General features: G+C 41.7%; 34 protein-coding genes, 5 tRNA genes and 1 pseudogene (1 of these 40 cut by a window edge). 14 read left to right on the top strand and 26 right to left on the bottom strand.

What is annotated here, in order from left to right:
- Window positions 1–91: 91 nt before the first annotated feature.
- Window positions 92–268, bottom strand: coding sequence for a hypothetical protein (locus G4P69_RS07210; RefSeq protein ID WP_208339143.1), 177 nt, complete (start codon window positions 266–268; stop codon window positions 92–94).
- A gap of 253 nt (window positions 269–521) precedes the next feature.
- Here G4P69_RS07210 and G4P69_RS07205 point away from each other — a divergent pair, with 253 nt between their 5' ends.
- Together G4P69_RS07205 and G4P69_RS07200 are read left to right on the top strand one after the other, a co-directional pair.
- Window positions 522–1484 (top strand): ParM/StbA family protein, encoded by a 963-nt coding sequence (locus tag G4P69_RS07205; protein ID WP_208339048.1) that lies wholly within the window; start codon window positions 522–524, stop codon window positions 1482–1484.
- A gap of 9 nt (window positions 1485–1493) precedes the next feature.
- Window positions 1494–1853 (top strand): hypothetical protein, encoded by a 360-nt coding sequence (locus G4P69_RS07200; protein ID WP_208339049.1) that lies wholly within the window; start codon window positions 1494–1496, stop codon window positions 1851–1853.
- A 226-nt stretch (window positions 1854–2079) separates the two neighbouring features.
- Here G4P69_RS07200 and G4P69_RS07195 read toward each other — a convergent pair whose 3' ends face one another.
- From G4P69_RS07195 to G4P69_RS07170, 6 genes are all read right to left on the bottom strand, one after another.
- Window positions 2080–2970, bottom strand: a complete 891-nt coding sequence (locus G4P69_RS07195; protein ID WP_208339050.1) for an isopenicillin N synthase family dioxygenase — start codon at window positions 2968–2970, stop codon at window positions 2080–2082.
- A gap of 78 nt (window positions 2971–3048) precedes the next feature.
- Window positions 3049–3122, bottom strand: a tRNA-Pro gene (locus G4P69_RS07190).
- 80 nt (window positions 3123–3202) lie between these two features.
- Window positions 3203–3278: transfer RNA gene (locus G4P69_RS07185), tRNA-Gln, on the bottom strand.
- 78 nt (window positions 3279–3356) lie between these two features.
- A tRNA-Asn gene (locus G4P69_RS07180) sits at window positions 3357–3431 on the bottom strand.
- A 5-nt stretch (window positions 3432–3436) separates the two neighbouring features.
- Window positions 3437–3509: transfer RNA gene (locus tag G4P69_RS07175), tRNA-Phe, on the bottom strand.
- Between the two features lie 75 nt (window positions 3510–3584).
- Window positions 3585–3660: transfer RNA gene (locus tag G4P69_RS07170), tRNA-Asp, on the bottom strand.
- Between the two features lie 785 nt (window positions 3661–4445).
- On the opposite strand from G4P69_RS07170, the gene trxA reads away from it, so the two are divergent.
- Entirely contained in the window at window positions 4446–4811 is a 366-nt protein-coding gene (gene trxA, locus G4P69_RS07165) for a thioredoxin (RefSeq protein WP_208339051.1), read from the top strand.
- A 293-nt stretch (window positions 4812–5104) separates the two neighbouring features.
- Here the strand turns inward: trxA and G4P69_RS07160 are convergent, their stop codons facing one another.
- From G4P69_RS07160 to G4P69_RS07140, 5 genes are all read right to left on the bottom strand, one after another.
- Window positions 5105–6076 (bottom strand): fatty acid desaturase, encoded by a 972-nt coding sequence (locus G4P69_RS07160; RefSeq protein WP_208339052.1) that lies wholly within the window; start codon window positions 6074–6076, stop codon window positions 5105–5107.
- An 84-nt stretch (window positions 6077–6160) separates the two neighbouring features.
- Entirely contained in the window at window positions 6161–7075 is a 915-nt protein-coding gene (locus G4P69_RS07155; RefSeq protein WP_208339053.1) for a hypothetical protein, read from the bottom strand.
- A gap of 150 nt (window positions 7076–7225) precedes the next feature.
- Window positions 7226–7717 (bottom strand): hypothetical protein, encoded by a 492-nt coding sequence (locus G4P69_RS07150; RefSeq protein WP_208339054.1) that lies wholly within the window; start codon window positions 7715–7717, stop codon window positions 7226–7228.
- Window positions 7714–8643 carry a helix-turn-helix domain-containing protein gene (locus tag G4P69_RS07145; protein WP_208339055.1) on the bottom strand — a complete coding sequence of 310 codons (930 nt, stop codon included), beginning with the start codon at window positions 8641–8643 and terminating at the stop codon, window positions 7714–7716. The genes G4P69_RS07150 and G4P69_RS07145 overlap by 4 nt, the downstream gene beginning before the upstream one ends.
- Before the next feature lies 1 nt (window position 8644).
- Window positions 8645–9205, bottom strand: coding sequence for a hypothetical protein (locus G4P69_RS07140; RefSeq protein WP_208339056.1), 561 nt, complete (start codon window positions 9203–9205; stop codon window positions 8645–8647).
- Window positions 9206–9543: 338 nt separating this feature from the next.
- On the opposite strand from G4P69_RS07140, the gene G4P69_RS07135 reads away from it, so the two are divergent.
- From G4P69_RS07135 to G4P69_RS07120, 4 genes are all read left to right on the top strand, one after another.
- Window positions 9544–9918: an XRE family transcriptional regulator gene (locus tag G4P69_RS07135; RefSeq protein WP_208339057.1), complete on the top strand. Its 375-nt coding sequence runs from the start codon at window positions 9544–9546 to the stop codon at window positions 9916–9918.
- An 862-nt stretch (window positions 9919–10780) separates the two neighbouring features.
- On the top strand, window positions 10781–11542 hold the full coding sequence (locus G4P69_RS07130; RefSeq protein WP_208339134.1) for a nucleotide-binding protein: 762 nt from the start codon (window positions 10781–10783) through the stop codon (window positions 11540–11542).
- 64 nt (window positions 11543–11606) lie between these two features.
- The gene (locus G4P69_RS07125) at window positions 11607–12380 is read left to right on the top strand and encodes a P-loop NTPase family protein (protein ID WP_208339058.1); all 774 of its coding nucleotides are present in this window, start codon (window positions 11607–11609) and stop codon (window positions 12378–12380) included.
- Between the two features lie 29 nt (window positions 12381–12409).
- Window positions 12410–13048: a DUF6753 family protein gene (locus G4P69_RS07120; RefSeq protein ID WP_208339059.1), complete on the top strand. Its 639-nt coding sequence runs from the start codon at window positions 12410–12412 to the stop codon at window positions 13046–13048.
- On the opposite strand, the gene G4P69_RS07115 is transcribed toward G4P69_RS07120, so the two are convergent.
- Window positions 13034–13759, bottom strand: coding sequence for a response regulator (locus G4P69_RS07115; RefSeq protein WP_208339060.1), 726 nt, complete (start codon window positions 13757–13759; stop codon window positions 13034–13036). The two genes, G4P69_RS07120 and G4P69_RS07115, sit on opposite strands and share 15 nt — an antisense overlap.
- A gap of 329 nt (window positions 13760–14088) precedes the next feature.
- Between G4P69_RS07115 and G4P69_RS07110 the strand changes: the two genes are divergently transcribed.
- The gene (locus G4P69_RS07110; protein WP_208339061.1) at window positions 14089–15357 is read left to right on the top strand and encodes a sensor histidine kinase; all 1269 of its coding nucleotides are present in this window, start codon (window positions 14089–14091) and stop codon (window positions 15355–15357) included.
- Window positions 15358–15385: 28 nt separating this feature from the next.
- Entirely contained in the window at window positions 15386–15622 is a 237-nt protein-coding gene (locus G4P69_RS07105; protein WP_208339062.1) for a hypothetical protein, read from the top strand.
- 706 nt (window positions 15623–16328) lie between these two features.
- Here G4P69_RS07105 and G4P69_RS07100 read toward each other — a convergent pair.
- Window positions 16329–17153 carry a hypothetical protein gene (locus tag G4P69_RS07100; protein WP_208339063.1) on the bottom strand — a complete coding sequence of 275 codons (825 nt, stop codon included), beginning with the start codon at window positions 17151–17153 and terminating at the stop codon, window positions 16329–16331.
- A gap of 46 nt (window positions 17154–17199) precedes the next feature.
- Window positions 17200–24597 (bottom strand): macro domain-containing protein, encoded by a 7398-nt coding sequence (locus G4P69_RS39035; protein ID WP_243902116.1) that lies wholly within the window; start codon window positions 24595–24597, stop codon window positions 17200–17202.
- Window positions 24598–24650: 53 nt separating this feature from the next.
- Between G4P69_RS39035 and G4P69_RS07090 the strand changes: the two genes are divergently transcribed.
- Window positions 24651–25181 (top strand): hypothetical protein, encoded by a 531-nt coding sequence (locus tag G4P69_RS07090; RefSeq protein WP_208339064.1) that lies wholly within the window; start codon window positions 24651–24653, stop codon window positions 25179–25181.
- A 251-nt stretch (window positions 25182–25432) separates the two neighbouring features.
- Here the strand turns inward: G4P69_RS07090 and G4P69_RS07085 are convergent, their stop codons facing one another.
- The 4 genes from G4P69_RS07085 to G4P69_RS07070 all read right to left on the bottom strand — a co-directional run bounded on the left by G4P69_RS07085 (window position 25433) and on the right by G4P69_RS07070 (window position 30640).
- Entirely contained in the window at window positions 25433–26596 is a 1164-nt protein-coding gene (locus tag G4P69_RS07085) for a ParB/RepB/Spo0J family partition protein (RefSeq protein ID WP_208339065.1), read from the bottom strand.
- 1 nt (window position 26597) lies between these two features.
- A complete protein-coding gene (locus tag G4P69_RS07080) occupies window positions 26598–27458 on the bottom strand; it encodes a ParA family protein (RefSeq protein ID WP_208339066.1) in 861 nt (286 codons plus the stop codon).
- Between the two features lie 674 nt (window positions 27459–28132).
- Window positions 28133–30211 (bottom strand): relaxase/mobilization nuclease domain-containing protein, encoded by a 2079-nt coding sequence (locus G4P69_RS39030; protein WP_243902117.1) that lies wholly within the window; start codon window positions 30209–30211, stop codon window positions 28133–28135.
- 27 nt (window positions 30212–30238) lie between these two features.
- On the bottom strand, window positions 30239–30640 hold the full coding sequence (locus G4P69_RS07070; RefSeq protein ID WP_208339067.1) for a plasmid mobilization protein: 402 nt from the start codon (window positions 30638–30640) through the stop codon (window positions 30239–30241).
- Between the two features lie 442 nt (window positions 30641–31082).
- On the opposite strand from G4P69_RS07070, the gene G4P69_RS07065 reads away from it, so the two are divergent.
- On the top strand, window positions 31083–31613 hold the full coding sequence (locus G4P69_RS07065) for a hypothetical protein (protein ID WP_208348887.1): 531 nt from the start codon (window positions 31083–31085) through the stop codon (window positions 31611–31613).
- Window positions 31614–31684: 71 nt separating this feature from the next.
- Window positions 31685–32935 (top strand): ParM/StbA family protein, encoded by a 1251-nt coding sequence (locus G4P69_RS07060; protein WP_208339069.1) that lies wholly within the window; start codon window positions 31685–31687, stop codon window positions 32933–32935.
- Window positions 32936–33026: 91 nt separating this feature from the next.
- Here the strand turns inward: G4P69_RS07060 and psbA are convergent, their stop codons facing one another.
- Together psbA and G4P69_RS07050 are read right to left on the bottom strand one after the other, a co-directional pair.
- A complete protein-coding gene (gene psbA / locus G4P69_RS07055; RefSeq protein ID WP_208339070.1) occupies window positions 33027–34109 on the bottom strand; it encodes a photosystem II q(b) protein in 1083 nt (360 codons plus the stop codon).
- Window positions 34110–34417: 308 nt separating this feature from the next.
- Window positions 34418–35005: a cation transporter gene (locus G4P69_RS07050; RefSeq protein ID WP_208339071.1), complete on the bottom strand. Its 588-nt coding sequence runs from the start codon at window positions 35003–35005 to the stop codon at window positions 34418–34420.
- 476 nt (window positions 35006–35481) lie between these two features.
- Between G4P69_RS07050 and G4P69_RS07045 the strand changes: the two genes are divergently transcribed.
- Window positions 35482–37686, top strand: coding sequence for a pentapeptide repeat-containing protein (locus tag G4P69_RS07045; RefSeq protein ID WP_208339072.1), 2205 nt, complete (start codon window positions 35482–35484; stop codon window positions 37684–37686).
- Window positions 37687–37863: 177 nt separating this feature from the next.
- Here G4P69_RS07045 and G4P69_RS07040 read toward each other — a convergent pair.
- The 3 genes and pseudogenes from G4P69_RS07040 to tnpA form a co-directional block, all read right to left on the bottom strand.
- A pseudogene (locus G4P69_RS07040) lies at window positions 37864–38181 on the bottom strand (cation diffusion facilitator family transporter); the annotation flags it as partial.
- Window positions 38182–38383: 202 nt separating this feature from the next.
- The gene (locus G4P69_RS07035) at window positions 38384–38566 is read right to left on the bottom strand and encodes a hypothetical protein (protein ID WP_208339074.1); all 183 of its coding nucleotides are present in this window, start codon (window positions 38564–38566) and stop codon (window positions 38384–38386) included.
- Between the two features lie 34 nt (window positions 38567–38600).
- A complete protein-coding gene (gene tnpA, locus G4P69_RS40410; RefSeq protein WP_208339075.1) occupies window positions 38601–38879 on the bottom strand; it encodes an IS200/IS605 family transposase in 279 nt (92 codons plus the stop codon).
- Window positions 38880–39020: 141 nt separating this feature from the next.
- Here tnpA and G4P69_RS07025 point away from each other — a divergent pair, with 141 nt between their 5' ends.
- Window positions 39021–40394, top strand: a complete 1374-nt coding sequence (locus G4P69_RS07025) for an RNA-guided endonuclease InsQ/TnpB family protein (RefSeq protein ID WP_208339076.1) — start codon at window positions 39021–39023, stop codon at window positions 40392–40394.
- 176 nt (window positions 40395–40570) lie between these two features.
- On the opposite strand, the gene G4P69_RS39885 is transcribed toward G4P69_RS07025, so the two are convergent.
- Window positions 40571–40696, bottom strand: a complete 126-nt coding sequence (locus tag G4P69_RS39885; RefSeq protein ID WP_279605107.1) for a hypothetical protein — start codon at window positions 40694–40696, stop codon at window positions 40571–40573.
- A gap of 99 nt (window positions 40697–40795) precedes the next feature.
- Window positions 40796–41151, bottom strand: the 3' portion of a protein-coding gene (locus tag G4P69_RS07020; protein ID WP_208339077.1) for a hypothetical protein. It continues 88 nt past the right edge of the window; 356 of the gene's 444 nt are visible here — the last part of the coding sequence; its start codon lies off the right edge, out of view; its stop codon occupies window positions 40796–40798.

Here is a 41151-nt window from a genome sequence, read left to right as displayed (position 1 = left end):
GAAAAAAATAGTACAACCCTGAATAGTCTTATAAGTTAAGAGGAAGTAATTAAGTCGCTAAAAGTTTGGGTGTTGTTGTTTTCAGGAGAAATCATTTTTTGATGATTTTTTTATCAGATTGACGTTTCATCTTAACAGCTTCCGCTTTATCATCTGTACTGCACTTCAAAAATTTTGGTGAAGTTGCCATTGGTGGAGCTAGCAAGGAATCAAAACCAAAGACATCACGACTTTGAGTATTTCTACTATAATCATAGCTAATTGGCAATTAAGTTTGTCTAGTAAAAATGAAGCGCTATCGACCTATCCGTTCGGCAATTAATTGAACTGCGAGAAAGGTTCTTCATACGGGAAAGTTAGTATTTTATTATACTAATAAACTTTCTGAAAACCTTCTAGAGAAAAAAATAACCCCTAAATAGGGCATAGATAGGAACACTTTGGGGTATATTAGACAAGAGTTATTCGGGAACAGATCCATTGTGTCTCCTGAATTCTTCTAATTCCCTTAGTTGACCCCTATGAATTCTCAAAACATACACGCAAATCAAAAAGTTTTCTGTGCAGGATTTGATAATGGATATGGTAGCGTCAAATTGTTTGTTGATGGTTTTAATGTAGTCAGAATTCCTAGCTACATCTCTCGTGAAGAGATGGAAGACGTGCCAGGAAGAGTCGTTCTTAACGGCCAAGCATATACCGTCGGGGAGTCAGCTTTTCGCACAGGATACTACTTTGAGCGCAACACAGACTCGAATATTAACAAAGTGAATAATGCGCTGATCACTTTGTTGGGAGCGCTAGCCCATCTGCCATATCGTAAAGCTTGGCACTTAAGACTAGTAGTGAGCTTACACGACGTAGCTTTATCAGACAAGCTGTGTGAAGTCATGAATGGGGAATATCAACCTTTATTAGCTGGCAAACCATCAGATGTAAAAGTGGAAGTACTAAAGGTAGTGCCGGAAGGAATGGGCGCATTATTCGGACAGAAGCTGCCAAGAAAGTTAACCCTGGTTGATTTTGGTAATGGGACAACGCTGTATTCTCGTTATTTCCAAGGCAAAAGAGAACTACATACCCCCTATCCAGTTGGAGTAGAAGTACTGATTAATGAGATTGCCAAAAAGATGAAACATCTCAATGGTGGAAAAGTAGGTGATTCATCTAAAATCCGCTTGTGCTTGGAGATGGGGCATACAAGATACAGTCGTGACATTGATATAAAAGAAATTTATACTAGCTGTTTACAGGATTGGTACGAAGGCTATCTCAAGCAGCCAGTGAGCGAAGCATTGGACGCCAAACACCTTGGGGATGAGATTTGGGCTATTGGTGGAGGGTGCTTACTTCCTGGGTTTAAAAAACTTTTGGAAAAAAACGGTTTTAATCTGTTGCCAAATCCAGTAGAAGCTAACTCGTCGGGGCTGTTAGAAATGGCTAAAACTATTAATACTAAAGTCCCTGTAGGTCTAAGTTCATAGGTGTGTGCCGTGGTATCTCATCAAGATAAAACTCCCGAAAAAGTCAGAATAAAAGATAGTTACCGTGAGCGGATATTCGGGGAATCACAACAGTTAGGTAAGAGTTACCTAGAGACGCTGTACTTTATCATTGATTGCTACTTTGCATTCAAACACGGTGCATTTCCATTCTCAATAGCAGTCAATAACAACGGCACAAATCAGCTTAGAGTGGCTGATTCAACTCACCGTGAGCAAGAAGTTTCTCAAGTTTTAGAGGACAGCGAAAAGTCTGATGGTGACTTAACACCAGAAGCTTCGAGCAATTTGGACACTGAACCTATAATAGAAGATAGTAGCGAAACTTTTACTCTTGATTGGGATTTGTGATGGAGTCGTCACGCTCCAGTATTGCCTGCTTGAGGGGTTGGGATGAACCAGGACAAAAACGGACAACTTTTGTCCTAGTTTGGGATGTAAACTTCTAGGAGAGGGTGCGATCTGCACGCACCTGTCTGGAAATGTCCGGGTATTTTTTGGGAGTAGGTAGGTGCGTTTTTTCTAAGGTTGTCCGTTTTTGTCGCTTGAAAAATGTAGCGGCGATCACTGTATTATCTTAATAATAAGTTGCTTGTAAACGACTCAAAAGATATTCTCCTGCAAAGATTGGCGGATAAATTGGGGAACGCTGCTGTTGACAGCTTTCCAAACAAGCAATTTCCGTATCATCGTTAGGATGACAGAAAAATGCTACAGAATATCGTGACTGGTTGAGTCTATCATCTGTAGGAATCATCACCCAATGCTTCGTTGAGACAAACACATCATTAGTCCACCGTTGCATCAAATCACCTGTGTTTATTAATACAGTACCAGGAATTGCAGGAGCCGCAATCCACTCTCCAAATGCTGTTTGCACTTCCAATCCGCCAACTTGGTCTTGAAATAGCAGGGTAATACTACCATAATCGGAGTGTTCACCAGCACGAACTTGTCCTGGCTTGGGTAGTTGCTGCAATGGAGGATAGTGTAGCAGTCGCAAAGTATGGTTTTGTTCGTTATGTCTGATGGTAAAAAAATCTTCTGGTAATTGCAAACCCAAGGCAAACGCTTGCAACACCTGATTAGCCACATGGGTGCAAGCTTGATAGAAGGCTTGAATGCAAGGCTCTTTTGTAAGGGCAATCGACGAGGTATTACCTATGTTAAACGCTTCTTTGAGATCGCCTGGTGTACCTGGGTTAAGACTTTCTCTCTCAATACCAACATAACCTTGATTACTAAATTCATCACTCCAAGCTAGCTGCTGCTTCACTGTTAAAGGTAAATTAAAGAAGTACTTGCTTTGTGTAAATACTTCTTCAATTAACTCAGGAGATATTCCCGGATTCTGTAAATACAGAAACCCGATTTCATGGCAAGCTTGATAAATTTGCTGGACGACATTATGCCAAGCTTGTACATCCATACTGAAAAGGGAAAAATCAATTACGGGAATTTTCGGCATAAAATTTTTAATAACTTTGACACTCCTAGGGATTATAAACGAGCGACGGTTTCCAATTACGTCACAAGGGCAGGCATATCGGGATGACAGGATTTGAACCTGTAACCTTCAGCTCCCAAAGCTGCTGCGCTACCAAGTTGCGCTACACCCCGTTAATACTCAGGTGTGAGAGTTGAACCCACACACAAACTGTTCAGGCGCCTTTTGCCCAAATGGGAAAAGGAGTATAATTTGGCAGCCCCGCCAGGAGTCGAACCTGGACTCTCCTCGTTCAAAGCAAGGGATGTTGCCAATTACACTACAGGGCTAAGAGTAGATGCCGAGGCATGATTCGCACCTGCACCCTCCTGGTTCAGAGTCAGGTGGCTTGCTCACTCGGCAATAAATGGCTGCCCCAGCAAGAGTCGAACTTGCAACCGTGCGGTTAACAGCCGCCTGCTCCGCCATTGAGCTATGGGGCAACGAGTGGGAAGTGACGGGATTGAACCGCCTTCTCGCCGTTTTCAGCAGCACGTGAGCACCAGCTTCACCAACTTCCCATGCAGGAGGAGGCTAAGAGAATCGAACTCTTGACGGTCTATTTCAGCCGCAGGCGTTTTCGAGACGCTGCTACACGGGGATGATGGGATTTGAACCCACGATCTTTCGCTCGACAGGCGAGTGCTTTGAACCGGACTAAGCTACACCCCCACGTTGAGTGGCAATTATTGAGTTTTCAAGGTTCAGAGGTGTTAACCCTATGCCTTTTTGAGAGGCTCTAGTGCTTCACTACACTTATAGTACATTATGTAATATAAAGTGTCAAGGGTATACTACAAACTTTTTTTTAGGAATCAGAGGGTAGTGCTATGTAATCGCAGTATTCCAGTGTGTAAATAGGTTTGAAGTAAATTAGTCCTCAAAAAACAACCCCCGCTTCTGAGTTCCAGAGGCGGGGGTTAGGTAGGTAGTACTTCTTGCCTATATCGGTGCTGTAATACATCTGCACCTCCCGCTTTGGATAAGTTGATCTACTAGATTGGTACTGAAGGCAATCAGTTCTGGAAGTTTCGCCTGTTGGAGGGAAATAGCACTGACTACTTGGGTGAGCGCTTCATAAATTTCTCAATTCCCAGATTTACGAGTGACGGACAAGTATGTTCTCTCAACCATTAGTAGCACGATCTATTGCCGACCCTACAGGGGTTCAGGCAGAGTAATCGTGCTACTAATGGTTGAGGAGATTGTGCGTATCATTGAGTTTTTGTAGTATTTGTAATCCCAATCTAGTATTACATATGTAATATGTATTTGTCCACAAGCTCTTTAAGTTATTGCCGAGAGCCAGATAAAAAACTTAACATCTTAAGGATTGTGAACATTAATACCCATTGCCCAGAGGGAACGGCGTCCTTTGGGGTACGCCAGAAGGTAGTTGGCTCTTATACTGACTGTTCGGTACAATATTTAGATTGAAAGTAAAAATAGAGATTGAGATGTTAGAAAATCTTAAACCCATTACTCTGAATGAAGACAACTTTCAACAGGAAGTATTAGAAGCTTCACAGCCAGTGCTTGTAGACTTTTGGGCTGCTTGGTGTGGTCCGTGTCGCCTGATGAATCCCATTGTGCAACAACTGGCAATCGAGTTTACAGGACAAGTCAAAGTTGCTAAGGCGAACGTTGATGATTATCCAACCATTGCATCGCATTATCATATCAGTGCGATTCCAAGCTTGATGTTGTTCAAAGATGGGCAAGTTGTAGATTTAATCTCTGGTATGGTCACCAAAGAATTTCTCACCCAAAAGCTCACCAATTTGCTACATAACAATTCATCTTCCCAAGAACTAGCAGCGTGAAGTACCCCAGCTTGCCTCAAGCTCGAACTGGGGCTTCCCAATCCAATAGAACAGGGCTTGGATAAATAGGAGGATTAAAGATGTTAGATAACCTAACCTTGATACTAGCAAGTGTTGGCTGAATAGCAATTTTCCGTCTATTTGTTCAATTTAAAAACGTCGATTTCTGAGCCAATGGTTTGATCGCAAACAAAACAGGTAGCTAAATAATGCTCTGTGAAGGAAAGCGCTCGCGTTTGCGAAGGGAAGGGACGCATCCCAAAAGAGAAGTCGGTGCAAAAAACAACGGTATATCAAGTATTTGAAGAAGGTAATTGTCCTAATTTACTAATAATATATTGATTAACTTTTGTATATCCTTTATCAACATAAGTTAAGTGAGAATTTAAGTACTGATGCGCTTTTGGTAATGCATGAAAAGGAATTGACGGGTATAAATGGTGTTCGGCGTGAAATGACATATTCCACATTAATAAGCGCATAGGTAAAAGTGTCAGCGTTGTGCGCGTATTTGTGAAAAGATTATTGTCTAAAGTACAGCCTGTATGTTCTGCCAGCAAAATGAAGCGCAGAATTGGTTGACCAATAAAGAGCGGCAGTAGCCAGTAAAGAAAAAACCAAGGTTGACCAAATAAAATTGAAACAGCGAGAGCACAGACGTAAACAGCTAAATGCAACCTTGTTGAGCGAATAACTTGAGTACGCGCAGATAAAGGAATAAATGGGCAATCGTCAAGTAAACCAATAGCTACTCGAAAATGCCCATTAACATGAGCGAACCACCAAGGCAAACCACTAATCACCAATATGTATTCAGCCCAATTTTTGGGTGTCATATCGGTTAGTTCTGGGTCTTTACCTGGAATGCGCGTATAAAGATGATGCCATTTATGGTAGTAACGAAAAAAAGTACTGTTGTAATACGAGAGCAACCCTGTCAACCAAGCGATAATATCATTTAAGCGATTGTTGGCAAAAGCTGTTCTGTGAACGGCTTCGTGCATTGGTGCGAACATTGCAGCAATACAAAACCCGTAAACGATAAGCGCTGGTATTGCCACCAACCAATTACCAAAATTTGAGGCGTACAAGTAGCCACTACATCCAGTGATCAACAAATGCACCCCTAGTTGGATCGCGCCCAAATAGTTAGAACGTTTGTTCAAAACAAAAATTTGTTCTTTAGAGAGAATTTGATGTTGGGGGAGTGTAGTAGCGTCGGCTTTGTTCAATGGTAATAGTTGGTTAATTTTACCGGAAGGCATGGTTAAAACTCCACGGTTAGGAGCGATTGTATTTTATTTTATTATTCATTAAATAGCCAACTGACTAGCGCAAACAGCTTCTCCTCAAAGAACGTCAGATTGGGTAGCGATCCGATACTCTTGCTCCAAAAGCCCCAACAGCTTCTCTTCCAATGGTGTTAGGTAAGGACGCTTCAATTCACCCAAGTGTTTCAGGTTAGCGTAAGCCGCTGCTTCTAAACCGCTACAGCTGCGTAGTCTAGTGATGCGATCGCACACAGACTGCATCCTTTCACAGTCAGCATCAGAGTACTCTAGCGATTTCAAGTGATCCATCCTTACGGTATATTCTCTATCCCAACTCATAACTGTACAACTAAAATCATTCACCTGCCTTACAATACACCAACACCCGCCTTTACCTCGTAATTCAGGGTTATCTTTGGGAAGAATTTGGCACACTTCTCCTGAACGATAAGGATTTGGCACTCTGGTTCTTTCCATAACACTTTGTACAATGTCTTTAACAATTCGATGTGAAGGTAGTCTATTGTTAGCTGCTTGTACTGCCATCTGCCATGCAGAGCGCTGTTTAGAGGGTTCTAGCTTAGTCAGTGGTCGAATTTGGTATTCGTTAGTGGGAAGAATTTGTGTCCGGATCGGACACATTTCGTCAGATTCAACCTCGGTTTCAATTTGTGTCCGATCCGGACACATTTGGGTAAGATTATCAACAACGGCGGCAGCATCAATTAATCTGTAAGGATGGCGACGCTCAAACCCAAATCTATCTTTACAGTATTCCTCAAAAGTCCTATGGCTGCTGCGGAATAATCGCTTATCCCTAAGTTCCAGTAATGCCTTCCCAGCTTCATAAAATGCCCGTTCCACTTTTCGCTCCAGGTGCAGGCGTAAGCGTGACTCCTCCTCAGTAAGTTCTTCTGGTTCAATGACTTCAACAGATATATCTACTTGGGTATCAGACGGGGGTAGGGGTTTTGCTGTTTTGGGCTTTGTCATGCGATCACCTTTTTACCGTCATCCCACTGAACGATGTATGGCTTTTTACCACTATTTCTGATTTTTATGAGGGTGCAGTAAATGTTGCTGCCGTGAGAAGAAAAGCGATCCGCATGATTGCGCGGCGCAACGCTTACGCCAATAGAATACTTACTCATCATCGTCTCCCAAGTAATCTTTTCTCATTGATTCCCACTGTTCGGGGCTAATAGCTTCTATTTCAGCTTTGCGCTGCTGCACTTCCTGCTCTGAGTTTTCGGTGCGATCGCTACTTCCTGGCATTTTCAATGAGGATGCCAATTTCTTAATCTCAATTTGAATTGTGATCGTTTGCTGCCAATCTTGGCGATGTTTCAAATCAAGTTTTTGGCAGATTCCAGGCAGGAAGCGAGTATCAAAATTAGAAATGTCAATGTTGCCCCAACGATCATTAAACTTTGTACAATCCCAGTTTTGACATGCGACCCACTTATCATGGTCAGGATTGTAATTTGGCATTACTAAGTGAACTAGGTGCGATCGCACAATGCCAGAATCGGAGCAGCAGAAACAATGCCATTTAGGATAAAAGAGTTCTTCCTCCTCAGTCTTAGGCTTACGCAGAGGCAAGGGTTCAAAATTGGGTAGATCATCAATATTCATGATTCCATTCCCCAAATGAGTTTGTTATCAGTCGCCCATTTAGCGAAGTCGCGGCGTTGTTTCTGCTCGTCCCTGTCGTTAGTTTCGGCTTGGAAACCCAATGGTCCCAAATGACGTATTTTTTCTATCCACTCCTGGCGCTGTGGGTGGTTCTCCCATTTCTCAGTTTGCGCTTTTGAAGTTTTACCACTCTCCTTGTGCCACTGGGCTGATAATTCTTCCCAATTCTTCTCTACCCAGCGCTGCGGGAGTTCGGGGGGACGGGGTAGCTGCTTTGCTTTTTGTTCCCCAAACTTTACAAAACTCTCTCTCTCGCTATCTGAGAGAGTATTTATAAAGTCTGTATAAGTCTGAATAGTCTGAGGGACGCTGGAATCTTTGTGTTGTAAGGGTTCTAGGGGTTGTTCGCGGCTATTTAGTGCAATATCCGGTTGTTTAGCCGGATCTGCGGCTAAATAACCGGGTTCGCGGCTATTTAGTGCAATATCCGGTTGTTTAGCCGGATCTGCGGTTAAATAACCGCCCTTATCCTGCAAAGGTTCTGGGCAAACTGACTTGTTTTTAAGTTTTGTAGCAGCAGCCTTACCAGCTTCTGCTGTAGTGTTGTATCCTTCCCATTGAGTTATTCGTTTTGCGTATAGCCCAAGTTCTTCTAGCCGTTTCATATCTTTTTCCACTGTCCTCTGACTAGCGCCTATAGCTACTGCTATTTCAGCTGGAGATGGAATTGGATGATATATCTTTTCACCATTACGAGTTTGATCGGCAAATGGATCTATCATCATTAAGTAATGCCATAGCCGGAACTGAGAACCTGTCAAACGATTGCTAATAGCTATAGCAGAGTGTGAATGTGGTAGGATAGAAAATCCCATAGCTTCAGGTAAACCTTGAGAAGATCTGATATTGCGTTTAAGCTTGGTCATCTCAAGCCTCCTCAAAAGTTACCGTAATGCCAAACTCAGAGCAGATGGCTTGAGCCAGTGGTAACTTTGTTAAGTCAAGACGACCAAATAAATGAATTCGCTTTTGATGATCAAGGAAAAATGAAGAGAAAGCTAGAATTTGGCCTAGTGCGCCCTTCCAATTGCTGATTTCCTTGATCTCAATAACTTCAGACTCAGTCAGTAAATCGATGCCACCTACAGCGGTGACTACCTGCACTTCACCGCTAAGCTCAGCTTTAAGGCAATCGCGTATGTTGCTTTCAATATTGTCTTGCTCTCGAAATTGAACCTCAAACCACTCTGGTAGCCAATTTTTCTCTCTTAAAGCCAGTATTGCTTGACTAATCGTGCTTTTATCCCTCTTTAAATCAGATGCAATGAAATTACATGGGATACTTATCCTTTGGCCGATTGGGTTAACTGTTTTGAGATAGTAAAGGACATCTACTTCTGCTGGTTTTAGTTCCGAGCAGGCACGTAACCATTCTTCATGCTGAAGTGGGTAAAATTTCGCTTGAATTCTTGAATTGTTCTGAGGCATAATGTCCTTAGTTTGTAGTAATGACGGCTAGCCTTGTCCCCCCAGACTAAGGCTAGTTCTCCCGTTTTCTAGTTTTCAGGCGTTGTTTGAGAGATGCACAAACTTGCTTATCTTGCGCTTTAAAGTATCGCAAAGCAAGCCAGTATTACCTGAAGTTATGCCCTGCTTCCCTGAGACTGGAAGCCAGTGTTAATATTTATCAGTAAGTCGTTGGCCTAGTGTGGAAAGAAGAGATCTCTTGCTATTATTAGATTATCCATGTGTTCAAAAGTTTTAATAACGTTCTCCTTCAATATCGCATACTATAACAAGTAACTGATTATATAATTGGCTAGGTAATGCAAAATTTTGTAACAGAGGAAACTTCTCTTTACCAGCAACTATTTGATGAGATGTTTAACAAGTTCAACCTCTCGGCAAAGGTTGTAGCCAAGCAAGCTGGAGTTTCAGAGGTGCTAATTTCCAGGTTTCGTAAGGGAAAAGCTGATTTGGGAACTGGGAAGTTTCTAGCGTTGCTAGGAGCTGTTCCTATAGAAGCGCGGGAATGGTATCTGTCTCAGTTGCTAGGAGCCAAGCCAGGGGTTAGCTTACGAATGCTTGTATGTGCCGCAACTCCCGTAGAAAGAGTGGAAATCCTCAACTTAATTGCCAATTCTTTTCTAGAAGACCGTAAAAACACTGAGTCAAATGAATTGCTGTCATCAGCAGTATGATTGTGAGCCACTCGATTTGAGGCGTGAATATAAGGGATGTTGATGGCTAAGGCTAATGCTTGCATGTCAGGGATTGGTGTAGGGATAGGGATGGTCAAATCCTTTGCGCGAGATCTGAATGATTAGCAAATCAGCGCTGTCGATTTTATCCAGTTTGGTAGTTGCTGTATCCCTGGTAAACGAATGAAAATTCCCATATGCCACCCAATATGCCAGTAGAAAGAGAGGCTTGAGTAGGGTTTGGCTCAGGCTTATCTTCTGTTTCCTACTCTACTGTAACTTTCAGAAAGCCGTCTTCTGGGTTTCTACTGACAGGCTACACGTACACCTTTAGCACACCAGAGTAGATCGGGAAGTTTGGTAGTCCCGAACACGAGTGCGTCTCCGCTCTTGAGAAGGGAGAATGTCAAGGAATTAAAGGAATTAGCAGCTTGATTTCAACTAGCCAGGATTTATTTGAACGCTGGTCTTTAATGTATTGCTTAGCGACTTCAGTGCTGGTATGGAGAATCCGCTAGTTGGTGTAGACATGTAATTGTATCAAAATGCGTATTGTTTTAAATCAAATGGTGGTTTTTTGGTTGGAGGATGAGGTGTAAAACTGAGAAATAAGTAGCAGATCTTTTGACCAAGTAGAGTCTGGTGCAGGTGATATGAAGTTAAGTGGATGGCCTTCTCATCCAGTTGATCTCCACTCTATGGGAATCGGCTTTGATTCTTGCGCTCGTATACTGAGGCTTAATCGTGAACTAGATAGGACTCAGGTTTGGAGTTTGTTCAAAAATCAAATAAGAATCCTATATCTTCACCTTTTTATTCACTAAATTCATTATTTATGGCTAGAAAAAGGAATAACGAACAGATGGGGGAAAATACAACTCAGCACAAAGGGCAGGTAGTGATTGTTACCGGAGATAAGGGAGGGGTGGGCAAATCCACATTCGCTAGGGGATTGCTTCATTTATATATCAACAAAAAACTGAAGTATTTGGCTTATGACTCGGATCATCGCAATGCTCAATTGTACAGACACTACAACTCAGTGAAACCTGGAGTGAAGCTGCTTAATATTTTTACAAGGGGGGGTGCCGACGATCTGCTAATAGATTTGGAAAGCGAACGCCCCCCACTTGCATTGGTAGACTTGCCAGCCCAATCGGGGGTGTTTTTTGAGGAGTTTGAGAAGGACTTGGGCGTTTTTGATGCTGTTAAAGAGTTAGGCTACAGAGTCACTATGGTGAGTGTGCTCTCCAGAGTGAAGGACTCAGTGAACATCCTGCGTGTTCTTCACGAGTACTGTGACAATCGAGTGGATTATGTCGTTGTCAAGAATTTGTTCCACGGCGATGGTGATAAGTTTGAACGCTACGACAGTTCACAAACGCGGACAAAACTTCTATCAGCTGGTGCAGTTGAGGTTATGATGCCCGACTTGTTTTTCAAACCCTATGACTATATCGACGAGAAGAACTTACCTTTTAGTGCAGTTTTAGAGAGCAAAGAAGCTAACATTGTCATCAAATCTCGCGTTTCAGCTTGGCTTAAGGAATTTGAGCAAAATGTGTTGGTCGCTAGTCAATTGTTGGGACTAGAAAATCATGCACCAGCAGATCAAGCCGCTTAATACTCTCCGCTCTAAACAAACAGACGGAAGTTCTTAAGACCTTTCAGTCTTATAACCAACCAAAATGAGGAATGCGATTCTCCCCACTCCCAAGCGCTTGGTGATGACAAATGGCGATGCTAGGGTAGGCAAGTCTACAACAGCACGGCTGTTAGTAGAGCTTTACCTAGAGTCCAAACTAAAGTTGGGAGCTTACTACACTGGTGAGCGCAATAAGTTGTATGCCTATGAACTACTGTTACCTGTTAATGAATTGCCATTAACCCAAGGTGGTGCTGATCAACTGCTCATCGACTTAGAACGCTTTTCTGATTTTCAAGCAGTTCTTAGCGACTTGCCTGGGCAGAACTTTGAGCAGTTCAAACAATTTGCAAAAGAAGTGATGTTGTGGGACGCAATTGCTAGTTTGGGTTATCGCATTACCTTTATTCATCCAATTTCTTATCGTAGAGATTGTGTCGAGTACTTGCAAAAGCTTTTTGATTACTGTGGTAATCATGCAGACTATGTGGTGCTTAAAAACCTTTACTTTGGTAATGAATTTCCGTACTTTGATGGCACTGATATTCAAAAGTGGATTCAAGAAATTGGTGGGGAGGAATTGTATTTAGGAGAGTTATGGAGGGGTACTTATGAATTAGTAGAATCTTTGAACTTGCCTTATAGTCAAGCTATGCAGAACCCAGAGATAGATATAATAAACCGCTCTCGTATTTTTAACTGGATGGAAGAGTTTAACGAGCAAATTAAAAACAATAAAAACATTACTAACTTGTTAGCTCTTGCACAACCTGAATCATCACTTAATATTCAACAACAGTTAGACTGTGATTTTTAATTTTTAATTGATAAAAGGGTTTTATAAGTGTGAATACTGCTGTGAAAGATTCTTTAGACGCAGCTTTAGAAGGACATTCTGACCATTTTAAACAGAAAGTTCTTGATGTAGTTCGGCGTTCTGGTGTCAATCCCAAAGATCCGTTGTTTTTGGTTTTGAGTTCCCTTGGTAAGTTTGAGGTATTGATGGAGGATATTCCAGGAAAACTTGATACTGTAGTCGAAGGATGGACTGTAGAAATAGATGAAAAGCTTGATAAAGCATCAAGTGTAGCTATTGTTCAACAAAAGAGCGCTATTGCTAAAGCTGCTTCAGTTTTACTGAAGAAGCTAGAGAAGCAAAAATCTAGTGCAGTTTTTAGTTCTATGTTACCTGCTGCCTTAGTACTATCTGGTGTATTTGGTGTAGGCATTCTAGTTGGTAATATGATTCCCGCTTGGAAAGGAGGTGGTTTGACTGAGCCAGTTCGCCTTACTTTTGAAGAGAAAGAAGCTTTGACTTGGGCTAAATCAAAAGACGGACAGTTTGCCCGTCAGCTTATCAAGTGGAACGATTTTGATCTCAGTATTTGTCGTAAGGAACCAGAGCGTCTAAAAGGCAGATGTGTACTCTGGGTTGTGCCTTACGACAAGCGTGCTACATATCAGCGGCAGCTAAGCAATCAATAGATTTTGAACGTAATCATTTTCTTCCCTCATAGGTGTTTCAACTAGCCCTAAAGAGATTGCTTTAATTGCTACTTGGGAACGATTTTCACAGTTTAGTTTTTGTAGGATTCGATGCACATGACTTCTTACTGTACCAATAGATATATATAGGTGAGCAGCAATTTTTTCATTGCTCATCCCTTGAGCTATTAATTGCAAAACGTCTATTTCTCTTTGAGAGAGTGTGCTTGCTCCACTAGTGCATTCTTTTTTATGAGAAATTTTAGAAGTTTGACGAGCAGCTTTTGGCTGGTTTTTCATGTTTTCAATCAAAATTTTACCAATAGTTGAGTCTATCCATGATTCCCCTTGATAAGTGGCATATACTGCTTCTGCTAATTTTTTCTTTGGTAGATTTTTGATGCAATATGAATCTGCTCCATGCTTAAATGCTTTTGTCACAGTATCTTGCGTCTTATCAGCAGTTAATATTATTACTTTTGTATTAAAATCGTTTTTAATTTTTTGGCAAAGCTCTGCACCATCTATATCTGGCAAATTAATATCAACTAATGCCAGTTCAGGATTATGCATTTTTATTAGGTTTAGTCCTGAAAAACCATTATCAGCTTCTCCACATACTTCAATACGTTCGTCGGCAGAAAGTGCTGTAACTATCCCAAACCTCATTAACTCATGATCTTCAATGATTACTACCTTAATTTTACTCATTTCTTATTTTTTTAATATCTATAATTTATGTAATTTCACTTATAGTATATGTGCTGGATAGTTGGATGTTTTAGTATTCCGCATTTTAAACTGTCACACAGATACTAGACAGTAATTAAACAGTCATTCAAGTGGATTAAGTATTTTCTTATTCAGGATCATTACTGATGTTGAAAAGCGGTATATATCATAAATTCTGATTAATAGAGGAGCTATATTTTAAATGCATTAAGCATTACATCAAAGGCTTGAAAGATAGCTCTAGTTTGTCAGCTTGCTAAAGACAACGTTTTTAGCATTAGTTATTAGGAAGAGTTCGAGTTTGTATCTTGGGGTGCCCTACCAACCCTAAGCTTCTACAACCAAAAGGACGTGCATCAGTATACCGAAAATTTCCTTTTACTACTGAACGATGGATACAGTTAGTGTATATTAACCATTTTCCTTCGACCGCTAACCGTGCTATAGCGGGGACATTCAATGGAATTTTAGGTGAATCAGATGATAAATACACAATTTTGTTGGTAAGTGATAGTGACAAAGATGATAAATCTCAGTTGCTTAACTACCTCCAAAAGGAAGCATTATATTGGGTTAGAAGTACTTCAAGTACAGAGGCATTGGATATAGTGAAGGAGTCTCCTCCTGATTTAATGGTTTTGGATGTAAGCAAAAAACGAGTAGAGTGGCATGATTTGATAAGTAACATTCGCTCAACTGTGCTCCCTTATTTTCCAATTTTGCTGGTTGTCGATAATGACAAACCCACCTTGGAGTTAGGTTTAGAAGCTAGCGCGGACGATTTTGTGACAAAGCCCCTCTTAGCAAACGAATTAGGAGTGAGAATTCGAGCATTGTTAAGAGTAAATAGTAGAATTGCTGAACGTGATGCTCGCCTAAAAGCTCAGGAAAATTTTGTACGGCTCTTAGTTCACGATTTACGAGTTCCACTCTATGCAGCTAGTCAGCTTTTGGAATGTCTTGTAGAAGGAACTTATGGAAACGACCTTAAAGAGATTTCCCCAGTGCTACGTCGTCTTTACTCTAGTACCGAGAGTTTGCTGGATTTGGTCAACACTCTTTTAGACGCTTCTCTCTATGATGCTGGTGCCAAAAAGTTAAACCTTGAAAAAGTAGACCTGCAAAAAATTATTATCTCTGTAGTAGAGCAGTTATCGCCTTTAGCTACTGCCAAGAAATTAAATATGCAACTTAACCTGAATACATCTTTACCAATTATAGTAGAAGGAGACCCTAATGAATTACGTCGTCTTTTCCTTAATTTAGTTAGTAATGCAATTAAGTTCACTGATTTTGGTTGGGTAAAAATTGTGCAACACAAGAATGACTCAGAAGTCGTAATTCAGATAAGTGATTCAGGGATGGGAATTCCTGATGATGATTTGCCCAAAATTTTCGGCAGATTCTATTGTGGGGGGAGAGGTAAAGGAGGCAATGTCGGGTCTGGTTTAGGACTTTACTTAGCAAAGCAAATTGTTGAGAGCCATAAGGGTAATATTGGAGTTTCTTCCTCTGTGGGTTTCGGTTCGACATTTACCATCCAGTTCCCTCTCTCTCAGCAAATTACTTCTCTCTAAATCTCATAAAGTTGCTATTTCAAGTAATATGTATAGTACTAAACTAGATAGAATTTTGGCAAAGATAGAGTATTTTGTAGCTTGGGCATTAGTAGCTGTCTTATCTGTTATTGGATTAGGTATTATTCCTACCAAACCAGTTTTTAGCTGTTTCTATCTTGCAGTCGCTTGGATTATTTACCCCCATAACTCCATACCAGATCATCAAAAGCTCATTATCGTTTTTCTAGCTTTTCTCGTTGGGATATGGTCAGGTTTAATCTAGCTATTTCGCAGTGTTCATCCCTTTGGAGACCGTGATTTCAACCATTGTGTGGCCAACCAAACGTAATATCAAGGATTGCAGCAAAACGCAACATAACGTTTTCCGTCAAATCGTGATCACATGTTGGGATTATCAACCATAACGTGTCCCAGAGTTGAAAATTTCAAGTTAACTAAACTCCTTTCCTTAGATCTTGCACCACTATCTTCGCAGCGAAAATCGAAGCCCAAAAAGCTTATTCTTTCGTGGTGTGGGCGTTGCAGACCAGCCCTTATTGAGAAGGCGCAAGATCTCAGTCTCCTCTTTTTCCTTCAACTAAGGGACAAGATATAGTTGAAAACAATCATAATGGTCACGGTATGGTTGAAAAATTGTCGATTCCAAAAAATTGAACCAATACAACAAAATTATTTACTACATTCTTGTCGCTACCTTCATCTATCAATACATACAAACTATATAATCTGGATTGATTGTGGTACTTAAGTTTGAGCATTTTCAACTCAGTTCATAATTTTCAAGGATATCTTGTCCTAAGTGATTTTCAATCATGTCATATGTATTGTGGTCAGAACATGCTTGAAATCACACAGACTGAGAAAATATTTCAAATAATGGAGGGATTGGACACGAAAAATTCCTTCCCAGCGGGGAGGTACGAGGGGCCACAAGCCTTCGGCTTATAGTCGTGGGGTTGCAACACCTCTTAGAATTCGTGACTTCCTAGTTCTCCCTGTTTAGAAACCTCTTGTGATGCTTTATGAGCTTCTTGTAGATTTATGATTTTGATTATTTCTAGCTCTTGCTGAGTGATATTATTGATAATAATATCAAACCTTAGCTGAGAAGATCTTCTGGTAGCTTCCAAGGCTCTGGCTTCCTCATTCTCCATAGCAATATTTCTATCTAATGTTAGCAACTGCTCACCCTCAGTAGTAACTTTTAATGCCGCAGTAAACTCTTCTGACTTATACAATCTAGTCTTTAAACCTTCAGCGTCCTCACTCTCTATAGCTGATTTCTCTTTCATTAGTCTTGTTAAGACTAGCGGAATCACATATCGGTGTATATCTTCTGTATTTTGCTGATGCTGCTTTGCTAAAGTTTTTTCTTGTCCAGTAGGAGTTGATACAGCCTCAACAACATCTCGTCTAAATGTTGGGCTACTATCTAATTCATCTACAGATAAAGGCTGCGTTGAAGGTGATTTTTCTTTATTTTCTGCCAAGAGTAACGCTACAGTTTTGTGTTCAATTTCTTCTGTACGCTCCTGATCCAAAGACAATGCTGTTAATATAGACTCTTCGTAAGATTTTCCTGAATTCACTTCAGCAATCATGTTTGCTAAAGTTCTGATAGCATCATCTTGCTCAAAAGAACTAACTTCATCTACAGGAGTTTCAAAAGATTGCTCATCATAACCAACTTTCTCTAAGATTTGGCTGAGGATATAAGCAGCTTTGGCAGGAGATATATCTGAGGATATGTTGGCAGTGTGTTTACCAAGATTCACTAAAGGATTTGTAGTCATATTTTTTATTTTTTTATTTCTAAGTTTAAGATAATAGTAATGAAAATTACATTTCTATATATTCAGATTTGACTTGAGATAAAGCTGTATCGATTTTATTATTAATGTCTTCAAAAGATTGAATCACCCCAGGAGAAACTTGGTTAATATATACTTTACCTAATTGAATATCAAGAATCGTAGCTCCATTTTTATAAGAAATTGTTAAGTCTTTTTGAGAGGGATTGAGAAAGATATCGTAAGTTTTAATCTTGACTTGAACCGAGCTGCCTTCAGGCTGTCCCAGAACATCACCAATTCTTTGAGCAATTTGAGTGAGCCGATTTATAGCACGCAGTTCTTCCATATCTTTGGTCATCGCAATTAATACTTTCTCTGGCAATCCCTGCCCAGATTTAAATTCACTAGCAACTTCTGCTATGCGATTTTTATACTCTTCTGACTTGCCTAGTTTCTCCGCAGCGCTGTACCAATTCCTCAAACTATCGATGGTGGCTTGTTCATAACTCCCCACAGTGTCAGCCATCACTCCTGTTTGAGGGATTTTTTGGGAAGATGCGGCAAAAGGATTTTGATCTGTTGTGACGGCTGGAGACACAGCAGCTAGAGGTACGGATAATGGCTGTGCAGGAAGTCCAAGTGATGGTGAAACAGGAATTTGTGTTGGCGCAACGTCTTGAGTATTGCTGCTATCAATAGAAGTGATGACTCCCTGGAATGAAGCGCTTATGTATCCATCCTCTTGAGCTTCCAGCCTATATCCATGTTCCTGTAGGTATTGCTGTACTAGCTGGTCAGTGCCAGCTGCATTGCCCACTATAAAAGAACTGCCAGATGCGATCGCTTTATCTAGTAGGGGTACATAGTGGTTGTTGAATGTTTCGAGAATTTGTTGCCCAGTAACTCCCCTCCAGGGACCAGAGCCAGAAACCATAATTATGTCATGGGCTGAATATACTCCAGTATTGGCTCGTTCGCCCCAAGCTTGCTCATAATTGCGAGTGCTGGAGGGTGTATCAGGTGGTGCAGCCGAAAAGCCAATGAATTGGGTGGCAACTTCTGCCATCGCCACATCTTTCTTCATGTGATGGGCTACAGCATGATTTAGGGGTTTTAGTTGTGCTAAAGGGTTACTTGTTTTTGGGGAGGAAGTGAGTGATGTAGGGAGCGTTGTTTCTTCCGCTGTTGAGACAGAAGCGGTATTCGTTGTAATGGTTGGACCAATATTTTCGGCAGTTTGGGATTTTTCCAAAACTTTCGAGTATCCGTCGATAAGAGCACGGATGAATGGGGAATCCTTGCCCTTGCCTTCCCAATAATTGTCTCTGCTTGAAGTGACGTAGTGGGTGCAGCTTTCAAGCCATTTCACCCCTCCCTGTTGTTGAATGGCTTGAAACAATTTGGGATGCTGTTCTAGCTTTGCTTGAATAATCTCCGCCATCAGCTGCACTCGCGGTTCTCCTAAGGGCACTGTTCCCTTGTAGTGTTGGTATGCTTGTTCTGCCGAAGCAAAAGGAATGCCCTCCTGTTTCTCTTCCTGATAAGTCTCTGGACCAGATTTAAGTGCTGGTACTGCCGGGTTGTCGCGGAAAGACACCGGGTAGTTACCTTGAATGCTTCCTAGTTGCTTTGCTAACACTGTCGGATTAGCCAGCGCTGCTCCTAACGGGTTGGCACTTCCAGAACAGATGTTAACTGGTGGTGCTATTTTGGTTTCTGTAACTTGGACATCAGTATTTTCTACGGCTTTCTGCGTAGTGGTGCTTGCTTGTTGAATCCTAATTGGAAGCGGTTCGGGGAACGGTACGATTTTACCATCTACGTAATCCCCTAGAGGTTCCATGTGCAACCCCCATACCTGCTGCTTACCCGTGAACAGTTCCGATAGGGCTTTAGCAGAATGCTTTTCCAGCTGCGCCCACTGCTGCTGGTAATCAGGGTCGGCAATTACCTCTTGAGTAATTCGGTACTGCTTGCCCACACGAAAGGCGACTTGTTTATCTCCCCCAGTGGCGATCGCAATATCCCCTTCTTTGAAACTGTATTGCTTGTAGGGTTCGTAAGCTCTGGTAGTGTGGGTTCTACCGTACCCTCGCATGGCATCAAGGCAAGTGTCCACTGGGAGTGGATTGGTTTCACCATGCATCATCAGGGGATAGTTCATCGGGATGGGTTTGCCCGATATGACGATCCCCTGTTCTTGGAGTTTGAATACAATGGTCACATCTGGTATTGTTTCAACAATAATCTCTTTGACCCGCGCCCAAGTTTGCTCCTTTTGTACCGGCGTTCTGCCCCCGGCTAGCCCTGACCCCAAATGGTCGGGAATATATACTGGCAAGTTGTTTTCTTTAGCGTACTGACCAACTTTGGCTAATCCTGCTTTTAGAGCTTCAAAGTCAGTTTGTTTGTTATCAGTACCGTAGCTGTACTGTCCTGCAACGTTAGCTACTATAAGTGTAGGCTCTCTTGGTTGTGATACTTGTACAAACTGCACATCTGCTAGCTGCCAGTCTTTTTTGTTGAGATACTCTTGTTTAACTTTGGGCCACTTCTCGGCGATCGCTGCTGCCAGTCCTGCACCCATTTTGCCCTGGCAGTTAACCTGTTGCACGATGATTCCAGAGGGTACTGCGAGAATATCTTGTGTGATTGTGGGGTTAACTGAGGGCGAGGCTTGTGCAGCAAATTGTTTGTCTAGAGTACTCTTAACTGCGCTTCCAGGTTCTATTACTGATGTGCTAAATAGATCTACTTTATTTAAGTCTTCACTAATAACTTGCGGTCTATTGGGTAAAGAATTGACTCTTTGGTGGTACTCGCTCACTTCTTGTGGTAAGAGTGATAGTTTGCTGTCTGCCAAGTATAATACTTCATTAAGCAGAGTAAGCTTTTGCTCGTAGAGGTTGTATCCCTCCACTTTCCCGACATCTATTGGTTCTCCTAATAGGGATGAGAGTTTTTGCTGCATACCTTCAGGGAGTTGGCTTTTCTCAATAACAAAAGTCGCACAATTATTCTCTATAAAATACTGCTTTTCAAGCGTGATTGAAGATAGCCAACTTGATACTTCTATCGCATCTTGTGCTGGCACTACTAACCCTACTGCTTCTTTCTGTGTAGACTGAGTTGCATCTTCACTTATGTATTTTTGAGATGGGTTGTAGAAGTATATAGCTTGTTCTGAAATAATTGGTATGCCAGTTCGACCTTGTGTAGAATCAAGAACTTTACCAAACTTCTCAAGCATCATCTCAAGAGTTTGGGAAGGAATTGAATGGCTAACTAAGTTAAATACTGCTAGACCTTTTTGAGTCTCTAATGGAGCATCTTTTGGAAAAACTTGGCTGAATTCAATATCATGGTTGGTTAACCATTTGGTTACAGTATCAACCTTATAGTTATCTACTGCCATCCCCATCAGTCCTAGCATTCTATCTTCCTGAGAGGAGAATAAGATGGTGGGACGTTCCTTGATTTTTTGTAGTAGAGGTGTGCTCTTTTCAATCATCACCTCTTGTTGTGTGAACGTAGAACTATTTGTGGTTACTTCAAAAGCTTGGCTTTCCTTTGTCCAAATTTCAGGATACTGAACAGTGTTGGGGTCAACTTCGATAAAGGTGTGGGAGAAGTTGCTTTGTAGGGTACATGATATAGAAGTAAGCTGTCCGTGTTTAAGAACTCCCAATTGTTTAAGTGCTTCTTTGTCTTGTTTAAAGTGCAACACTCCTAGGGGTTCTCCATTAAGAAATACTGCGTCTCTATCTTTAGTAGGAGGGATTTCTATCGTAACGTTTTTGTATTCTTTGTCATTAAATGTTTGACTTTTGAAGTCGTAGAAACTAACTTTATTAATTCTCAACAAATTGCCGTTAGGTGATTCCCCTATAAGAAATGCACCTTTATTTTCACCTTCAGAAATGGATGTAAATTTGAGGATTAGGGGATTGCCATTATTGAGATAATTAATTTCTTTAAGCTGTTTTACAGAGTCAGCGTCCAACTCTCCTAGTGTTTTGCCATCAAGTTTAATTTTTACAGTTTGATCTGGGACCGCTACATTGCCAATGGAGAGGGTAACTTGTTCGCCGTTGAAAGCCGTACCAGCATAAGAGAATTTACTAATTTCTCTGATGGTAAATTCAATCTTATGTTTTCCCTGCTCCTGGAGGGTAGCTTTAGCTGTGTAAGCTTCTCCCGGCACAATGTTTACCTCTGCTTTGGTGTTGATTGGTAATCTCCCAGTTCTTTGTTCCAGAACAGCGAATTCCTTATATTGCCCGTCGCTATCTTTCACGAAGACAAGCCTCGAACCATAGCGTTCATGCCCCTCTGGATAGTGACTAGCTCTAATTTCTATAGAATATTTTTCTTCTGGGTTCCATATTTTTTCCTTAAAACTATCACCTTCTTTCCCAATTCCTCTTAGCTTTATATCAGTAAATTGCAGTTCATCTAGTCTAGATATAATTTCGTTTGGGAAAGCAACAAATACAAAATTAGATACTTTTTTGTGCTTACCTACCTGTTGTTTATCTCCCGATTCTGCTATTTCCGAAGAATTATTAAATTCTTTTTCTACTTCATCTTGTCTTGTGGCTGATATGCTCCAAGCTGCAGCGGCGGCGGATTGCCTTTCTGACTCAGGTATGGCGGTACGGAATGCTTCGGCACTTTCATAAGCTTGTTGGAACAGCAATTCGGTTTGGCTTTTGCTCAGTTCTGGCTTGATTTCTATTAAGGTTGCTCCAAGGGTAGTCATTCCGGCTTTTAGCTTGTGGTCGATAGTAGACTGATTGCTCACTGTGCCTAACTTGCTATATACAGGTTGTCCGTTTTCTGGATCTACTTCCCCATTGATCTGAGCCACTGCTAACAACTTGTGAGGGCGCTCACTGCTGCGGGATGACTCTTGGATTTCTTCTAGTCGGATGTTAAGTGTCTGCGCTTTCCAAATTCTTGGATTTCCGTAACGAGTAAGGTTTGTGATTTCTATTTGTGTTCCTTGGAGTGTTTGGATGATAGCGTAGGGACCTTGTTCAGTCTCTCGTCGCCGTTTTAAATGAGTGGCTTCATTAAATTTTGTATCGAATTCTTGTTTGGCAAGGAGGGCAGTATATTTTTGTTGGGGCGTGAATTCAACCCCTGTAAATAGATCCTGAAACTGAATGATAGGGCGAGATTCAAGTTGGGCTTCTTGAAAATATTTATTAGTTTGACTTATGAGCAGTTCTACTGGAGAGTAACCTTTAGGAACAATCCCTTCATTGAGATAGATTGACCTTAATTTTTTGTCCTTAATGTAGTTTACGTCTCTATACAGATAGCGCTTATTTTCTTTAATTAAGTCCATGTCAGGAGTTTTAGCGCTCTTGAACAAATCAACTGCTATCTGGTTTTGGTAGCAGGCTTCCTCAATCATTTTCCTGTACAGCAGGCGATTAATTTCCATTGCTTGCTGTATAATTTCAGGAGTCCTGTTTTGCATTGAAGAGAGTACAACGAACTCATTCATGTACTCCCTATATTCTTCCCTAATTGGTTTAGAGTATTTTTCGTTATTTTCTAAAGAAAATAGCTTTTTGTAGTGACCTGATACTTGGTTTAAATACTCTGACTGCTGCTCCCTACTTCCATAAGTTTTTAGGATCTCGATTTCTGACTCTAAAGCTTCTAGTGCTGTAACGTGATTGTTGATAATACCAACACTGATACCATCACTCATGTGGATGGCAATTTCTTCAAAAGGAGGCTGTGTGCTATCTTCTCTATAAAATGATTGCTTCTTCAGTTTGACTGTAGGGGCGTAGGCTTGTTCAGGAAGATTTTTGTACTCTGCTTCGGCTGTAAAATTGGGATATTTGTTGGCTAATTCCACACCAATACAGTCACCATCAAAGTCTCGACCTTGGCGTTCTGATTCTGTTTCTGCTGGGTCTACTTCATCAGTTTCAATTCCTTGAGATTTTAGTACGTCAATTCTAGCTTGGATGCGCTTATGGTCTTCGTCATTGACTATGATAATACCTTCTAGCGGTTTTCCATCTGGTCCCATGTAGTCTTGAACGTGTTTGTTGATGGAAACACATAAACCATTGGAGTTTAGGAAGGGAGAGCGGAAGTTGAGAATTTTTTCATCTTCCTTAAACCAGGGTACACAAATTTCACCGTTTTTCAGTTCCTTCGAGGGAATAATCATGCCTCGATTGAAGGTGATGGTGCGACCAAGAGCAATATCTCGCCATTCATTTTGCACAAATCGACTTAGTTCTTGTCTAACCTTCTCAGTTTCCAAAAGTTGTGAATGACCAAGTAGATCTGCCTTGATAATTTTGTACATTAACAAGTCTTCTTTTTCGGATTTTGGGTTATCCTCATTTAAATCATCTATGTCTAACTCTTCTTCTGAGTCAGGATTGGCAACAGATAACTCCACTTGTCTTTCAAGTGTTCCATCTGTTACTTGGGCGTTGATTTGTTGTTCTAGGGAAGCTTTTTGCTGTTCAGTGAATGCTTTGCGCTTTTCGTACTTCTCGCAATATAATTGTGCAACTTTTCTGGGGTCTTTCTGGGTTTCGGCAAGTTCTTGAGCAAGATTTTCTAATTCCTCTGCAAAGTCCTTGACGCCTCGGGGAAAAGATGCAAGAAGCTGGGAAATAGCAGTCTTTCCTTTCTGGGACTGTGATTTTTCACCCAACCAAATGGCTTGATTGTACAAACCTGGCTTGATTTGGGGTTTAATTGGACCAGAGGGATTATCTTTATCCGTGCCTTTAAAGCTGGATAGGGGAATGATGAGGTCGATTTTGGGTTTGTTAGTGGGGTCAGCGTATTTTATTTCGTCTATGTTGTAGGGTCGTAGTGTTCCTTTGCCAAAGCGGTACTGGATATCGTCACCATCTTGCGATCGCCATCCAAAGCGGTGTTGGATCACGCGATAACTCTTGTCCCCTTGTTCTTCCCTTTTAGTCAGTCGATCATATAGTTCAGTCGAGATTTGCCCATAACAATCACCTACCAACTTCCAACCATCTTCGTCTTTAAGGAATCCTCCATTTTCCCCTGTGGCATCATCCACCACTAAAATGTTTAGCTGTTCGTTGATGGCATTCTTGCATGAGCCAAGAAAGATGGAACCGTATGCACCACGGTCTTTGCGGTCTGGGCAAAGTTTTTCAATGACTTCTAGACATTCTGCTGGACCATAGAGTAGTCGTGTTTTAGATGACAAGAGTAGAACATGATCATCTGGATGATTTTTCAAATCTTCTGGTGTACTATAGTCGTCCATCTGCCCAAAGGAGAACTCCTTATTTGGAAAGAAAAACTCCAGCAGAGTATTATCTAATTCCTCAGTTAGAATTGAATCGATATTTTTGGGATCACCATCTGTGTGAACCCACTGTTTGAGTCTAGTATCGAAGTGTTTGAATAAAAGTGTCATAAACTCATTCAGTTCTTCTTAATAAAAAATAATTAATTTTGTAAGGATGTGGTATGTCAAGATTAAAGCGTTGGTTAAATATGCACAAGAAAGAATTTAATCCAGATGGAACACTAAAAAATGAAGCTTGGGAGCAGATGTTATCTATAGGTATGAGTAACGAGGCAATCGGTGACTATGCTGCTAGATTGAAAGCAAAATATGAGCATCTTAAACACTTAGACGAAACCGACCCAGAACCATGGTCGGTTTACACAGCTTATGACTTTTTTACCGAAGAGGAGAAGCGGCAATTTAATCCTGATGGTTCCCTCAGACCAGAGTATGTCCAATATGCCCATAGTATTGGTATTAGCAAGGGAGCGCTTGAAGAGATGGAGCGCCGTAAAAAGATTGATGTAGACAACTACAACGAAGTATCTGCTCAATATGCGGAACAAGGTGTAAATTTCGGAGAACAGCAGATGCAAGCGAAAATTGCTGACACCAAGAGCTATGGCCAACGCAGGAAGCAAATGCAGCAAGACTTGCGCAATTTTGAAGATACTGACAGCCTGCCCTTTGACAGAGACACAAAATATTAAGATAGGCGTGATTAACCAAATTGACATTACTTCTAGCTACTAAGAGTTCTCCTAAAGCGGATTCTAAGAGCTATCTTGGTAATCAGGATAGTGAAGAAAAGTAGAATTTAGGGTAGATTTTGTGCCAGAGCTTATATCAAAAGATATAACGCTCCACTTGAGAAATTTCTAACAGTGATTGTGTGGGATAAGGTTAAACTATCAATTAAGCGATGTCTCATGATAGACCGCTGCTCTGCCTTAAAGCAGATCTACTGTTTCAGAGCTTGCTCGATCTCGGCTAGTTTGTCTACAAGAATTTGTTGCAAAGACATTAGCTCTTCTTTCTCAGCAGTCTGTACTTGAAAGTCTTGGATTGTTTTGGAGAGCTTAATAATTTTATTAGCTTGGTTTGTTTTTTTTGGGGAGTACTGAGCCAGAGTATCGTTAACTAATCGTTTGATATCACTTAAGGAGAGTTTTTCTTGAATGGCTTTTTGGGTAATTTCCTTACGTAGTACAAGTGCTTTGGCTTCGTCAACCTCAAGCTGGAGAGCAGAGAGCTTGTTGATTTCTCTGGCTTTACTACTTTCTAGTCCCTCTTGGCGAATAACTTGTTTAAGATCTTCTGCAAGGCTGATGAGGGGAAAAATATTGTTGTTGATGGAGATCGGGTTAAGCTGTAGCCCCAAGAGGACTGCAATCACCTCTAGTTCCTCAATCTTTTTGAAACCGGCTGTCTCCAGCCACTCTTGTTGATCTACCTGTTCTGCTAATCGAATCTGGTTAAGTTCTAAGTGCTTTTGCCCACGTCGCAGTTGAGTGATTCCAGTGTTAAGGATTTTTGGAATCTCGGTTTCTCGCTCTTTCAGGTCAGGATACTTGTAAACTATAAGTTTGACTAGAGATGTTGCCAGATCCAGATCGTGCAGTTTCTGGCTATGAATACTGGTCACCAGCTGCCCTTCAAAGACTTCCTCTGCTGCTAAAATCTGTTCTTTTGGTAAAAAGACTGCCTTAAGAGTGTTCCAACCAATTGATTGCGCGGCTCTCCACCTCAGTTCTCCATCAAACAGGATATAGTCTTCATCTGTTTGGGGAATCAACACAATAGGGGTCTTTTGCCCATTGCGGCGGAGGCTCTCGGCACGCTCTTGGATCTGGTAGGGAGGAAATGTTTGTCTTGGTTGATCTGGATCTGGTTGGATCCGTTGGAGTTCAATTTCATGGACTCCCCCACTATAGGCAAGTTGGTCTGTTAAGTCTTTAATTTGCTGTTCTAGTGCAGCTTTTTCTTTAGCATTAAGCATCCCTGACCGGAGTTGGGCAAGTTCTGCCTCCAGTTCTTCAATTTGTCCTTTAAGTTGGTGGATCTGTTGGGACTGCCCTGCTTCTGAAAACAACTGCTTCATCTCGATTGGTTTGCGTGCTGCCATCTTATTCCTCTACCATAAGTTTGATGAGTTGTTTGACAATCGGGTCAAAGTCTTTGTAAACTTCACATCCTGGTCTATATAAATGTAGTGGGAGACCAGCACCACAGGCTTTTAGGTAGTAATTTGATTCCCGGATATATGGGAAGCAATGAATCCCCATCTGCTGAATGATCGAGGGTAAGGTTTCCGAGGGATCGATATCCTTTCTGGGAAGACCTTTCTTATCCAACCCTAAGATATCTCGGTGTGTCCCAACTTCATAAAGATCGACCCGAGCCGGGACAAATCCCATGAGTGCTGGTTTTGGTCGTAGTCTCAGTTCATCCACTTTGTTATAATACCAGTCCAGCAAATCTGCAAAGCTTCCTGTATCCTTGTATTCAGGTTTGATTGCTGCTAGAACGTGGGTACTGGCTGCTAGTGCCATCAGTCCCATTGGTTCTAAGGAAGCAGGAGTGTCGAAGATGATCAAGTCGGCAGCTAGGGGATAGTCCTCTAGACGGTCAATAAGAGTGTAGTGTCGGCGATCGTACAGATACACTTCCCGAATACTATCTTCTAGTGGCTTGCCCCCTTGGATTGCTGTGATAGTTTTGGCGTGACTCGTCCACAGTGGACTTAAGGGATAATCTCCCTTAAAATCTTTTCTAAGGACGTAGGCGATGGAACGCTCCAATGTCGCCGGTTCGAGTCCAGCAAAGATCCGTAAAGAGCCATTTTGATCGAGTTCTATGAGGCAAACTCTGTAGCCCTTAATGCCAACAGCATATGCCAAGTGGATTGCCATTGTAGTCTTTCCTGATCCTCCGGCATTACTTGTGATCGCTAGCCGAATCTGTTTCCGAGCAGATTTTTTCTTCATTTTTCTGTTAGGGCTTTACACTAACGTTAGTGTAAAAGGATTGAGATTGGGCGCGTCCCACTTGGTCTATATCGTGGGGTTAAATCTGTAATCGGGCAGATCTAATTTAGGTATGTTTAGTTTAAACATTAGGCAAGGGTGCTGACGTTTGCTAGACAGCTTCTGACGATTTCGAGAACTCTATAAAGAGCAGACTTCTTTACCGTCTTTTGTGAAATACACTAACGTTAGTGTAAATTATAGTGCGCTACTGTAGACAATTGCACGATAAAAACTTTGCTTTAATATATTCAGGGTTTCAAGCACTCTTAGCTATCAGGTGTATTTCCCTTGCCCTATAAGGGTTTAAGCCTTATTTCTTCCTAAAAAATGTTTAAGTCCCATTACTACAAGCCTGATAGAGTATCTTGGGATGTGGAATGTAGAATCAACAAATAAGCCATAGCGAAATTTGTTTAGAGAACTATCAAGTTTTGGGGTATAAATAGGGGCTATAAGTACCCCAAAGTTTCGCGAGGCTTTATAGGTCAAATTAACCCATATATGGAGTATACTTGGGTGTTCTTTAGGGTATATAAAACCCATTGAATTGGTGTACCCCAAATGACCCCTGTGACCTCTAAGAGTGAACCCCTCAAAAAAGATTTTCTGTGCCGGGTTTGATAATTGGGTAACTAATCTAGTTCTGTTCTCTGATGTTGATGAGCCTGCTGACTTTGCTGCAAATTTTCGCTTTTAAGTATTGCTAGTAGCTCGTCGAATCTTTCACAATCTTCCTGAGTACAGTCTTCAAATGATCCTGCTTCTGATGAAGACAAAGGAATACAAGCAATCTGCTTCCCAGTTTTTCTCATTAGCTGAAGGGTTTCTCCAACAAGCTGCAGGTCATAGTGTTTGCCATTAATTTGTTTGGGTTGTCCTAGGTGCTGCCACAATAGTCGAATAGTCGTCCCAATTTTGTTAGCATACTCCTGTTCAATTGCTTCCAATGGTGCAACCGCTTTGTGAACAAATTGGTCAAAAGTATTCTCGTTGGCTGCGTCCTTCTTTAAAGAGCAGTCATTAGTCCCTGAGTCATCACTAGCATTATCAATGGTTAAGGTAATATTACTCTTCGCTGGAAGAGTATCACTTTCTGCTGTAATGCTCTTTTCAACGGCAACGTTAGTCTCAATTGTTATAGCTTCGTCTCTATCCTGTGATGCGATCGCCACTGGTAGTTCATCCTCTGTCCTCATTCCCAGTAGCAGCATTGCTTGCTGTGTTCTCCTAGCTTCCTGCTCCTTAGTTTGACGATAGCGTCTCAATCGGTCGATATAGCTGTCATCAATAGCACGTCCCTCTGTGCCATAATGCATAAGAGTTTCAATCAACCTATTGTCCCATTCTGGGTTATAGTCAACACTTAGGTGTTTCTGTAATCCCCCAAAGCTGTACTGTTTACCCAAGTTGCTACCAGCAGTGGAAATATCATCTAGCTTATAGAAAATCTCTTTGGGTGACCCCCGACTGCTAAACTCCACCTCTATCCCCACACCAGTTGAGTACAACTTGGCAATTAACTCTGGCATTGAGGGATAGTCTGCTGCTGCTGTATTAATTGAAAGCTTCAGTTTTTCTTTGATGCTGGGTGAAGCAACAGAGTATTTTGTAGATCGTTTCACCTCTGGTTCATCTAGTGGCAGATCCTCTAAGTCTCCACCAACTACAGGCGACACGAGTACTAACTGCTCCGTAGTTGATGGTTCCACTTCTACTATTGGCATCTCCAATTGCTCTTTAGCTGGTAATGTTTCTTCTACCAATTGGTTATTCTGTGGTACTTTGACAGCTAATTCAACCAATTCTCCAGCAGCAGCTTTTCTGATTGCAGCCAAATCACGTTCTGGATCATAGGAGATGCCCCGTTTTTTCTGAAGACCAGGAAAGCTGTATGCTGATCCTAATTTGTTGCCTGCTACTTTTACTCCATTTATTTCAAAAGCGATCGCTTCTTTGAACAACCCCCTCGTGCTGAACTGGGGGTGAATCACAACACCCTGCTGCTGAAGTCTGGCAATTAACTCGGTGACAGTGGGTTTATCTTGGGTTACTTGATCAATGATCTCAGCCAGTAGTTGAGTCACAGGTGGTTTGCCAGAAGAATGGTGTTTCTGCTTTTGGGTTTGGGCGCGACGATCACTAACTGTTGTTTCAATTCCATATTTCTCCTTAACTGTAGTAGCAACCCTATCACTGCTACAGGGGGAAGCTTCCAACCCATATTCCTTCTCCAATTGGCGCATCACTACCTCACTGCGGCGGTAGTCCCAGGAGTCGGGTACAACCGAAGAGTCCATGCGAATACGAGAAGCAATTATGTGGATGTGTTCGTGCTCAGTGTCGTGGTGACGGGCAATTACGTACTGGCTTTTGTGAAAACCCTCCCCCAGGAATTTCATTTCCTTCATCCAGCGCTGGGCAATTTCTGCGTACTGTTCATCCTCTAAATGCTCGTGGTACTCACCTTTCTCATGGGATGCATCGCGGTGGGGGATAGAAAGAATAACGTGAGCACAGGCACGTTGGAGATTGGGTCGCATTCTTCTGGCTGCCCCAAATTCTTTGGCTAGCTGTCTGGGTGTAGTGCCACCCATGTTACTGTCGATAATGGTGGCTTTCTCCTTTCCCAGCACATAGTCCAGGGTGGAACGGAAACTTTGGTTTTTGAACTGCTTGCCAATCAAAGGAACTATTCCAAATTTACTAGACAAATGGAGTCATAGGCGATCCCCTGAAAATTAAGGGGACTGTTCTTGATCGTCATCTGGTACACCACACTCCAGTAGTTGCATTTGTGTTTCCCTGATGGATGTATACAGAGATTCCACTAAGTTTTGCAGTTGCTCGACATTAATATTTACGTCTTGTCCAGACTTTGCTGCTCTGTTGGCTGCTTTAGCTATCTGATTAAGATTCACCCCAATTGCATTCAGTTCTTCGTACAATTTCCAATTTAACTGCGGGGGTGGCGGAGGTTCTACAACACGACGGCGTAGTGCAGCACGACGAATGAATTCCCCAATACTCACCCTTGCTTCATACGCCTTCTTCTTCAACTGCTCGTACTCATCAGCAGCAAAGCGAACTGGATGCGTAATCTTTCTTGCAACTCCATCAGACCTCTTAGTCTTTGTTGGCATGACAAACAAGTTGTTGTGCTAGCTAGCTGTTCCTCGCCCTCCGCAGGAGCCAGCCGTCGCCGTCGCCCCGTACCACAGGGGCGGTATACGCGTACAGCGTATACAGGCGACATGGCTGGCGTCTCACCACCACTGTCGTGTGGCACTATGCGTTGGGTCTATGCTAGCAGGAGGCGCAAACCTTTGTGTAGTGAGGGTTATACGGATATGGACATAAAGGAATGATGAGGAATAGAGGGAGATTACAAATAGCGTAAAAAATCGTAAAAAAGCGTAAGTTCTTCCAAACACTATAGTGACACAGAGCCAAATTTATAGACATAAAAAAGAGAAAAAGCCGTAGAAAGGCGTAAAAAAGCGTTGAAAGTGCGGAAGACACCGAAAAACTTCTTCAGTAATAATTTTGTATAGAGAATAACTTTAATAGTGCTGAGAAGAAAAAGTGACGAAGACGAATAAGACTCGCAACGCAATAGATTTTCCTAAAATGACACGCAGTCTTAATACGTGGAAAGGGAAAATGTTCCAGTATTTATTGGAGAACCATCGTTCAGGGAGAAGTGGGACTGAGATAGTCGAAGATGCAGCTAGTGCATTTTGGATGCCAATGGTGATGAAAAAGCATGGTGTTTCAGGGGAAGAGTTAGAGGAAGCAGGGTTGTGGGCGATAGAGCAGTTGTTGGGGAGAGTAGGGACAATCATGGCGATATGCGGGATCAAAAAATTGCCTCCATCTCTACTTCTTTCTCTAGGTGCCACGTCTGTACCTATGGCATCAGGCGAAACTACAACTACACTAACACCCACACCTGCTGCGATACCTATAGACACAGCTAAGGTTGTAGCAAACGCATCTTCTGACACAGAGAAAGGAAATCAGGGAGAAGAGAGTGATTGGAACAGTGATGGGGAAGAGGAATCTGCTGAATTAGAGGTAGAGGAAGATACTCTCTGGAACAGTATGACTTTATGAATTTTCCAAACTGACTACTGATGAGAGAGTGAAACCTTGGAAATAAAAAATAAAGAGTATAAAAACAAACGATGGTAAAAGTTAAGTACAAAGCTATTTCCAGTCCAGATTTAGTGGTCACGATTGATTTGGGAGCAAGCCTTACCAAAGTTATAGCAATGCAGTACCCAAAGGGAGAGCCTACGGTACTATGCATGGAGCCAGAGGTAGCGGATGTTTCTTTAGAGTCTTTGAAGGAATGTGAGATTGATGGAAAACCAGCTAATGGGTGTTGGATAGGATTACCAAATGGAGAAAACTACGCAATTGGCTTTTTGGCAAGATACAAATTTGGTGGCAATTCATTATTGAAGGAGCTCAAGTACGATGTAGCAGTGCCGAAGATATGTGGTTTATTGTGGGTGCTCAAGGAGAAGTGGAAACTTCCAAATAAGTTGGGTATTGCTTTGGCTGTATTGTTGCCACCGTCTGAGGGAAGCGATCGCTCTCTGTTAGAGACAAAGCTAAAGGAAGCCCTTAGCAATTTTAGTACCCCTACTGGTACTATGCAGGTCAAGTTGATTCTATTTGATGCAATGACCGAAGGTGCTGGAATACTCTTTAATCGCCGGAGAGTGTTGGGGGAAGAATTCAAAAATCGTACTGTTGCGGTTGCCATGATAGGTTATCGTAACGCCAGTCTCTCTGTAGTTGCAAGGGGAGTACTCAGCCCAGGAGTGTCAAGCGACTTTGGTATGGCGTGGATGATAGATGCCTTTGTGCGTCGGTGTAGTGGACTGTCTAAGGAAGATCCAAGGATAGTACAGGCATTGGTGGAGGCTGGGGATGAATGCAGTTCTGAAATGTTAGCCAAACTTTCTCGCAAGCGCAAACCAGAAGAGATAGCAGAGGATGCTACAACTATTGCAGAGTCAGCCCTGCGTTCTCGTGATGATTACGCAAGGGCTTTGATTCGATGGTTGTCCCAGCAGTTATCTGCTGATGTGGATGAAATTATCTTCTGTGGCGGCACTGCGGAGTACTTAAGGAAGGAACTACAGGAACATTTTGCTAATAGAACTTTGATATGGAATGGTGGTGTGGAGATTTCACCGGATTTGGACACTTTGGGAATGGGCAATCGTATTGCTGATGTATTGGGACTGCATCATGCATTTGTTGAGCGAGTGAGCAAATTAATAAAACAGGATAATGGATCTGTTACAGCCAACGCTTCCTCTTCTGCCACGCCTAGTACGGTATTTTCTTCCTTAGAGGATAACATTGTGCGCTCTAAAACGACTAGACCCAAAGGATTTTTGGAAATGCCAGATAAGCTGTAATATCAAGTTGCCTAAGATAGTTTACACCGAAGACCAAAAGCGCCCCCCGTTTAGGAGAGCGCTCTTGATTTTTACTATTTGTCGTTAATGATTAACCGTTGATAGCAGGAGCGCTTAGTGCAACGGGAGCAACTTCACCAGCAGCTAAGTCTAGAGGGAAGTTGTGAGCGTTACGCTCGTGCATTACTTCCATACCTAAGTTAGCGCGGTTGAGGATGTCAGCCCAGGTTCCGATTACGCGACCTTGTGAGTCGATTACGGATTGGTTGAAGTTGAAACCGTTGAGGTTGAACGCCATTGTGCTGATACCTAGTGCGGTGAACCAGATACCAACTACTGGCCATGCTGCTAAGAAGAAGTGCAAGCTACGGCTGTTGTTGAAGGACGCATATTGGAAGATTAGGCGACCGAAGTAACCGTGTGCTGCTACGATGTTGTAGGTTTCTTCTTCTTGTCCAAACTTGTATCCGTAGTTCTGAGACTCGATTTCAGTTGTTTCACGAACTAAGGAAGAGGTTACCAAGGAACCGTGCATTGCACTGAACAGTGAACCACCGAATACACCTGCTACACCTAATTGGTGGAAGGGGTGCATGAGAATGTTATGCTCAGCTTGGAACACTAACATGAAGTTGAATGTTCCAGAAATACCCAAAGGCATACCATCAGAGAATGAACCTTGTCCGATTGGGTAGATTAAGAATACTGCGGTTGCAGCAGCAACAGGTGCTGAGTATGCTACGCAGATCCAAGGACGCATTCCTAAGCGGTAGGACAATTCCCACTCACGACCCATGTAGCAGAATACACCAATCAAGAAGTGGAACACTACCAACTGGTAAGGACCACCGTTGTACAACCACTCATCTAGAGAAGCTGCTTCCCAAATTGGGTAGAAGTGTAAACCAATAGCGTTGGAAGAAGGTACTACTGCACCAGAGATGATGTTGTTTCCGTACATTAAGGAACCTGCTACAGGTTCACGGATTCCATCGATGTCTACTGGAGGTGCGGCGATGAAAGCGATTACGAAGCAGGTGGTTGCAGCTAGCAGGGTGGGAACCATCAATACACCGAACCAACCTACATAGAGGCGATTTTCAGTGCTGGTTACCCAGTTGCAGAACTGCTCCCATACGTTTGCACTACGAGTGCGCTGTAGGGTTGCTGTCATGGTTTTATGATTGCGATGATGTTTTATGAATCAGGCGTTTTGTTTGCCTGTAACTTTACTTTACAAATATTTACTTTCTTTTACAATACTTCGTGATTGAGTAAAACTTATAGAGGTTATTAGCTTTAGTTATTTGACATTCTTCCCGCGTGTAGAAGGGGTACAAGTATCATTGGAACAGAAAACCGGGTTAAGCTTAAAAGTCTTATCCTGTCGGTGGAACGATAATATTGCCGTTTGGCGGGCTTATAATTCCAATTTGTTTTGCCAAGAACCACTTTATCCTTTAATTCCGGCCATCTTTTCCTTTAAGTTACACTCTCAATCCAAGCATGCCAACCCTCCTTAAAGCCGTAGAAGACGATAACCAATCCAGCAACTGGATCAGCCCACCACAAACCAAAAAAAGTATTCAAAAGTAAGCCAACAAGCACAGAGCCAGCAAGATAAGCATCCACTACAGTGACACGGGCTTCAGTCAAAAGTACAGGGTTGTCAAGCTTTCTCCCCGTGTGAGCCTTGCCAACTGCTAAAGCCAGCATGACCACAAATGTTGCAACTAACCACCCAATACCAACAGAAGACTGCTGGGGACGGGCTTGAGCCAACAATGTAGTCACCGACTGAATCAATACGTAAGTTGCTAGTACAAAGAATGCCGTTCCAATTAAGCGCAATCCTTGCTGTTCGCGCTTCTGATTAACCCCGGTTAATTGCCAGATTACTACTGTTGAGGCACCAATCTCAACCAGGGAGTCAAGCCCAAATCCCACTAAGGCGATGGAGTTTGCTTGCAGTCCTGACTTCATAACAATGCAAGTACCGACAACGTTCCACCCTAAAGTCAGGTATTCGAGTAGTAAACCTCGACGTAGAAGCTTTTGTGTAGTTTGCATGTGTACTTCCCTTATATTTTCAAGAATTTAGGACTAGCCCTTTCAAGGTGACAATGAAGAAATGTTGTTTCAGTGCTACGAGCTTGAATCCTCCGCTCAGATTTTGGGCTTTTTGAATGTTCAAAAGCCTGCTTTATCGTGCCACCAAATTTTAACTCGGCGCAAATTTTCACAATTTTCGGTGTTTCTAGCCTTTACAGGTGGTGGAAAAGTTTCTCAGAAGTTAAGGTAATTATATAGAATAATCCCCTATAATCCCTGTATATAACTTGACAGTATCTGCTAAGATCTGCGAAGCGCCGTAACAACAACGCTTTGTTGAAACCGACACCTCATTAATCTCCCGAAGGCGATTAGCCTAAGGAGCATTGCAACTAAATTTATACGTCAAATTCATAAACTAAGTTTTTTGTCAATTTAGTTTTGTTAATTTTAGATGTGTTTGCCCTGTTTCAGCCTTCATAATCCAACTTCTTATGGCTCAAAACTATTCCGACCAGGATCTACAAAATCAGAACTTTGAAAGACAGAATCTAAGGGGAGCCGACTTCAGTAGAGCAGATCTCCGAGGGGCAAATTTTTCTCGAGCAAAACTTTTTAATGCTAATTTCAGTGATGCTAAGCTCCAAGGAGCAAACTTCAGCCACGCGTATCTTCGAGAAGCAAAATTTACTGGCGCTTCAGATAACACTATTTCATCAGATAATGTTACTTATGTTGACGGGGATATTGCACTACCCTGTGTAAATTTCAAGAATGCTAAAATCCAAGGAACTGATTTTACTGGTGCTACATTAATTCGGGCAAACTTTGAAAAAACCCAATCTGGATTGAAGATGACTCATACAATTTGGGTCATTTTTGTAACAATATTTTTCTGTATCTTATCAAGTTTTACATCAACGATCATTAGCTCATTTGCAATATACTATTTCTTCCTTACTCTTCGTCAAAAACCTTCATCTGTGGTTCTACTACTTAGCTGGTTTTGCTCACTCACTCTAATCATTGCAATACGTACATTTCTTCTAGGAAATTTAGCAATTTCTGTTCATACAATTTCAGGAATTGCATTAATTGTTATCACGACTGCATCTGCATACGCGGTGAAAGTTTCTATTGATGATACCAAAACTGATACTGGCTACATCATTTGGACTGTCATAGCACTTTTGGCTCTTCTAATAGTGTTTCTGTTCACATCTAGTCTAAAAGGTTGGGAAGAGCTTTTGCTGAAATGGATTCCAAATTTGGCAAGGTATGTCAAAGGGTTAGGAACGGCAACTGAGGGCGGCACATGGATAGCAGGAATATTTGGAGCCGCTATTGGAGGTGGTCTAGGCTGGCACTTTTCTAAATTAGCCCTCATAGGAGATAAGAGATTTAGTTGGCTCTGGAAAATGTATGTTGAATTCGCTGTTTCTGGTGGCACTACATTTAATGGCTCTGATTTAACAGATGCCAACTTTACTGCGGCATCTGTTAGAAGTGCGAACTTTAAAGCATTTAAGTCTATTAAAAGAGTTCGCTGGTATAAGGTAAGACACTTTGAATATTGTTGTCTAGAAGGCGGCTATATTGCACTTCCAAAAATTCAGCAGTTGGTTATGAGTCAGGAAGTTGGACGGCTCAACTCAGAGGATTTAAACTTTGACGGTTTAGATCTTGAGGGGATTAATTTAGAATCAGCAAACCTATCATCAGCCAGTTTTGTTGGAACAAACTTAAACGAAGCAAATTTGCGTGGGGCAAATTTGTCTGAGGCGAACTTGACACAAACAAAGCTTGATGGTGCAGATCTTAGAGAGTCAACTCTAACTGGCGCGTGTATACTGAATTGGACAATTACTTCAAAAACAAAACTTAATAAGGTGAAGTGTGAATATGTGTTTTTAGCAGAGCGTGCTGATTCAAAATCCGGCATTAGGGAAAGACATCCTCATGCTCCCAACAAAATATTTGAACCTGGAGAGTTTGAAAAACGGTACACAGAAAATGTTGAAACACTCCAGCTTCGGATACGTAACTCAGATAATCGACAGGCTTTGACTGCTGCTTTTTGGGATTTAATTCAGAAAAATCCTGACATTACACCTGATAATTTACAGGGTTTCGATAAGATTAGCGGCGGTGTTGTGGTTAAAATTAGAGTCTCACAAGAGACTGATAAAGGAACTGTAGAACAGGAATTTGACCAGACCTATGAAGCAGAGTTATCACAAGTTATGCAAGGAGGTCATCAAAATGCTGAATTACAGCGTCTTATCGGACTTCTTGAAATTGATAATAATCAACCTCAACTTATTGAGTTCATTGTGAAACTAATTGAAATTGGAGCAAAAATGAGAAGTATTAATACAGGCGGTGGTAATTATTATGAATCTATTAATACACATGGGGGTGACTATATCCAGGGAGATTACATTAATATGAGCCAAGATTTAGCTCACGCTGCGGCTCAGATTCAAGACTTGATTGAAAATTTACAAAGGAGAGGTGTAAATGTTGACGTTGCTCAGGAGGAGGTGGCGAGAGATATAGCGACTCAAGCTCAGAACGACCCAACAATTAAAGATAAATTGGTGAGATGGGGTCAGTCATTGGGGGATGCAACAGTAAGCGATGTAGTTAAGGGTGCAGTTAAGCTTGCTATCCGTTCAGCGGGGATCCCCCTGCCATAAGAATTATGAGTGTTTCTCATTTCGCTAGAAATTGATCAAGTTCGCGAGCGATCGCAACCTCTTGTAAGGTATGCACCTATTTTTCTAGCAAGATTGTAAACAAATAGTAGTACACTTCAAATTTTTAGATTTACGAGAGTGGGGAGGTGCGATCGCCCTTCAGAGAAAGCAGCGTTACGCGATCGCCCCCATCGTTAGCAGAAGAATAAGCGCGTTGATCAACGCTACCAAGATGGAGGAGCGGCGCAACCCATAGGTATAGCGTTGTGTTGGTGGGCGGCGGGCAAGGAAACTGGCCGCCCAAGCCAGCAACAATCCTAATACATCACCCAAATTGTGACCGGCATCGGCAATAAGGGCAACAGAGTGTCCTAGGTAGCCATAGACGGCTTCAACAATCACAAATCCCATATTTAAGAGAGTGCCAATGACAAAAGCGCGGTTATAGTTACCTGTTGGATGCTCGTGATGACCATGACTATGGTTATGAGACATTGCTTAACCTCGGAGAGTTTTTGTTCTGAAAAGTCGCATTCCATTCGCTGTAACGAGCAAAGAAGTTCCTGAGTTTGAATATGGCTACTACATGGACCAGTGTCAAGTATGTATGGTGTACGTAGTCAAAGGTACACAGCCCCCAAAGGATGAAGAAATAGGGGTAGGACTACCCCTAATATATGAGTTGCGTCATGCCGTGCTAGCAAGCTGTAGGGAAACCCTGTTGATTTATTTCTCTTTTTAGCCAAGCGATCCCTTTTTTATCTGAGTCAAAAACAAGTTGTGAGGGATCTAGTTGAGCTAACTTGTTAACAGAATTTACAACTTCTTGTCTCGTCCAACCTCGGCGCATGTGAATTTCGATTAACTTAGATAGTCCCATTTCTTCATAATTTGTTTTGAAGAAAACTCCTACACTAAGAGCTACTCAAAAATACATCTTTCCGATAAAATTGATTAAGGTGTTTCGCAAATTCTTTTCTCAAATACCGGCTCGTAAATGACTTGACGTTATTTATGAACTTGGGTAAATCAGTTTGTGAAGTGTATCTAAATAGTACATAGATATGATCACTTTCACCATTAAACTCTATTACTTCACAATCCCATTTTGAGAGCAGTTCTTTGAGAATACTTGCTAATCTAGCTAGCATTTCATTTGTAAAAGCTTTGCGTCCATACTTAGTTACTAACACGCTTCTGTGCCTTTAGTTCTGAGAGTCCTCTGGCACGTGATAAATATTCATCTGTCACGGTTGACACATGTTCGGAGGTTGGCGATACTATAAAACTATATTAAAGAGTAAACTGATAGTCAACGAGGAGGTGAGATAAGGATGAGGGTGAGCTACCAGTACCGGATTAAGCCTAACAATGAACAAAAGAATAAGCTTAACCATGTGAGAAGATTATGTCAATATCTTTATAACAGAATGCTGGCAGATAAATTGAATTGGTGGGAAAACAACCGTTGTTCGATAAATAGCTGTTCAATCATCTCTTGTCCACTTCCAGAACTTAGAGATAATCCTAACTACAATACTCATCAAGACTTACTACCTTTTCTTAAAGAGGACTTAATTCTAGTTGAGTGGTCGGGAGAGTTATTAGACGTTAGTGATATTTATTCTCAAGTTTTGCAGGACACTGTTAAACGTGTTCATAAAGCTTTTGATCGTTATATAAAAGGAGATAAAAACGGAAAACGTGGTGGTAAACCGAGATTCAAGTCATCTGGGAGTTTCAAATCTTTTACTTACCCTCAAGCTTTGGATAGTTGGATACAAGGAAGGTTTATCAAGCTTCCCAAGATAGACGAGATAGAGATTATCCTCCATCGTTCACTACCAGAAGGATTTACAATTAAAACTTGTATAGTTTCAAAGAAAGCGGATGGCTGGTACATAACGCTGTCTTTAGAAGACAAGACAGTGCCTCATAGTCCATTACAAGAAATTATTCCAACTGCTAAAAATTCAAGTGGTTTGGATGCAGTATTAGATGGAAGCGCTTTTGTAGCTACTTCTGAAGGTGAATTATTCCCATCAGTAAAAGCATTTCGCAAAAACCAAGATAAATTAGCAAAAATATCTAAAAAGAAATCAACGAAGAAAAAGGGGTCTGCTAAAAGACGCAAGTTGGCGAAGAAAGAAGCCAAACTTCATCAAAAAATAGCTCGTTCTCGCAAAGACCATCATTTCAAAACTAGTCATAGGTTGGCAAGAACAAATAAAAAAGTATTTTTTGTAGAAGACTTAGACTTAAAGAATCTCACCAAGCGCAACAAAGCGAGACTTGATGAAAATGGTAAGTTTCTACCAAATCATCAATCTCAAAAAAGCGGGTTAAACAAAAGTTTTTTAGATGCTGGGTTCGGTCAGTTTGTTGACATCCTTTCTTACATAGCCGAGAAAGCTGGGGGACAGGTTATCAGGGTAAAACCAAACTACACGAGCCAAATTTGTTGCAATTGTGATACCTATGTACCGAAAGAATTATCAGATAGGATTCATGATTGTAAAGCGTGTGATGTTGGCTGTATAAACCGTGATATCAACGCGGCAGTCAACATAAAACGAGTTGGATTGGGAGTTTTTCCAACTATAAAAAGCCGGAGGGGGAAATTGATCATAGTATCCTCGGATTCTACGAGTACCCTCAAGGAAATTCGGGAATCAACCCGAAGCCTACATCATACTGCTTGCACTTGATGTAGGTACTTCACTGACATAGTAGATAGCGCCCCCTATTACTACAGTACCAGTGACCGCACACGAAGGGATGTCCTTACATGGAGCGGCTTGCTCGGTCTGAGCAGTGGCTTTTAGGGTAAGACACGGATGAATCAATAGCGTTAGAGCTAAAATTGCAGTAACTTTACCTTGCATTAATTTCTCCTCATCGTTCCTGTGTATGGTGAGTTTCGGTTATGGCTGACTCCAGCACGGCGTGGTGGTAAATAAAGCAACCATTTCAAAGAGTCACAAGCTTTGATATGTAAAACTTTTGACATTTAAGTTCCGCGTAGCGGCACCAACTAACTGAGAAGCGAAGGCTGGGTAGTTCGCCGGTGTGGCTCAATCCCAGCCCTATAGCTAGAAGCATTCAGGAATTAGAACGGAATCTTGGAAGTATCTGTAGTGTTTAGATAACCGTTGTTAGCTGAAGAAGCTGTTGCAGCACCAACTAGTTGTTTGGTATTTTCTTGGGGTACTGGTAGGATAGGATCGTTGGTAGTGCTAACAGAAGAAATGTTTGCAGAAGTAGTAGGAATGAAGTTGCGAATGACTAAGGTACACGATTTATTTTTATATCCTTTGCCACTATCTTTTACTTCAATATCTAAATAGCCAATAGCCACTCCGTTGCTGCTAGTCTGTGCTTCCGCAATGGATAGTGCTGCTGCACCCTTTGCTCTATAAGCAATGCTATCTTCCACGATTCCATCTTTAGAGTAGTGAGAGAATA

Origin of the sequence: Aetokthonos hydrillicola CCALA 1050, from assembly GCF_017591665.1 — a bacterium.
GTDB classification, from domain to species: Bacteria; Cyanobacteriota; Cyanobacteriia; order Cyanobacteriales; family Nostocaceae; genus Aetokthonos; species Aetokthonos hydrillicola.
This window is presented reverse-complemented; position numbering and strand designations above follow the sequence as displayed.

What these genes read in the sequence shown, in the direction of transcription:
- G4P69_RS07205 (WP_208339048.1), top strand. Translation starts at nt 522, where the DNA reads ATGAATTCTCAAAACATACACGCAAATCAAAAAGTTTTCTGTGCAGGA.
- G4P69_RS07195 (WP_208339050.1), bottom strand. Translation starts at nt 2,970, where the DNA reads ATGCCGAAAATTCCCGTAATTGATTTTTCCCTTTTCAGTATGGATGTA.
- trxA (WP_208339051.1), top strand. Translation starts at nt 4,446, where the DNA reads ATGTTAGAAAATCTTAAACCCATTACTCTGAATGAAGACAACTTTCAA.
- G4P69_RS07160 (WP_208339052.1), bottom strand. Translation starts at nt 6,076, where the DNA reads ATGCCTTCCGGTAAAATTAACCAACTATTACCATTGAACAAAGCCGAC.
- G4P69_RS07155 (WP_208339053.1), bottom strand. Translation starts at nt 7,075, where the DNA reads ATGACAAAGCCCAAAACAGCAAAACCCCTACCCCCGTCTGATACCCAA.
- G4P69_RS07150 (WP_208339054.1), bottom strand. Translation starts at nt 7,717, where the DNA reads ATGAATATTGATGATCTACCCAATTTTGAACCCTTGCCTCTGCGTAAG.
- G4P69_RS07145 (WP_208339055.1), bottom strand. Translation starts at nt 8,643, where the DNA reads ATGACCAAGCTTAAACGCAATATCAGATCTTCTCAAGGTTTACCTGAA.
- G4P69_RS07140 (WP_208339056.1), bottom strand. Translation starts at nt 9,205, where the DNA reads ATGCCTCAGAACAATTCAAGAATTCAAGCGAAATTTTACCCACTTCAG.
- G4P69_RS07135 (WP_208339057.1), top strand. Translation starts at nt 9,544, where the DNA reads ATGCAAAATTTTGTAACAGAGGAAACTTCTCTTTACCAGCAACTATTT.
- G4P69_RS07130 (WP_208339134.1), top strand. Translation starts at nt 10,781, where the DNA reads ATGGGGGAAAATACAACTCAGCACAAAGGGCAGGTAGTGATTGTTACC.
- G4P69_RS07125 (WP_208339058.1), top strand. Translation starts at nt 11,607, where the DNA reads ATGAGGAATGCGATTCTCCCCACTCCCAAGCGCTTGGTGATGACAAAT.
- G4P69_RS07115 (WP_208339060.1), bottom strand. Translation starts at nt 13,759, where the DNA reads ATGAGTAAAATTAAGGTAGTAATCATTGAAGATCATGAGTTAATGAGG.
- G4P69_RS07105 (WP_208339062.1), top strand. Translation starts at nt 15,386, where the DNA reads ATGTATAGTACTAAACTAGATAGAATTTTGGCAAAGATAGAGTATTTT.
- G4P69_RS07100 (WP_208339063.1), bottom strand. Translation starts at nt 17,153, where the DNA reads ATGACTACAAATCCTTTAGTGAATCTTGGTAAACACACTGCCAACATA.
- G4P69_RS39035 (WP_243902116.1), bottom strand. Translation starts at nt 24,597, where the DNA reads ATGACACTTTTATTCAAACACTTCGATACTAGACTCAAACAGTGGGTT.
- G4P69_RS07090 (WP_208339064.1), top strand. Translation starts at nt 24,651, where the DNA reads ATGTCAAGATTAAAGCGTTGGTTAAATATGCACAAGAAAGAATTTAAT.
- G4P69_RS07085 (WP_208339065.1), bottom strand. Translation starts at nt 26,596, where the DNA reads ATGGCAGCACGCAAACCAATCGAGATGAAGCAGTTGTTTTCAGAAGCA.
- G4P69_RS07080 (WP_208339066.1), bottom strand. Translation starts at nt 27,458, where the DNA reads ATGAAGAAAAAATCTGCTCGGAAACAGATTCGGCTAGCGATCACAAGT.
- G4P69_RS07070 (WP_208339067.1), bottom strand. Translation starts at nt 30,640, where the DNA reads ATGCCAACAAAGACTAAGAGGTCTGATGGAGTTGCAAGAAAGATTACG.
- G4P69_RS07060 (WP_208339069.1), top strand. Translation starts at nt 31,685, where the DNA reads ATGGTAAAAGTTAAGTACAAAGCTATTTCCAGTCCAGATTTAGTGGTC.
- psbA (WP_208339070.1), bottom strand. Translation starts at nt 34,109, where the DNA reads ATGACAGCAACCCTACAGCGCACTCGTAGTGCAAACGTATGGGAGCAG.
- G4P69_RS07050 (WP_208339071.1), bottom strand. Translation starts at nt 35,005, where the DNA reads ATGCAAACTACACAAAAGCTTCTACGTCGAGGTTTACTACTCGAATAC.
- G4P69_RS07045 (WP_208339072.1), top strand. Translation starts at nt 35,482, where the DNA reads ATGGCTCAAAACTATTCCGACCAGGATCTACAAAATCAGAACTTTGAA.
- G4P69_RS07035 (WP_208339074.1), bottom strand. Translation starts at nt 38,566, where the DNA reads ATGGGACTATCTAAGTTAATCGAAATTCACATGCGCCGAGGTTGGACG.
- G4P69_RS07025 (WP_208339076.1), top strand. Translation starts at nt 39,021, where the DNA reads ATGAGGGTGAGCTACCAGTACCGGATTAAGCCTAACAATGAACAAAAG.
- G4P69_RS39885 (WP_279605107.1), bottom strand. Translation starts at nt 40,696, where the DNA reads ATGTCAAAAGTTTTACATATCAAAGCTTGTGACTCTTTGAAATGGTTG.